Origin of the sequence: Candidatus Phyllobacterium onerii (genome assembly GCF_028331445.1) — a bacterium.
GTDB classification, from domain to species: Bacteria; Pseudomonadota; Alphaproteobacteria; order Rhizobiales; family Rhizobiaceae; genus Phyllobacterium; species Phyllobacterium onerii.
Map to the genome: position 1 here is coordinate 56012 of NZ_JAQMHX010000013.1, position 57091 is coordinate 113102.

Here is a 57091-nt window from a genome sequence, read left to right on the forward strand (position 1 = left end):
GACTTTTAATCTATTCTGGTCTCGGACAGCAGGTGACGGCCCTTCTTTCAAATCTACCCCGGCAAACATCTGTATCACTGGGATCGCTGCTTCTCTATTTATCGCCTCAATGTCTTCTTTGATCATAGTTGCCACGCCGGCATCCGTCTTAGAAATATCAAGCCGTTTCCACAGATTATCCATCATCGCATCAGTGGGGAATGTGAACTTAATGAATTGACCCTCTGCACATCCTCTTACTCGTGAAAGACCCACCATATAGGGCCGGAATTTCTCGGCGTTATCCGAAAACGCCGAGCTCTCCGCGACACTCACCAGTATCATTGCTGCGGTCATCGCCGCTAACGGAATTTTCATTCGATCTAACTCGCAAACCAACGTTTAGGGCATCTGTTCTTATGAATCGCGATGCGTCAACTGCAAGGAATGCACTTAGCGTAAACGTCCGGCGTGACAGGCCGATAGATTGCCCTTTTGGATCAACAAACGATTCAAATTTTCGATTGCAATAACGGGCGGTAAAATGACGGCACTATCCTGGAGCTGTGAAACCCTTGCAATTGCTGGGGTTGTGTACCTCTATTGGAAGTTAACAGCGCTTAGCTTCCAATAGCTCATATTAAGCGCGTTAGGGGAATCATGCTTAAACTAGCAACCGTCGTGCTGCTTGCATTCATATCATCGCCAGGAGCAGCCCAGGAGCCTCAAGGACAGATAGCAGGGATCGGTGCCATGTCGTGCCAAGATGCCATAAAGCTGATCGACACAACGGCTTTCAAAACGCAGCTGTTTATTTGGGCAGCCGGATTCTTGTCCGGAGCAAACAGCGGAATGCTGGAAGGCAATTTACCAACACGAACCCTTCGTTCGGTCACGGTGGATACAGCCGCTGCAGACACATACGCTTACTGCGCCCGGCACGCCGACGAACATATCGTGGATGCTATAAAACAGATTTACATCGATCTGCCTCGGGCTCCTTAAGCACCATTACTCATCATGCGGCTCCACTCTACCGTCCGCACAGTACGGCAAACGTTGAAACTCGATTTTCGCCGTACACTCTTTATATAATATGCCCATGAACATCGCATGGAACGCACCGTCATCGGCGGAGAGACTGCACCTGGTGACTTCGTTGCCGAGGTTTGGAACAAACGCTTCAGCTCAAAGGTTCTCTCACGAGGTTATTGGAGGAACTCATGGCTGACGATAAATCAAAACGTGGCGCTAGGGACCGTGCAACAGTAGCAGCTGGTGAGAAGTATGACGTCGATCATCTTATGACGTCATTAAAACTAGGCCGGGACGATGCCGAGCAGCTGATAGCGAAGTACAATGGCAAACCGGGAGACCACCGGTTCGATCATTATTATGATAAGTGACGGAGCACCCGTGGATGATTCCTCTATGTGGGTTAACCCAGAATATCCTAGAGAGGCATCTACGCTGGACCAGACAGTGGCTCTCGCAGCTACCAGAGATTAGCCTCTATGGGGTTGGAATCGATTATGAAAGATCCGGTACTATCCCAGGGGGATTTCTAAAACAGACGCTAAGACGATGGGCCTTGAAATCTTAAAGGCGCTGCCAACCTGGTTGTATGAGGGGCAAGCGCTTTCGACACCCAGGGAATATGCGAAATGAGAGATTATTCATATCCGCAGTGTTGGCGCTTCGAGTGCCCGGCGCGCCGGCTCCAAGGACAATTCGGCACTGTCTAATTTCTGTTCCAGCTCGGCTTCCCGACTTCCTGCTCGTCTAAGCTCTTCTCACCCATGCTAGAAACCTGCGCCCGACTTCTGGCTTACCGCTTCAAATTGCAACGGTTTGTCAGAAGCCAGACAGGTCCACTTACCCCCGTTTGAAATTTTCTCCGACGAGTGCTTCCTAGATCTTAACATACTGTTTACGTTAACATTTTCCACGATACCGCACTTAACTACGGCTTAGCTTCCTCTTATCGGACTGCAGATAGCCCAAGTCGGGCACTGTGGAGCTGGCCGGGTGGTACGGGATGAGTAGTGCAGATGGCTGGTCATCCAAAAGCCCATTTTCCTTATATTTCGGGCATTCCTTCGACTGTAGAGCCGCCGTTTCACCCATTATCGGCATTTTCAAACGACCCTTTATCCATAACCTCCGATATTGTACAAAACGGCATAAGCCCGCTCGAAGATGAAACGAACTCAAACCCACGTCTCGTTGGATATCCCGTGTTTCAACTGAGGAGCAGCCAAATGAAGCGCAGCTTATCGAGTTGAAAGCCGCTGGTTGTCACACAATTTTCGAGAAGCAGGGCTCCGGCGCGTCCCGGGCCCGACCTTTGCTGGCGAAGCTGTTGCGCGATTAAAGCCGACGATGTGCTGCTCGATCGTCTGGCACGGTCTGTCAGGCATCGGCTGCAGGTGATCGAGCACTTGGAGCAGGTGGCGCTCGCTTTCGATCGTCGACGCCACAAGGCAGGTTTTTCTTTACAGGTTCTGGGCGCCGTCGCCCAATTGGAGCGCTCGTTGATTCCGAAACGCACGAACGCCGGGATCAAGGCCAAAGCGCGGGGTAAACTGCCAGGCAACCCCGGCTTCCGTGAACCGCGGCCAGATGCGCTCGCCAAGGCGTCGCGGGCACGACGACGCAGCCATCTCGCAGATTTGACCACAAACATGTCATCCTGGTTGCCAATCGTGCAACGCATGCGTCCGGATCATCCTGGGAAGACGTGACCCGGAGCATCAACGGGAGACAGGACAGACATGGTCGGTTGATCGTCTGCGCCATTCGGTCAACGGCTGGTGTGCGAGGGACTGGCTGATCCAGGATTGATTGTCCCCTCCCCTCGGCGCCGCCGCAAGACCGATTGATGTCGCTGATCGCCGGGATTGCCAACGCCAATCCGGATCTAACGTTCCGTGATATTGCCAGCCAACTTGAGGCCATGCATGAGCGCACACCGCGCGGATCATCAACATGGGCAGCTTCGTCGGTAAACACCTGCTCGACTGAGTCAAGAAACTGGCATTGGTATCACAATAGCCGTCGCAGCCCTCACGACCCGACAAATTGGAGGGCCGCTGCATCCGTCAGACCAAAAGTGAATTCGTGTCTCGCCTAGGTGACTGCGTCAAGTACCAGGTGTGATCAGCGTTAGCGATGGAAAATAAGTTCGATATCGACCGACATCGCGGGTCAGCAGGATCAGTTGGCTAACGGCTGCTTGGGCGCCAATGAAGAAGTCAGGCAGAACGCCGGTGCGCGACCCTCCCAATTTACGGTATTGCGTGAAGACTTTTCCCGCCAGGAACAGCGCAGCGCGCGGTATGGGAGCAATTTCAAGGCCAGCTTCAACAACAAACGCCTCAAGCTCTTCAATGCGACCGTAACGAACCGCGAGCTCGGCATAGACCATATCATTGATCAGTAATGGACCGCGCCAGGATGCCGCCTCAAGCTGCGCGATCGACCAGTCGGACAAATTGGGATCGTCGGTGACTAGATCGAGCAGAACATTCGTGTCGACTAGAATCACTATCCACCGCGCGTCAGTGCCATGGTCGCGTCAGTATCAAGCCCGTCGCCGGCATGGCCGCGCAGCTTATCAAAGCGGCTTGTGGGCGGCTTTCTATCGACGCGCGTGATAACCACGCTGCCATCGGTCGCTCGGTGAAAATCGACCTTGCTGCCCGGTACTATTCCCAGGAAATCGCGCACCGGCTTGGGAATGGTCACTTGCCCTTTCGTCGTAACGGTTGTAGTCATCTCATCCTCGGTAATGATTTCTGCCCACAAGGTATTACCTCTGTCGAAGCGTTTCAACCCCAACGTTGCGAGCGACAGTCTACCTCACCCGAGACGCACTCCGAGCATTCAATCCGCTGCGGTACATGTCTTACCCTATCTAGGCACTGAGCCGAAACTTGAAGCGGATTTGATTTCCAAAGCCGTGCCACAAGTGCGCCATCACAGTTTGTCCCGAACAGAGTTCAGAGCCATGGATAACATCGCTTGGCAGAAAACGCTGTCTCGAAACCCAGGGCTGCGTTGGCCGGGGTCAAAGCCGGACAGCGTTCGAAAAGCAATCAAATCTGGACCCAGCAGTTTGAGATACAGGCGCTCTTTGCGCCATTCGGGTTATGTTCTGGGCGGCAAGCATGCACTTCGGATTGTGCCCAAGTGGTGGAGATAGATGAGGAAACAGCACCTCTTTTTCCTCGCGCCGGTCATGGGATTTGCCCTGCTGGCTGCACTCGCTTTTTGTTCGACCGACGATGCGCCACCCAACCTCGGTCACATGACTCCGCTGTAACCGCCAGGAACCGGCGGATAACCAGTGCACTGGACCCACAATCGCGTCACGGCCACCTACTGCGGATGCGGGCGCCGCTTGCTTCAACGCCGCCATCAGCATTGGCCCGAGGAAAAACTTCGCTGCCCTCGCCTTTTCCGTCAAAGCTCTCCAGGCATCCGCTAGCCGAATTGATTCCAAAGTTCGCTGCAGGATACCGAAGACATCGAGCGCGTCCTCATAGACCGAGGGGAAAATCCTGGATAGACCCTTCCCCGGGTCGGCGTAGTGATCAGATCCCACCCAGTTGCAGGTTGTTCGAAAAAGCGTCCTCAAAGACCGCCCAGATGACATCTCTTTTCTTTCCGCCCTTAAAAACCCTGACAGTTGTCAGGATCTTGCACACACCTTTGTCGACTATCAGGCAACGCTCTCGCCCTGCCCGGGCATTCTGAGCAGCTCCATAAAATTGGCACCAAGGGAAAATTCGCCGCGATCCGCCTTCGACGTTAGATCCCGCGGACGGGCACCAGAGGGATTGCATCCCTCCCGCTTGAGAACTGTGATCACAACCCTCGTGATATAGATCGCGGCCGTCAACGCGGCCAAGACAATGGAGTTCTCAGCTGAGAACTTTTAGGGGACTGGCTTCTCAATCGGTAAACGAAAGCGCCACGACGAAAGTTCTCAGGTGAGAACTTTCGTGGAGTCATGGACCTGCCGAAGCGTTTCTCAATCCGGTTTTGCGCCGGCCTCATCTTGTTCCATACCAAGCAAAACTCGATATCATTTATCGGAATTTACATTCCTTTCTGATCATTCTTGTAATAGAATTGACTGAAGTTTTCTCTGACGTCCGGCTAAACGTGAAGGGCAGGGGCTCCGCACTTCCGAAAACGTTGACAGACGCGGCCCTTTCGTGACATCGTCGTTTGCAGGTCAGCTGCTTGCGCGCTCGTCCCGCTTTCAATCTCCCACACACTATAGTCCCGTATCCTGCAGTCCATCAGATGGAAGGTATTCCGACATTGGCTTCCGTTGCGAAATAAAGTTGACGAATTATCAATGCATTAGGTTCCAAGCTTTTTCCTGTGTTGGAGACAACGATGGCACAGCAACATACTCCCGCCCCACTTCTAGTTTGCCGCAAATCGACCAGCGGCAATGAGTAACAACGCGCCTGCAGTCCCTTCAATCCATCTGCGGCGACAATCGCAGAAGCCGCCATTTCTTCCAACTGCGGCGATCACGAGACTCAAGCTCGTGTAGACGATCCCACAAAGGCCGATGAAGATCGCAGACAGGATCAGCGGCCGCAGAGCTATGCCGCTGCCATGCTGCATGAATTGCGGTAGGATCGCAAAATAGATCAACATGCCTTTGGGATTGAGGAGCGCAGTCAGAAATCCGCGATGAAGCTGGCCACTGGCCGGGACGACCGAAAGGGTGATCTGCCCTGCCTTCATCGCAGATCGGACAAGCTGGAAAGCCAGACAGATCAGATACATGACACCCAGCCAACGCAACGCTTCGAACAGCATAGGGGATGCGGCGATGATCGCAGCGACCCCGAGGGCGGCGAGGGCGGAATGAACCATATAACCAAGGCAAATGCCTGCGGTCGAACGCAAGCCAGCGGATGCTCCGCTGGACAAAGCTTGCGATGCCACAAAGAGCATGTCGGGGCCGGGCGTGCAGATCAAGGGCAGCACGGTTGCGGCGAAAAAGAGCATCGTTCCTGTTTCCATGGATGGAATCATAGGGCAGTGGTTTCGCAATTTGGTTGCGAAGATGCCATTCTACGGCCTAGATTTGGCATTGGAATCTCCATGGGACAAAAAGTTAGCATCACATGCCAATAAAACTGGATGACATAGATCGGCGTATCCTGCGTGCCCTGCAACGCGATGGGCGGCTGCAGAATGTGGAGCTTGCCAAAGAAGTGGGCTTGTCACCCTCTCCCTGCTTGCGCCGGGTCAAGCTCCTGGAGGAGGCCGGGATTATCGATCGCTACGTGGCGGTTCTCAATGCAGCGAAGATCGGCCTCGGTCTGTCGATGTTCGCGCGGGTCTGGTTGACGGCACAGGATGCCGAAACCATAGATCATTTCATGGATGCCATGAAGCAACTTCCCCAAGTGATGGAGTGCTACATCATGCTCGGAGAGAGTGACGCCCTGCTGCGCGTGGTCGTAGCCGATCTGGATGACTACCGCCGCTTCCAGGCTGCGCACCTGACGCGGAAAAATGGAATTCAGAATGTCAAAACCGACGTGCCAAGCCAGATCGTGAAGCAGACCTACACTCTGCCACTATGATATTCCGGCATCCAACCCGCGCAGCCTGATACTTACGGTAGCGTTATATCCGTGCTTGCAATCAAAAGATGAACGCGGCATTCTAATCTTGGCAATGCCGTCGATCGCTGACACGGGTTAACCTGATGCGTCATTCACCTGCAGAATTGCTAAACCCAGGACATTTTCACACGGGTACAACTTTCGAAGCGATGGCTTCGGAGGAATGCCTCAACTCGACATTTTATCCAAGGGACGGACGCATCGCGGCATTGCCAACCGGAACGCATGGTGCGTCCCCGGGGGAAACGCCTACACTATCGCAAGGAAGATCACGATGAACCAGTTTCGTTTCAACATATTCGCCGCGACGGTGATTGCCGGCGCTGGCCTGGCATTTCTCACGCTCCCGGCATCGGCACAATCCGTTACCAAGACGTGCAGCACACAATATCAAGCTGCCAAGGAGGCTGGTACGCTCAAAGGCCAGAAATGGCCGGACTTCCTGTCAGCTTGCAGCGCGAAGCTGAAGACCGACGATGGCGCAGCGGCAGCCGCGCCCGCCGAAAAGACCCCAGCCAAAAAGACGGCAAAGGATACGGCCACAAAACCGGCCAAGACGACGCAAACGGCGACTTCAACCACCAGCGGCGGGATGTCGGCAAAAGCGGTCACCAAGGAATGCAGCACACAGTATCAGGCTGCCAAAACGGCGGGCACGCTCAATGGCCAGAAATGGCCGCAGTTCCTTTCTGCCTGCAGCGACAGCCTGAAATCGGACAATTCTGATGCGACCGTTCCTGACGAACCCGCACCCACCAAGGCTGCCACTACCAAAACAACGAAGACACAGGTGGCCAAGGCACAGACCTCCGCCGATGGCAAGCCTCTGTCTCCCGCTCAGGTCGCATTCCGCGCACGCATCAGCGAATGCGGCGATCAGTGGCAGCAGGCCAAGGCAAGCAACAAAACCCGCGGCCTGACCTGGCCGCAATACTGGAGTGCCTGCAACACGCGCCTCAAGTCCGAATAATCCTGATTGAAATTGGGGATGTAAGAAAACCGCCCGGGCACCCAGTCCGGGCGTTTTCACTAGAACCGTCACTGTTCATCGGCATCATCAATCAACATCAGGAGAAAGCCATGCCTATTCAGGATCTCGTCGATTCAATTGCAACGCAAGCCAATCTCGATCCACAAGCGGCGGAGAAGGCCGCAGGAACGGTACTATCCGTGCTCCAGCACGAGGCTCCCGAACAAGCAGCAACAATATTCGCAAAGATCCCGGGTGCTACCGAACTTGCCCAAAACTTCGATGTCATGGCAAGCGGGGCTCAGTCGGGTGGCTTTCTGTCAAGCGTGACCAGCATGCTTGGGGGTGTGGCGGGTGAAAAGGTTGGCGCGCTGGTCAATGGTGTCGCCGCACTGAAAGAGAGCGGGCTGACCGTCGAACAGATCCAGGAAGCTGGAGCTGCGGTGCTGGCCCATGCCAAGGAATACGCCGACCCAAAACTTGTCGATCAGCTTCTAGATTCGGTGCCCGGCCTGAAAGGTCATCTCGGCCTTTGAATGCAATGGGCTGACATTCTGCATCCGGCCATGTAAACCGTTCCAAGGTTATCAGGAATCGAGCGGAATGAACGGCACCAAACGGACATTTTATTTCGTGCTCGGATGGATGATGGTGGCGCTCGGCTTCATTGGCGCGCTTCTGCCCGTCATGCCGACAACGATCTTTCTCATCATCGCCGCCTGGTGTTTCAGCCGCTCGTCGCCGCGATTTGAAAAGTGGCTGCTTAAACATCCGGTGTTCGGGCCGACACTCGTGCAATGGCGCGAGCACGGAGCAGTGCCGAAACGCGTAAAATGGATTGCTTGCGGTGGCATGGCATTGGGCTACGCCACTTTCATGTATTTTGCCCGGCCGTCACCTCTGCTCGGAGGGGTGGTGGCGGTCTTTTTCATTGCCTGCGCCGCTTACGTTTTGACCCGTCCGAGTCTGGCGGCGTAACGAGAGGGTTCCAGGTTTTGACTGGACCATTCCCCATCTGCCACTCACTTCATCCAATTCGAAATCTCTCGGTGATCCTCGGGCTTGACCTGAGGACCCACACTTTCTTGAAGGAATGACAGCCCCACGCCTGGATTGAGCATCCCAATGGGTCCTCGGGTCAAGCCCGAGGATGACGGAAAGGGAAGCGCAATTCAACCACGACCTGAAACGCTCTAGACGCGCTTGCCGGTCGCCTTGTCGAAGATGTGCAAAGCACTCGCATCGATATTGAAGCGCTGCGACGCACCCACTGCGATTTGCGACCGTGGAGGCAAGCTTGCTGTCAGGCGCTGGCTGCCGATTGTCGAGGTAACGACCAGTTCCGGGCCGGTCAGTTCTACCACTTCGACCTTTGCCTCGATGGCAAGGCCTGCGTCTTCCGATGACGCCAGTGTCAGACTTTCCGGACGAATGCCTATGATCACATCGCGAGCGCTCGCGGCATTTTCCCGTAATGCTTGGGGGAGGGGGATGCCACTGAGCGAGCCATCAATGTGCGCGATACCGTCGGCGACCGTAGCATCCAGCATGTTCATCGGCGGCGAACCAACAAAGCCTGCAACATAGCGCGTGGCCGGGCGATTATAGATCTCATCCGGAGTGGCAAGCTGCTCGATCTGACCATCGCGCATGACGGCGATGCGGGTTGCGAGCGTCATCGCCTCGATCTGGTCATGCGTCACATAAACAATCGTGGTGCCAAGCATCTGGTGCAGGCGCTTGAGCTCAGTTCGCATCTCCATGCGCAGTTTCGCATCGAGATTGGACAAGGGCTCGTCGAAAAGAAATATTTGCGGATCGCGCACCAGTGCCCGGCCGATGGCAACACGCTGTCGCTGACCTCCGGAAAGCTCGGATGGCTTGCGGCCAAGCAGATTTTCGATCTGCAGGATTTTTGCCGCCTTTTGCACGGCCTCGGTGCGTTCGGCCGCAGGTACATTGCGCATCTCAAGGCCAAAGCCGATGTTTCGCGCCACGGACATGTTCGGATAAAGCGCATAGGACTGGAACACCATGGCGATGTCGCGGTCCTTGGGATGCACGCCGGTGACCGAGCGATCACCGATGCGCACGTCACCGTCTGTCGCTTCGGCGAGCCCTGCGATGATGTTGAGAAGCGTGGACTTGCCGCAGCCGGAGGGACCGAGGAGTACGAGGAATTCGCCGCTGGCGAGTGACAGGTCGATGCCCTTCAGCGTTTCGACGGCGCCATAGCGCTTGCGAACATTAATGAGCTCGAGCGCACTCATAGAGCTTCCTCCGGTGGCGTATGCGGATCTTCGCCATCATAGCGGCGCGGAATGGTGGAGATGGCTTTGGACGCAACGCGAACTCCAGCAGCAAGGCTTGCCCCGAGCGTTTGGCCGCTTGCCAGCGCTGCGAGGAAGGCGGCATTGAACACGTCACCGGCACCAATCGTATCGGCAACCTGAACAAGGGGCGCCGTTACCGAGACAAGCTTGTCATCGGAGCCGACGGCCAGTGCCCCATCGGGTCCTCGCTTGACGACAACGATGGCATCCCTCGGCATCAACGCCTTGAGCCTGTGCGCGGCCTCGGCAGGCTCGACGCTGTTGGCGAGGCGCGTCGTTTCGACCTCATTGAACAGGGCGATGTGGCAGCGTGCCAGCCACCCGCACGCCTTGATGCGGTTGGTCTCGGTCCAGCCATCGATCGGCCAGCCGGTATCGAGCGCAATGCGGATATCATTGGCATCGGCCCAATCGAACAATTCGTCATATTGTGCAACGAGGGCGTCGGTCAGGAAGGAGCCGCAAAGGATGGCGGTGCCGCCCTTCAGCCGCTCGGTGTCGAGCGTCGTAATGACGTCGAGCCAGGACAATGCCGCGATGTGACCGCGCGTCGTAAAGAAAGTACGCTCGCCATTCGGGTGGGTAATGCCGACGGAAAGTGTCGTGCCCATGGGCGCAACCGGCCAGCGCGCTGAATGCTTGCCGAAACCCTGGCGCAGCCATTCGCCGAACTGGTCATTGCCGACATTGGCGGCGATCTGGAAATCAAAACCGAGCCCATCCCAGGTCAGCGCGGCATTGCCGGCGGAACCGCCGACGCGCAATTCGTCGTAATCCACCATGATCTCGGTTCCGGGCGTAGGCCATGGATCGGCCGGGCCGAGGATCAAATCGACATTGACGTTTCCGATGACGGCGAGTGGCTGCATCGCTCTCACTCGTCCCGCGTGATCTTGGTCGAGCGAACGGGCGTGCCGAGATCGGCAACGCGCGCGCCGGCAAAACCGAGCATGAAGTGCTGGGCGGCGGGCAGGAGCGCAAAAACGGCCGCTATGCCGCTGGCTACCCCCAAATCAATCGTCGTGGTGCCTTTGAGCGGCGCTTCCCCCGATGCATCGAACACCACAACAGGCGATCCGGCCTCCCGTGCCGAGATTGCCAAGCGCGCGACCAATTCCGACGTTGCATCCTTGGCACGGAAGAGGACGACACCGACCTTCGGTCCGAGCATTTCCATCGGACCGTGGCGCAATTGCCCGCCTTCGAGCGAAAAGCACGGGATGCGTGAAAGTTCGGTGAGGCCAAGCGCAATCGCCTCCGCGACACCCTGCATGCGGCGACCGGAGGTTACGACGGCCGATACGCCCGATAATGCGGCGACCGCAGCATCGACATTGGGCTTACTCTCGCCATTCAAGATGGCGAGCGCTTCGGCCGGATCCTCGCCTAGCGCACCGAGCACCGCCAGATGCAGGGCAAAACTGACAGTCAGACTGCGCGTTGCCGCAAAGGCATTTTCCGTACCGCCGGAACCGACCATTGACGGAACGGTGCGGGCAAGGGTGGAACCGCCTTCGAGCGTCAAGCCGAAAGTATCGGCCCGAACGCCCGCCTCGGCAAACCAGCGCAGGATTTCGGCGCTTTCACCCGACTGCGAGGTCACGAGAATTGTTTTGCCGACTAATGGTAGCGGCTGGCCAAGTTGTTCGGATAGCGGCAGTGCCACGGCATCGATACCAAGGCCGCGATAAAGGGGTTCCACCGCACGGCCAACCGCATGCGAACCACCCATGCCGAGCAGCAGCAGACGCCCGGTCATACGCAGGGATTGGGCGATGGTCACCGCAAGTGGCGCTGCCGCCTCGAACGAGGAAATCGCATCGGCATTCTGCCGCGCCATTTCTTTCAAGATGGCGATAAGACCGATAGGTTTGTTCTTTTGCGAAGAAGACATGCTCATCCTTTGACGCCGCCGCTTGTCAGGCCCGCGATCAGCGCGCGCTGCATGAAGAGACCAACGATGAGCGGGGGGAGGGCGGCAAGCACACCCGCTGTGGCAATCAATCCGTAATCCGAGACGCGTCCGCCGGCGAGATCGGCGATCGCCACGGTCAAGGTTTTGGCCCGCTGGTCCGACGTGAACAACAGGGCATAGAAGAATTCGTCCCAGGCAAGCAGGAACGCGAAGAGTGCAGCGGTCGCCATCACGGGCGCTGCGAGCGGCAGGGTGATCAGCCGCAGGATCTGATCGAGCCGGGCACCATCCATGGTCGCAGCGCTTTCAATCTCGCGCGGGATCGAATCGAAGCCCGATTTCATCAGCCATGTGGTGAATGGCGCTAGGATGGTGAGGTAAACCAGTGCCAGACCAAAGACATTGTTGAGGAGGCCTGCCCAGGCAAGGGTCATGTAGAGCGGTACGGCCAAGGCGACCGGAGGCAACATGTAGGTGGCAATGACTGCATAAAGTGACCAGCCAACGGAAGGTGTGCGCGATACGGCCCAGGCGGAGGGGACGGCTACCATGAGCGCCGCTACAGTCGCCATGCCGGCAACCTTGATGCTGTTGAACAGCGAGGCAACGAAAGCTTCCCCGGCACTGTTCGCGACGGAAGAAAGCAGGACACCGTAGCGGGACAGATCGACCGTATCGGGCCACCAGTGCAAAGGCTTGGCGATAAGATCCGGCGTCGAGGAAATGCTCATGACGAAGAGCCAGACCACGGGGGCGAGGATCACAACCAGAAGCAATAAAGCGGCGAGGTGGACGAGTATTGTTGCGGTGAGGCTGCGACGTTCCATTATGACACTCCTGCGCTTTTGCGGATCAGGGCGGCATAAGCGACGGCAAGCACTGTCACGAGGAGTGTCACGATCAAAGCAAGGGACGCCCCGGATCCCGCTCGCTGGAAGGAAAACGCCTCCTGGTAGACGAGGATCGACAATGTGCGTGTGCTGTTGGCCGGACCGCCGCGCGTCATGACCCAGATAATGTCGAAGACCTTGAACGCCTCGATGGTGCGCAAGACAAGCGCCACCATCAAGGGCCCGGCGAGGTAGGGCATGATGACGAAGCGGAAGCGCGACCAGGCGCCGGCTCCGTCGACCATGGATGCAGCGGTGATATCGCGCGGCACGGCCTGCAGGGCGGCGAGCGCAATCAGCGCCACCAGGGGAAAATTCTTCCAGCAATCGGCCACAATAAGCGAGGCGAGGGCAGTGCCAGGCTCGCCCAGCCAGGAACGATAGGCATTGATAAGGCCGAACTGCATCAGCATCGCGTTCAGTGCGCCATATTCGGGATTATAGATCAGCCGCCACAGTGTGGCATTGACCACGGTCGGCAGCGCCCAGGGCAGAATCATCAGCGCGCGCAGGACGGAGCGGCCGTAAAACTGCTGGTTGAGCAGCAGGGCGGCAAGAACGCCGATAACCATCTCCGCGGATACGGACAGGACGGCAAACCAGAATGTAGTGATCAGCGTGCGTTGAAAATTCGAACCGGACAGTATCTTCACGTAATTATCGAGGCCAACGAAACTGCCTTCGGTACCGACGAGCTTGGCATCGGTGAAGGAGAGCCGCACCGTATCAATGAGAGGCCAACCGATAATCGCAACCATGACGATCAGGAGCGGCAGCATCAGGAGCCATGCGCGGGTGGTGATCCAGGTGCTCGTCATGAAATAAAGCCTGCCACGAAATCAATCATTGGGAAAAATGAAGGCGGCAGGACTGCCTGCCGCCTTCATCGTGCTATCAGAGACCGCTGTTCTCGACGGCAGTTTTCAATGCATCCTCAGGGGCGGCCTGCCCGAGAAGAGCTTCCTGAATTGCCTGCTGCAGTCCTGTCGAAAGTTCCTGATATTTCGGTGTCGTCGGCCGCGGATACATCGCAGCAAGGCTGACTTTGGCCGCCGCAATCAATTCTTCCTGGTTCTTGGAAACGGCAGGATCATCATAGGAGGAGGACCAGATCGGCAGGCTCAGCTTGGCGTACTGGTTCTGCGTTGCCTGAGACGTCATGAACGTAATGTATTTCCACGCCTCGTCCGGATGCTTGCTGGTCGTGGTGATGCCGAGGCCCATGGAACCGTTGACTGCAGAGACGGTGCTTTTGCCTTCGACACCGGGGGCAGGGACGACACCGACCTTGCCGGCAACCTTGCTGTCCTTCGGGTCATTGGCCATGTTGTACATGTAGGTCCAGTTAAGGGCGAAGGCAGCTTCGCCATTCTGGAACACACGGCGCACGTCCTCTTCAAGGAACTCCTTGGAGTTTGGATTGGTGAGACCGGATTTGTAGCTGTCCACCATGTAGTTGAGTGCGTCGAGACCGCCGCCCGTCGCGAATACCGGCTTGCCGTCCTTGAGGAAACTGCCGCCATAGGCACTGACCAGCGTGGTGTAATCGCAGATCGCCGCTTCAGCCTGTGACCAGCTCCAGGCGATGGGCGTTGCAAGCAAGCCCTTGTCCTTGATGATCTTGGCCTGTTCGGCAAGTTCGGCCCAGGTCTTTGGCGGGGTTTTGATGCCGGCCTTTTCCAGGATTTCCTTGTTGTAGAACAGATATTTCGTGTCGAGAATCCAGGGCATGCCATAGCGCTTGCCGTCATACTCAACCGTGGTCCAGGCACCCGGAAGCACGCCCGCTTTCATTTCCGGCGTGATCTTGTCGGTTACATCCACAAGCACCTTGTTGGTTGCATATTCGGCCGGCCAGATCACATCGAAGAGCACGACATCATAGCCGCCGCCCGATCCTTGGGCGAGGACGGTCTTGTCGTGCAAGCCTTCATAGGGAACGAATTCGAGATTGACCGTCACGTCTGGATTTGCCTTGGTGAAGGCTTCCGTCATGGCACGGACATCGGCCTCGCTATAGGCCGCCTGCGCCATGAACAGCGCGTTGATCTTGGTCTCTGCATGGGCAGGCGAAGACAACGCCGCTCCCAGAAGTGTGGCGCCCAGAAGCGCACTCGTCACGGATTTCAACATCATTACCTCCTGTTTGACAGCGCTGGCCTCATGGACAGACGCCTGGTCGTTGCAATCGAGAGCCTTTCGTGACGCGTTTTCGCCAAACCAGTGCTCACATTCCCCTGATCGATTTTTATTAAATCAATTCTCTTGACTTATTAGTTGATGAATATTCTTCTGGTGTCAAGAGGGATGACGGATGGACGGCATACGATCGATACGAGCAAAGAGCGGAACCAATCTCGGCGGTGCGAGTGCGCATAACCGCCGCATCATGATCGATGCATTGCGCGTCAATGGTGCGCTGTCGCGGGCCGACCTTGCACGGGCCACCGGACTGACCCCGCAGGCGGTTTCCAATATCATCGAGGAGCTTGCCCGCGACGGTCTGGTGCGCTCACAGGCAAGCGTGCGCAAGGGCAGGGGCCAGCCTGCGACGCCCTATCAGCTTGTGCCGGAAGGCGCCTTTGCCATCGGCCTGCAGATCGACCGCCACGTGACGCGCACCGTCATCGTCAACCTCGTCGGCGATGTTCTGGTTCAGATGGAAGCCAAGCTGCCTCCCGGCGGGCCGGCGCAGGGTGTTGTGGTTATTCTCGACCTTATCAGGAAGGCGCGCAACGCGCTGGCGGCACAGGCGCCAGAGGCCGAAAAACGGCTCGTTGGTCTCGGCGTTGCCATGCCGGGGCCATTTGGCATCAACACGCTTTACGACGACCCCTGGATGATGACGGCGTGGCAGAACTTCCCGCTCATGGACAGGATTGCCGAAGGAACGGGGCTCGAAGTTGCGTTGCAGAACGACGCGGCAGCTGCAGCAACTGCCGAACGCTTGCTTGGCGCAGCACATGGGCTCGACCACGCAATCTGCATCTACTTCGGCTACGGTCTCGGGGCGGGCTTGATCCTCAATGGGGAACTTTATGGCGGCGCGCACGCCAATGCCGGCGAGATCGGTATGATTCTTGCGCTGGTGCCCGGTGACGGCCCCGACGTCGAGCCCCTGGAGCATTACGCCTCCATGGCGGCACTTTGTAAATTGCTCGATTTCGATCCCTCCGAACCGGAGCTTTTCGCCATGATCACCGATGCCATCCTTCGCGGCGGACCAGAGCTGGAACGGTGGATGGACAGCGTCGCCGAACGTTTGCGCCGGACCGTGCAAATTCTCGAATCGGTCTTCGATCCGCAGACGATCATTCTCTGTGGTGGCGCGCCAAGAGTGCTGATCGATCGCCTTGTCGAGAAGATCGAGCCGTTGCTGCCCTCGATCGCCGAGCGCTCCCGCCGCTATCCGGAAGCACGATTGCAGGCAGGGCTGGCCGATCCTTGGTCCGCCGCACTCGGCGCCGCCGCCGAGCCCATCGCCCGGACTTTCGATCCAAGGTTTTCGGCAATACTCAAAACGGTATGAGGCATAGAAGGCTTGCTATAGCTCATAATGTACGTCAGAGTGAGTTATAGAAAGGCGACCTATCCCTCATGATCTGGAACTGGCAGCAAGCCGATTGGCCCAATTTCACCTTTGACGCAACTGCGCTTGAACCACTGGAGCGCCAGTTCCTGCTGCATTCCGGCGAGTTTTTCGGTGCTTTTCGCCATGTGAATACCGATGACCGGGACACGTTGCGGATCGAGCTGATCAGCGACGAAGCGTTGAAGACCTCGGAGATCGAGGGAGAATTTCTCAACCGCGACAGCTTGCAAACGTCACTTCGGCAACAATTCGGTTTGGCGACCGGCAATCAACGTGTTCCAGCTGCAGAGCGAGGCATCTCGGAGATGATGGTTGACTTGTATCGGACGTTCGCCGATCCGCTCCAACACGATACATTGTTCAACTGGCACAAGATGTTGATGGCTGGCGAAAGCGATGCCATCCAGATTGGAGGTTACCGCACGCACGAGGAGCCGATGCGGGTTGTGTCGGGCCGCGCCGACAGGCCGACAATCCATTTCGAGGCACCGCCATCCAAACGCATTCCGCAAGAGATGAATGCGTTTGCAAGCTGGTTCAACGCGACGGCGCCCGAGGGGAAGACGGCTCTGCCTGCGCTGACCCGAGCCGGGCTGGCGCATCTCTACTTCGTCAGCATTCATCCTTTTGAAGACGGCAACGGCCGTATTGGTCGGGCAATCTCTGAAAAATCTCTTGCCCAGAACCTCGGTCAGCCTAGCCTCATCGCTTTGGCCTATACCATTCAGCGTGCACGCAAAGCCTATTACGACATGCTCGAACGCAGCAACAAAACCAACGAGATTACCGCGTGGCTCGTCTATTTTGCCGAGACTGTGCTGGAAGCGCAGCGTACGACACTGGAGCGGGTGGAATTCTACATCGTCAAGGCCAAGTTTTACGACCGGGTGCGCGGGCAACTCAACCCGCGTCAGGAGAAAGTCATCGCCCGTATGTTTCGCGCGGGGCTGGACGGGTTGAAGGGCGGTCTCAGCGCCGAAAACTACATCAGCATCACCGGAACCTCCCGCGCAACAGCAACGAGAGATTTGGCCGATCTGGTTGTCAAAGGAACGTTGACCCGGACCGGAGAGCGAAGACACACACGCTACCGTCTTGATCTCGATGGTATCTGACTAACGCAGCGACGAAAACCAGGCGATCAGCTCGGCACTGTTGCGCAGGCCATAGGCGCGCATGATGCGGGCGCGGTGTGCCTCAATGGTCCGCTTCGACAGGCCGATCTCCTGCGCAATCTGCGCATTGGTCTTGCCTTGCGATACCAGTGTCAGCACCTGTTTCTGCCGGTCGGAAATGAGGCTGGCGTTGCCGGCGACCGCTCGATGCATTGGCTCGAAGCAATAGAGCGCTTCGGCAAAGGGATCCGCCAGATTACGGCTACGCCCGCGCACCTGGCACCAGAAGCTCGAACCGTCACGCCGCCGCATGATGCGCTCGTCGTGATATACTTTGCCGCCGGCAAAGTTCGTCCGCCACATTTCGCCGGTGCGGACGAAATCCCTTATTTTCGGATATAGTCTTGAAAAGCTCTGGTCGATCAGTTCGTGACGCTCATAGCCGAAAGTCGCGGCGAATTCGAAATTGCAATCACGTATGATACGGTGCGTGGCATAGACCATCGGCACCGGCAGGTCAGTCAGCCGGAAGTGTTTTGCGCTTCCAGGATTCAGGATGTCGGAACTGGGTAACTCTGATGCTGCCATGCAGTATTAATACGACTATCTGCAGTGCCGGTACAAGCCATACGGTTCACGCAGAGGATAGAGAAATGGGAGTTTTTTCTTGAAAAAAGTTCAATCAAACGTCAGCGATGCGCTGGACGGCGTGCTGTTCGACGGCATGACCATCATGGCCGGCGGGTTCGGCCTGTGCGGCATACCCGAGGCGCTGATCTACGCGATCCGCGATTCCGGCGTCAAGGATTTGACCGTCATCTCCAACAATGCCGGCGTCGATGGCATCGGACTTGGCGTGCTGCTCGAGACCAAGCAGATCCGCAAGATGATCTCGTCCTATGTCGGCGAAAACAAACTGTTTGCCCAGCAGTACCTGTCGGGCGAACTCGAACTGGAATTCAACCCGCAAGGAACGCTCGCCGAACGTATTCGCGCCGGGGGGGCAGGTATTCCGGCCTTCTTCACCAAGACAGGCGTCGGCACCATCATCGCCGAGGGCAAGGACGTGCGCGAATTCGACGGTGAATCCTACGTGATGGAGCGTGGACTATTCGCTGACCTTTCCATCGTCCATGCCTTCAAGGGCGATACGGAAGGCAACCTCGTCTACCGCAAGACCGCGCGGAACTTCAACCCGATCATGGCGACAGCATCGAAGTTCACCGTCGCCGAAGTCGAACATCTGGTCGACGCGGGCAAGATCGATGGCGACCAGGTGCATACGCCCGGTATTTTCGTCAAGCGGATCGTGCATGTGCCCAACCCCGTCAAACATATCGAACAACGGACGACCCGTCCGCGCCTTGTCGCTAAAAGTGAGGTAAACTGAGATGGCCTGGACACGCGATCAGATGGCCGAACGGGCCGCACAGGAACTTGAAGACGGCTTTTACGTCAATCTCGGCATCGGTATACCGACGCTGGTTGCCAATTATATCCCGACGGGAATGAGCGTGCAGCTGCAGAGCGAGAACGGCATGCTCGGCATGGGGCCTTTCCCCTATGAGGGCGAGGAAGACGCCGACTTGATCAATGCCGGCAAGCAGACCATCACCCAGCTGCCGACGACCAGCTATTTCAACGGTGCCGACAGTTTCGGCATGATCCGCGGCGGTCATATCGACCTTTCAATCCTCGGCGCAATGCAAGTCGCGCGTAATGGCGATCTTGCAAACTGGATGGTCCCCGGCAAAATGGTGAAGGGAATGGGCGGCGCGATGGATCTTGTCGCCGGCGTCAAGAAGGTCGTCGTCGTCATGGAACACGAGGCCAAGGGCGAAGCAAAGCTCCTGGAGCAATGCACATTGCCATTGACCGGACAGCGCGTCACCGATCTGGTGATCACTGAGCTCGGCGTTTTCACCGTGGAGCGACGCGGCGAGCCCAAGATGACACTCGTCGAGGTTGCGCCCGGAGTAACGGTCGAGGAAATCAAGGCGAAGACCCAGGCGGTGTTCGACGTCGCGGTTTGATTGACGCATTCAGAGCTGGCGGACATAATATCCGCCAGCGTCTACCGCGTCTTCTTGACCACGCAAACTGGGCCCTCGCCCGGATAGCGGGGATCATGATCGACACACGTAGCGTCATAGCGGAAGCTGCCATAATAGACGCGGGCGCAGCCGGAGAGTACGGGAGCGAATGTTACAAGCAGCAGAAACAGGGCTGTGGAATATTTTCGATAAAGAGGGTTCATTTTTCCTCGCGTCGCTCCTATATATAGCCAGTTACGAGTGACACAGTAGCGTAACAATCCACTGATATTCTTCAGTAATTGGTCGAGTTTACGGTCGGCATCTTTGACATCTTACGGAAATCTGGTGCCACAATAAGGCAGGCTCCTGCTCCGTTTCCTGATCACGTTTTATGTGAAGTGACATAAAGGGGTTGATCCGCGACGATGGACGTATAAGTTCTGCCTTCCGATTTGTTAACTAAACCTTTCACGTTAGGAGCAAAGCGATGAACAAACCCGCCGGCGACTATTCATTGCCAGAAACGATTTCCACGGCGCTTGCCAATGGTACAAATATTGTCAGAGCATTTCGCGAACAATTCGGATATTCCATCGAGGATTTAGCCGTTGCGTGCGGTCTGACATCCCTCGAAATCGAAACGATCGAAAGCGGCCAGAATACGGATCCGCACAAGCTGGAACGCATTGCGCATGCGCTTGGTCTCCCGAGCAACGCAATGATTCTTGAAGATCCCAAGCGCCTCAGCGCCTGAAACTCTACCACCCACTAATAAATCGGCACCCAAAAAGCTGTCAGAGTGATATCCCAACTCTGACAGCTTTTTGATTCTTGCCACGTATAATTGAGGTCTGGCGTTACAGACCCAGTAATGTGCGTGTTAGCGGGTGATCCGGCTCGGTCAATCCTTCGATGACATTGGCGTGGTGCTTGCCAGGTTCTTCGACAGCATCGGCCCGGCAGTCAAACCCCGACCAGACATTGGCGAGCAAGGCATTCTGCCGCAGAAATTCGGGCCGCTCCGCTGCGCCAACCCATGCGGTTACGTCGATGCCTTCCTGCGGCTCGAGCAGGGCCGGGCTCTCCAGCCGTGCTTCCACAGCATCGAGGTGCAGCGTATCGTTCATCTCGGTCTTCATCAGCGGACGCATATCGGCTATCGCCGAAATGGGCACCGTCTTGCGGATGCGATGGCGGATCGCCTGGTTCAGCGGTGACGTCACCGTCACCATGCGGGCAACGAGGTGTCCGCCTGCCGAATGTCCTGTCAGGTGGATCGGGCCTGAAACCTCATTGGCGGCGCGGGTGATAGCGAGCCCGACCTGTACGGTGATATCGCTGACGCGAACCTCCGGACACAGAGCATAGGACGGCACGGCGACGGCGAAACCGTGGGTGATAGGGCCTTTTGCCAGATGCGACCATGCGGACTTGTCGAAATCTTCCATCCAGTACCCGCCGTGCACGAAGACGGCGAGGCCCTTCAGGTCGCCCCAGGGCATGAACAGATCGAGCCGGTTACGCGAATGCGGGCCGTAGCCGAGGTCGGCTTTGAACAGGCCTTTTTCCTGCATTTCCTCGCGAAAGTGTGCAGCCTCCGCCAGCCATCTGGCCGGATATTCGAAGCCGCCGGGAATATACGCGAAGTTCGAATAGGCGTCGTCCCAGTCGATAGCTGCAGTCGTACCCATGTCTTCCTATTCCCTGATCTTTTCCCTTATCTGCACGCCACCGCCGGACCTGCGCAGGTTCGGCAGAGCCAACATCAAGAGCACGAACGCGCCGGTGGCAAATTTTAGATCCGCCGGCGCAAGACCAAGCGTCAGGCAGAACGATATCAGCTGGTAGTACACCAGCGAGCCGATAACCGGAGCCAGAACCTGCCGAAGTATCGTCTGCCGGCCTGTAATGGCCTCGCCGATGATCAGCGCGGCAAGACCGTTGATAAGTATGCCGAATCCCATGTTGACATCGGCAAAACCTTGCGTCTGCACCATGATACTGCCACCCGTCGCGGAAAGTGCACTCGCAACACCGACGCCGATAATTGTTGCCGTGCCGACGTCGATGCCCTGTGCCTCGGCCATATCGGGGCTGGCCCCGACTGCACGCATCGCCGTACCTTTTTCGGACATGAAGAAATACAGCATGGCGCCGAGAACCAGCGCAACCAGCAAACCGACAATCAGGATCTTGGTCCAGGGGAAATTGGCGGAGGGGCCGGCAAGGATGGTGAAGACGGTATCATAGGTGAAGAGCGGAATATTGGTGCGGCCCATGATGCGCAAATTGATGCTGTAGAGCATCGTCATGACCAGGATACCGGCGAGCAGCGTGTTGATCCTGAAACGCAGGTGGATGAACGCGGTGGTGCAGCCGGCGGCAAAACCGCAAAGCAGCGCAACGAAGCAGGCGAGAAATGGATTGACGCCGGCGGTGATCAGCGTGCCGCAGACACACCCGCCAAGTGGAAAGGCGCCTTCCGAGGTCAGATCGGGAAAGTTCAGGATGCGGAAAGGCAGCATGACGCCAAGCACCACGAAGGAAACGATCAGGCTCTGGGCGATGGTGACCGGGATGAGGCCATAGAAACTGTTGAATACGTCCATGGTCTCAAGCCCCCTGCAACGCGATAGCGTCGGATTTGGTGTGAAACCGCTCGACAAGATCCGCAACGGTAATACCGTTTTTCTCTTCCTGACCGATCTCCACGAGAACCTTGCCCGCGTCCATCATGATGATCCTGTTACCGTACTTGATCGCATGCTCCATGTTGTGCGTGACCATCAGTGTCGTCAGTTGCAACGCTTCCACCGCCCGCACAGTCGTATCCATCACCAGCTTTGCCGTGCGCGGATCGAGCGCGGCCGTGTGCTCGTCCAGAAGCAGGAGTTTCGGCCGTGTCGACACCGCCATGACCAGAGACAGCGATTGGCGCTGGCCACCCGAGAGAAGGCCGACCTGCATGTCGAGACGCTTTTCCAGCCCGAGATTGAGTTCCGCCAGTTGCTCGCTGTATCTGGCCCGGCGGGCGGCGGTAAGCCCATAGGAAAAGCTGCGAGGCTTGCCGCGCAATTCGGCCAGCAGCATGTTTTCGCCGATGGTCATGGTCGGCGCGGTACCGATCATCGGATCCTGGAACACGCGGGCAATGAACTGGGCACGGCGGTGGGCGTTCAGCCGGGTGACATCCTGTCCGTCAATGGAAATGCGGCCCGAGTCCAGCGGCAGCTTGCCGGAGACGGCATTGAGAAAGCTCGACTTTCCGGCGCCATTGCTGCCGATGACGATGCAAAAATCTCCGGGCTTCAGCGCGACATCAAGGCCATCGAGCGCCCGGCGCTCGTCAAGGGTGCCGCGATAGAAAATCTTGGTGCCGCCCTTCACGGACAGCATGTCGGTTGTCATGTGTAAGCCCTCAAACCTGAGCACAGCTTGCGTTTAATAATTCCCGCGCTTGGCTGCGCAGGAACTATATGTTTGCAGGCAAAAGGAGAAGGCTTATTTCACGAAGCATTCACAATCTTTGAGGCTATCGGGTACCTTTTGGCCTGTTTTTGCCAGAACAGCCTCGTTGATCAGCGCCGTGTGGTCCTCATAGGTCGGTTTGATCGGGGCAAGGCTTGCCGGTGACTTGCCCGCGATAATCTCCGATGCGAGCTTGGCCGCATTCTGGCCGACCTTCGTGTAGGAGACTTCGAAAGCCGCTGCAACGAGGCCATCGCGTACCGCCTGTGCCGAGGCATTGACGATAGGGATATTGATGTTGAGCGCGGCTGCAGCCACGGCCGGAACCGCAGGCTGGACCAGATTGGAGCCCGGAACGTAGATCACATCGGCCTTGCCGGCGAGCGAACTGACCCGGATCGGAATGTCGTTGGTGTTGTCGAGACCGACCTCCACGAGTTCCAAGCCTTCGGATTTGGCGGCTTCCGTGATCAGCTTCAGCACCGCAACGTCATTGTCTTCGCCGGGATTGTAGAGATAGGCGAGGCGCTTGGCGTCCGGCAGCAGCTTCTTGATGAACTTGACCACCGAGCTGACGTCCTGCAGGTCGGAAGCGCCGGTCATGCCGGTATCGCCTGCATCCCACGAGGGTGTGAGCTTGGCCGCAACCGGATCGGTGACAGCGGCGAAGACCACCGGCGTGCCGGAATTACCGACGATCTGCCGTGCGCCCTGCGCAACCGGCGTCGTGATGGCGAGGATAAGCTTCGGATTGCTGGAAACGAGTTTGGTGACCATTTGCGGGATCAGCGTCGCATCGAAATTCACCTGCAATTCGTCATAGACGGCATCTGTGACACCAAGCTTGGTCAGTTCTGCCTTGAATGCGGTGACCGTTTCATCGAGCTGCGGGTGCTTGCCGAATTGTGCGATGCCGATTTTGGTTTCGGCCGAGGCGGCGCCGAGCCCAAGCCCCAGACCAAGTGCTGCAGCCAGCGCTGTCCGCACTGCATATTTTGCGCCGATCATTTTGTTATTCTCCCTTTTATGCCCCACTATCGAGCAGGGTCTGGTTATATTGACAAGTTCATACCAAAGTAAATTGTAGCCGTTAAGCGACTTGTGCAAAGCCGTGAACTGACGCCACCACATTCATTATCCAGAAAGAAGAAATGGACAGTACCACTATCAAGATCGATGCCACGCAAGCTGACCTTTCCGATCCGCTGCGCGCATACCGCGACAGATTCGAACTGCCGGAGGGCGTGATCTATCTCGATGGCAATTCGCTTGGCGCCTTGCCGAAGTCAGTCGGGCAACGAGTGGCGAAGACAATCGCCGAGGAGTGGGGCGAGCAGCTGATCCGCAGCTGGAATACCGCTGACTGGGTGCATCTGCCGCAGCGCGTCGGCGAGAAGATCGCCCGGCTGATCGGCGCCGAAAAGCGAACGGTCGTCGCGGCCGACAGCACCTCTATCAACCTGTTCAAGGTATTGTCGGCGGCCCTCGACCTCAATCCGGAGCGCCGCAAGATCGTTTCGGAGCGCGACAATTTTCCGACTGATCTTTATATCGCAGAAGGCGTGGCCAAGCAGATTGGCAAGGGTCACCGGCTGGTTCTTGCCGATACCCCCAAAGATATCCCGGACCTGCTGAATGAAGATGTGGCTGTGCTTATGCTGACCCATGTCAATTACCGCAACGGCTATCGTCACGACATGGCGGCGCTGACCAAAGCGGCGCATGACAAGGGTATCCTCGTCATCTGGGACCTCGCCCACACGGCAGGCGCAATGCCGGTTGACCTGACTGGAGCGCAGGCCGATTTCGCCATCGGTTGCGGCTACAAATATCTCAATGGGGGGCCCGGCGCTCCGGCATTTCTTTATGTCAATCCACGCCATCACGGCGGGTTCCGCCAGCCGCTTTCCGGCTGGTTCGGGCATCGCGCGCCATTTGATTTTGATTCCGTCTATGCGCCGTCGAGCAACATCGAACAATATCTGTGCGGGACACCGCCGGTGCTGGCGATGGTCGCCATGGACGAGGCCATGTCGCTGTGGGACGACGTCGACCTGGAGGCCGTGCGAACGAAATCCATCGGGCTCTGCGATTTCTTCATTCAGGAAGTAGGCGAATTTGCCGAGGAATTTGGGCTGACACTGGTAACGCCGCAAGACTCTGACCAGCGCGGCAGTCAGGTGTCCTACGCCTGCGACAATGGCTATGCCATCATGCAGGCGTTGATTGCGCGCGGCGTGATCGGCGATTTCCGTGCGCCGGATATCATTCGCTTCGGCATGACGCCGCTCTACCTGAGCTTCGCGGAGGTGGCGCAGGCCGCGGCGATTCTGAAGGAAATCCTTGCGACGCGCGCCTGGGACCAACCTGAATATCAGGTGAGGGGAGCCGTAACGTGATACGCACCCCCTACGATCCGGAAAAAGAAGGCGCGCAGATGGGCTTCGAAGGACACATGTCCTATGGCGATTATCTGCGGCTCGACAAGATACTGACGGCGCAGACGCCACTTTCTGCTGCCCATGACGAGATGTTGTTCATCGTACAGCATCAGGCGTCCGAAATCTGGATGCGGCTTGTTATCCACGAACTGACTTCGGTTTGCGAGCACATCGCAAGGGATGATCTCGCGCCCTCCTTCAAGATGCTGGCGCGGGTCTCGCGCATTCTCGACCAGTTGAACTCGGCATGGGACGTCTTGAGGACGATGACGCCCAGCGAATATACGAGCTTTCGCGAAGCGCTCGGCATGTCTTCCGGGTTCCAGTCATTCCAGTACCGGGCGATCGAGTTCCTCGCCGGCAACAAGAATGCCGCGATGATGCGCCCACACGAGCACAAGCCGGATATTCATGCCTGGCTCGAGCAATTCCTGCATGCGCCGAGCATCTACGACCAGTCTATCCGGCTTTTGGCGCGCAAGGGCTTCGTCATCGACCAGCCGGTGCTGGAGCGCGACAGTTCACTGCCCTACCAGCCGAACAACAGCGTGCGCGACGCGTGGCTGGTGATCTACCGCGACCCGGAAGGCCACTGGCCGCTCTATGAACTGGCGGAAAAGCTGGTGGACTTCGAAGATTATTTCCGCCGCTGGCGCTTCAACCACGTGACGACCGTCGAGCGTATCATCGGCTTCAAGACCGGCACCGGCGGAACATCCGGCGTCAACTACTTGCGCAAGATGCTGGAAGTGGTGCTGTTCCCGGAATTGTGGAGCGTGAGAACGAACCTTTAGGCCGCCCGTTTGTCGATAGCGACGCAATCCACCGCAGATTTGGCGTGGATATGGTTGCTGTGCGCAAAACCATGCCTGGCGATTGCGGCAAGATCATCATCGGGTTTGATGGGACGAGACCACCAATTGTCGTTGAGCGTCCAGCCTTGTGCCGTGGCGCTTTCCACCTCGGAACTGTCCGGGCGCAGCACGCATGATTCGTGCACGATACGCGCATTGGGAGAGCGCTTGTTCATCATCTGGCGACCGCGCGCCAGTGCACTTGCCTCATCATCGGCAATGACGAGTTGGTGAAACAGATGACGTGTCTGTTTATACTTTGTCAGATAAGCGAATTTGACCTGATATGCCGGCACTATATGCTCCTAGCAAAGACTCAAAAGCGTTAACCATTTATTAATATTGTCGGCTAACCGGTCTTTTTCAAGGAGAGGGAAGTTTTGCACAGATAAATTTGCTGTTTTACAAAAAAGTGAGATTTGGATAAAGGCTTGTTTCTACAACAGAATATACAACTCATTACGATAGCGAAATAAAATTCGTCCGAGATCAGATCCGGACGGCTGAGTAAATCATAAATTCTAATTCTCACCCGTAAACCAGTTTATCCTGGCGAGCGCGGAGTTCGACGATCTTCGAGCCTGGCGCGGGGGCGGCGTTGGCGCTGGTGATGAGTTCACCCTTCCTGATGGCTTTCGTGACGCTGCCGCCCTGCAAAAGGCCGCAAGGGATGGCACCGGCGACGCGCGCTTCGTCCGCCGTCATGATCCAGGCGCGGTAGCAGTATTCGCCAATGGCATCGAGCCTGTCGCCGGGCTTCAGATCCTTCTTGGCCACGGCGCAGACCTCGGCCACCGGCTTGGCCAGCGGCACCATGTCGGCCTTGCCGTAGAGGACGACGCGGGCGCAGGTCAGCGGCACCTCGAGCGAAGTCAGGTGATAGGGGCGGTGGAAGGTGAAGTAGGGACCCTTGCCCATCTTCAGGTCTTCCATGCGCTCCGAGATGCGCGGATGCGACATGTCGGCAACGACGAACACGCCCGGCGCCACGCCCTTGCCGATCGAATAGTCGACGACACCCACGCGCGACAGGACGCCGCCATCCTTTTCCGGCACGAGCACCTTCGACAACTGGTCGAGCGTTGCCGCCGGGCCATGCATGCCGGGCTTGTCGGGGACGAGCCCGGTGGCATTGGCGATCGCCGCCATCTCCACCATGGTCTTCGAGCCATCGACGAACTCGACCAGCATGCGCACATTCATGTGGCGGCGCCTGGCTTCTTCCTCGTAATCGTCGGGTATCGCATCGATGTTGAGCGGGTTGTTCTTGCCCTTGCCGGCGGCAACGATCGGATGGCCCATGGCCGAAACGAACTCGATCAGCTCCATGCACGAGGACGGCTCATCGCCGGCTCCGAGCGAATAGGTGACGCCGAGCCGGTCGGCCTCGCTCTTCAAATAGGCGCCGATGGTCACGTCCGCCTCGACATTCATCATGACCAGATGCTTGCCGTGCTCCATTGCCTTCAAGCCGATCTCGGCCCCGACCGCCGGCACCCCGGTCGCATCGATGACCACATCGATCAGCTCGTTCGCAAGGATGAGATCGGCATCATTGGTCACGGCGATCTTGCCGGCTTCCATCGCTTCCGTGAGCGCCGCAGCATTCGAGACTTCGCGCGAATGACCCGCTTCCTGGTAGGCGATGTCGACGGCCTTGACCGCGTTGGGCAAATTGAGTTCGGAAATCGCCCCGATCTCGATGCCGGGCATATGCGCCACACGCGTGACGATATCGGTGCCCATCTCGCCCGAACCGATCAGGCCGATGCGGATCGGACGGCCGGTCTCCGCCCGCGCCTGCATATCCCGCGCCAATCCCGTCAATGCAACATTCGTAGCCATCAATGCCTCCACTTGCTGCTGACCGGCATAGGACGGGAATTTGCGATTGGCAAGTTAGACGTTATGGAAGCGGAATTCGGTGCGCTGGTGATAGATCTCGCCGGGGCGAAGGATCGTGCCCGGAAACTGAGGCTGGTTCGGACTGTCGGGAAAATGCTGCGCTTCCAGGCAGAGGCCGGTATGTGGACCATAATGCATGCCCCCGATCCCGGTAACGGCAGGTATTTTTGCTCCGTCATAGAATTGCAGGCCAGGCTCGCTCGTGTGCACCTGCATGGCAAGGCCATTACCCGCCACGAGCGAGGCTGCAAAACGCATGCCATCGCTCATTGGCTCGCTCAGGACGAAGTTATGATCGTAGAGTGTTGAGCCACTCGTGCCGATCCGGCGCGGCAGGCGAAAATCATAGGCCGTCTCATCAATTCCTGTGATTTCGCCAGTGGGAATAAGGCTCCCGTCAACGGGCGTGTAGGCATCGGCAAGGATCCGCAAGCGATGATCGCGAATATCGCCGGACCCATCGAGATTGAAATAGGAATGCTGGGCAAAATTGGCGACGGTTGGCGCGTCAGTGACCGCCTCGACTTCAACGCAAAGCGTGAGGTCATCGAGGCTGTAGGTGCAGTGCACATCCATGTTGCCGGGGAAACCCTGATCGCCATCGGGCAGATTGATTGAAAGGGTGACGGAAGACTGGCTCCAGCCGGCAATGGTCCACAGGCGCTGCGAAACCCCGCCGCTGCCTCCATGCAGGGTCTGGATACCATGTTCATTAAGGTCGAGCTGAACAGTCTTTCCATCGAGCAGGAAACGCCCGTGGGCTATACGGTTGGCGTAGCGGCCGACAAGTGCGCCGAAATAGGGTGAAAGGGCCGGGTAGTCGTCAAAGCCATCGAAACCCAAAACGACGCGCTGGAAGATCCCATCGCTCAAGGGAATTTGCAGATCCCTGATGACCGCGCCCCAGTTCAAAATTCTGGCGACAGCCCCGGCAGGCGAGCGAAGCGTTACCTGGAATACCGGTTCACCTTGAAACGTGCCGAATAGCTCTGGTTGCGCATTGTCACGCATCAATAATCCCTGACAGCGACGCTGCCGCGCGAGGAAAGTTTCGCCTGCAAGATCACGACGACCAGCAGGAACAGGCCGCGTATGACCGATTGCCAGTAGGCGGAGAGCGAGATCCAGCCCTTGCCGTTTTCGAAGTTCAGTACATTGAAGAGGATGCCAAGCAGCAGCACGCCCGCAAGCGTGGCCCCGACAGAACCGACACCGCCGGTCAAAAGGGTTCCGCCGACGACCACCGCGGCGATCGCAAAGAGTTCCCAGCCGACACCCTCGATCGGCTGCCCCGCGCCGAACTGCGACGCGAGGATGACGCCTGCGAGCCCGGCAAGGCCGCCACTCGCTAGATAGACCAGAAACTTGATGCGGTCAGCGGGGAGGCCCATCAGCCGCGTGGCATCTTCGTTGCCACCGACGGCAAGCACACCACGGCCGGTGCTGGTGAAATTCAGAACAACCCAGCCGACCACATAGGTCATGATCGCAATCCAGGCGGGAATTGGAAAGCCGATGAAATTGTCCTGGCCGATCGACGTGAATCCACTTTCGTAGGATACCGACACGGACTGGTTATCGGCGAGGAGAAGCGCGGTACCGCTTGCCGCCAGCATCATGGCAAGGGTCGCGACGAACGGCATGATCTTCAGCCGCGTGACGAGAATTGCATTGATCAGGCCGACGCAAAGCCCGGCGCCGACCCCGGCTCCAAGGCCGATCCAGGCGCCTTGCGGACTGGCAAGCGCCGCGACGACGCTGCCGAGCGCGGCGGTCGAACCGACAGACAGATCAATACCGCCGGTCATGATGACGAAGCACATGCCGAGAGCCACAAGCGCGAACATCGAATTGTAACGCAGGACGCTGGTGATGTTGAAGAGGCCAACGAAATAATCATAGCGCGCCCATCCGAAGAGGATGAGCAGAAGCAGTGCCAGAACGACACCGTAGCTGCCAAGCAAAGAGATCAAACGAGGTCTCGTCATGTGCGCCTGCCCTGTTGCTGTATCCAGACGGCGAGCACGATGATGCCCGCCTTGACCACAAGGGCGGCAGCATCAGGCACACCATTGGCAAGGAGCGTGTAGCGCACGAGCTGGATCGTCATGGCACCGAGCAGCGTGCCGATAATGGTCGCCTTGCCGCCGCTCAATAGCGTGCCGCCAACAGCAACCGCCGCGATGGCATCGAGTTCCATGCCCATACCGACCAGATTGGCGTCGCTGGAGGAGTTGATCGCGATCACCACGAGACCGGCTATCCCGGCACAAAGACCACTGATCGTATAAACGACGAGCTTCACCCGGGAGACCGCGATACCGGAAAGCTCTGCCGCACGCTCGTTGCCGCCAACGGCGATGATCTGACGGCCGAAAACCGTACGCTTCAGCATCCATGCGGCAGCGATCACCAGGAGCACCATAAGCACAACCTGCACGGGAATGCCGAAGAGGCGGCCGAGACCGATCCACTGGAATTGCGGAACGCGGAATGTCTGGAGATTGCCGTTGGTCAGTACCTGGGCAATGCCGCGGCCGGCAATGAACAGAATCAGCGTCGCCACGATCGGCTGGATGCGAAACCTGGCGATGAGCCAGCCATTGAACAGGCCAAACAAGCCCGCAACACCAACCGCGATGATCATCGCGGCCGCGACGGCGAGCGCAACATTGCCGATGGGAACAATCTTGCCGAGGAAGATCATCGGCGCAAGCGCGCCGGAAATGGCCATGAGTGATCCGACGGAAAGATCGATGCCGCCGGTCGCGATGACCAGCGTCATGCCGACGGCAACGATGACAATCGTGCAAACCTGCGTGAGATTGACGTTAAGCGTCTGCATCGTGGCGAAGTTGCGGGTGAAAGCAAAGTTGAACAGGATGAGCAGAGCCAAAGCGATCAAGGTGCCGTAGCGCGCCATGAAATCGAATGGGTCGAACGGCCGCGATATAAGTTGTTGCCGCGCCGTGTCGGTCATGGCGCGGCCCCCGCGACAGTCGGCGCGCTGCCGTGAGCCATCGCCGACATGACGGCGTCTTCGGTTGCCTCATCGCGATCGAATTCAGCAACGCTGATGCCTTCGCGCAGGACGAACACACGATCGGCGCCCTCAATCACCTCTTCGAGTTCCGAGGAGATCATCAGAACCGCAAGCCCTTGGTCGGCCAGCGTCTTGATGAGGGCCTGGATCTCGGCCTTGGCTCCGACATCGATGCCGCGCGTCGGCTCGTCGAGAATGAGCAGACGCGGGTTCATGGCCAGCCAGCGGCCGAGGAGGACCTTCTGCTGATTGCCACCGGAAAGTTCGCGCACCTTCTGGTCCGGCCCCGAGCATTTGATACCGAGTTGCCTGATGAAACGCTCGACGATATCGCGCTGCGCCTTCTCATCGATGACACCGGATTTGCTGAGCTTCGGCATCAGTGCCAGCATCATGTTTTCTGCAACACTCATGTCGGGGACGATGCCCTCGCTCTTGCGATCTTCGGTACAGAAGCCCATGCCGGCAGCAATGGCGTCGGAAGGCTTATTCGGATCGAACGTCTGCCCGTTGAATATCATTGTGCCCGCGCGCGGGCGATCGATGCCGAAGACCAGCCGGGCCGTTTCCGTCCGCCCCGCGCCAAGAAGTCCGGCAAACCCGGCGATCTCGCCGCTGCGCACATTGAACGAGACGTCCTGCACGATCTGGTTGATGGCAAGATTTTCGGCTGACAAAAGCACCTTGCCGATTTTCTTTTCGTCGCGATCGCTGAACGCCGTGGCGTGGCCCTCGGCGCGTTCGATGGCACGCCCAAGCATTGCGGAAACAAGGCCGATCTTGTCGATCTCGTTCATGGCCGCAGTCTTTACGGTCCGGCCATCACGCATGATGGTGACGCGGTCGCAAACCTCATAAAGCTCATCCAGCTTGTGGCTGACGAAAACAACTGAAACGCCCTCCTGCTTCAACTGCCGGATAACATTGAACAGCACAGCGACTTCACGCTCGTCGAGCGAGGAGGTCGGCTCATCCATGATAACGAGCTTTGCCGAAAAACCGATGGCACGCGCAATCGCCACCATCTGCTGCGTGGCGGTGTTGAATTCCATTAATGGGCGGCGCACATCGGCGCGCACATTGAATCGCTGCAGCAGCGCTTCAGCCTCCTGGTGCATGCGCTTCCAATCAAGCAGGCCGCAGCGGCGAGCCTCGCGGCCAAGGCATATATTCTCGGTGATGGAGCGATAGGGGACGAGGTTGATTTCCTGGTAGATGGTGCTGATGCCGCTTGCCTGCGCCTGTTGCGGCGAGGAGACCTCGAATGGCTTGCCATCGAACACGACTTCACCAGCGTCGCGCTTATAATAGCCGGTCAGCACCTTGATCAGCGTCGATTTGCCGGCACCGTTCTGGCCGATCAGCGCATGAACTTCGCCGCGTCCAACAGCAAAAGAGGCGCCGGACAGGGCAGGGATCCCGGCAAAGCGCTTGTCGATTGCCGTCATCGATAAAAGGTTATCGGTGTTCATTGCAAAGCCAATTCTGAACGCATCGGAAGGCTCCGGCATAGCAATAGAAATGCCGAAAAAAAGCCAGCGCCCTATAAGAGCGCTGGCAAGCCGCAAAATCAATAGGCGGTGCTCAGCAGGTCCTTGGCATTGCTGGCATCGTAGAACTGATCGGGGTTGATGAGTTTGGCTGGAATTTTGTCGCCGTTGGCGTAGGCGACGGCCGTGTCGAACGCCTTCGGTCCAAAGCGCGGATTGCATTCGACAACGGCTGCAATCTTGCCATCGACAACCGCCTGAACGGCTTCCTTGCCACCGTCGATCGACAGGACGAGAATGTCCTTGCCTGGAACCTTGCCGGCTGCCTCGATTGCGGAAATTGCGCCCATCGCCATTTCGTCATTATGGGCATAGACAACGTTGGCGTCGGGATGCGCCTGCAGCAGCGTTTCGGCAACCTGGCGTCCCTTGTCGCGGGCGAAATCGCCGGTCTGCGAGGCGACAATCTTGAAGTCCGAGTTCTTGGCGATCACGTCGTCGAAGCCCTTCTTGCGATCATTGGCCGGAGAAGAACCGGTCGTGCCCTCAAGCTCGATGATCGTGGTCTTGCCATTGGCGTTCTTGACAAGCCAATCGGCAACACGCTGGCCTTCCTCGATGAAATTGGAGCCGATAAACGTTACATAATCCTCGCCGGCCTTGGCCAGCGAAGCGTCGACGTTGCGATCAAGCAGGATAACCGGGATGCCGGCATTCTTGGCTGCCTTGATTGCAGGAATCAGCGGCTTTTCCTCACGTGGTGCGAGGAAAATCAGGTCAACGCCCTGGGCGATCATCGAATTGACGTCGGCGACCTGCTTGGCGGCGGAGCTCGCAGCATCCGTATAGACCAGTTGCCATCCGCGCTTTTTGGCCTCTTCCTGCATGCTGGCAGTCTGGGCCAGGCGCCACGGATTGTTGCTTTCAGTCTGGGCAAAGCCGACCTTGTAGGTGTCTTTTTTCTTGAGCGGCGGTGCATCAGCCAATGCGATGCCAGCGACCATGGAGACCAGCCCAATGGCTGAAGTAAACAGCACGGTCCGACGGGTGATATTCATTGAAAATTCCCTCCCAGAAATTAGTTCGTGGCGATCCCACTACGACAATCATCGCTACTTATAAAAATTAGTCAATAATTATTTATGTTGATTAGTGAGGCAAACTGTTCGTAATATTCCCCATAACTTCATCGATTCCGGCCAGTCTTCGGGCCGCTGGAAGCGTCGTTCCGGGTGGGTGATACAGTGGATAATTCGACCACTGAGAAAGTTAAGACCACGCGCTTGGCTGTGCGGCGCAAGCGTGTCAGCAAGCGTGTGACGATGACCGACATCGCCCGGGTTGCAGGGTGTTCGCAGGCCACCGTCTCGTTCGTGCTCAACAAGACGCCGGGCATAAAGCTTGCCGCTGAAACGCGCGAGCGGGTGATAGAGGCGGCGCGCGCGCTCGGCTATGCCGCACCGAGTTTTGCCCATCTCGACACCGCGAATATCCCGACGCCGGCGCTCGACGGCAAGATCGGCTTTGTCGTCGATCAGCTTGCGACCAGTCCGGAAGCGGTCGTCGCTATCGAAGGCGCACGCCAGGCCTCGTGGAATGCCGGCAACATCATACTGGTCGCCCAGACGCTCAACGACCCCGAGATGGAGCCCCGCACGATCCGCGCCCTGCGCGAGCACGGCATTTCGGCCCTGATCTATATGGCGATCTTTACGCGCGAGGTGGTCTTGCCGGCGGCGGTTTACGAACTCGACATTCCGGTCGTTCTCATCAACTGCTACACGCCGGATCATGCCTTTCCTGCTGTCGTACCAAGCGAGATCGCCGGCGGCCAGCATTCGACCCGTCATCTGATCCAGCATGGCCATCGGCGCATCGGCACTATTACCGGCGAACCATGGATGGAAGCCGCGAAGGACCGGCTCAAGGGCTATCGTCGCGCCTTGGCGACGGCCGATATCCCTTTCGATCCGGAGCTGGTAATCGAGGGCGACTGGTCGGCAAGCGCGGGCTATGCGGCGACGAAGGAATTGCTGACGCTGGACGACCGGCCCACTGCCATTTTCTGCCAGAACGACCGTACGGCGATTGGCTGCTATGAGGCGCTGAAGGAGACCGGTATGCGCATTCCCGAAGATATCTCCGTCATCGGGTATGACGACGAAGAAATCTCGCGCCATCTCCATCCGCAATTGACAACTTCCGTCTTGCCGCACCGGGCCATGGGACGCTGGGCAATCGAGCAACTGGACAGCTTCGCGCAGTCATCGGGCACGCGCTATCCGATCACCAAGCTCGAATGCCCGCTAGTCGAGCGGCTGTCCGTGGCGGAGTGCGCCGCAAAGCTGGCGTTCTTCGCCTAGTCCCCTGGCTTTTGTTTCGCATACTCGGCACGATCGATACCGTGACGTTGCAACTTGTCGTAGAAGGTCTTGCGCGGGATCCCAAGGGTTTCAAGGGTCGAACGCACATCTCCATGGTTTGCGTTCAGCGCATCACGGATCAGTTTCGCCTCGTGCTGCTCCATCGCTTCGGGCAGGTTCACGATGTTAGTCGTCTGACTGAGTCTCTCACTCTCCAGCCCGCCCAGCCCGAGCGCAACCCGTTCGGCAAAATGCGAAAGCTCGCGCACATTGCCTGGCCAGTCATTTTCCATCAGGCGCGATCGTAACGCTCCGGTCATCTCCGGCGGCTCGCTTTTGAAGCGTGCTGAGGCGCGCTGCAGGAAATGCGTGAACAGGAGCGGAATATCCTCCCGACGCTCGCGCAGAGGCGGGATTGAAATCGTAACGACGTTCAAGCGATAAAAAAGGTCTTCGCGGAAATTCGCACGTTGATCCGGACTGCCGAGATCTACCTTTGCCGCTGCAACGACACGCAGATCGACCGGGCGATGTTCATTCGTGCCGAGCGGCGCGATCTCGCGGGTTTCAAGCACGCGCAGCAATTTGACCTGCGTCGACAGCGGCATGCTTTCGATTTCATCGAGAAACAGTGTACCGCCACTGGCATGTTCAATGCGGCCGATACGCTTTTTCTGCGCTCCGGTAAATGCACCAGCCTCATGACCGAACAGCTCGCTTTCGATCACGGTCTCCGGCAGCGCACCGCAATTGAGCGCGACGAAATTGCCTTGCTTGCGACGACTCCATTCATGCAACAGGCTTGCCGCTACTTCCTTGCCGGTACCGGTTTCACCGGCAATCAAAACGTCGACATCTGCGTTGGCCACGTGGCGCAATGTCTTGCGCAGGTTCTGCATGACAGGGGTCTGGCCAATGAGCGGCAGATTGTCATCGGAAGTCTCGAGCGCGAGGCGCAGCTGGCGGTTTTCCATGACCAGCCGTCGCTTTTCAACCGCTCGCAGGATGCTCTGGACGAGGCGATCAGCCGGATAAGGCTTGGCAATGAAATCATAGGCGCCTTCCTGTATCGCCTCGACCGCCATATCGATGTCGCCGTGGCCGGTGATGAGGATGACGGGCAGATCGGTGTCCATGGCGTGTAGGCGGCGAAACAATTCCAGACCGTCGATATTCGGCATGCGCACGTCAGTGACGACAACGCCGGCAAAATCCGGTGTCAAAAAGCGCAAGGCGCTCAATGCATCCGTAAAAGGCATCACCGTAAAACCTGCAAGCTCCAGGGTCTGGCGATTGGCATTACGCAGATCATCATCATCGTCAACGAAAGCGACACTGGGCTGAAAATCCATAATCAGGCGACCCTTGGAAGGTGAACCGTAAACTCTGTTCCGGCGCTGCTGCTTTTGACGTCGATGCGCCCGCCATAATCCGCGACGATGTCGTGGCAGATGACCAGACCGAGCCCGAGACCACGATCCTTGGACGTATTGAAAGGTGTGAACAGCGCTTGCATGATTGCTTCAGGAATACCTGGCCCATTGTCGGAAACAATCAGCTGGACCTCGCCGTCGGTCACCCGGGTTTCCACGCTGATCTTGCTGGCCGGACCGCCTTCCGTTGCCTCCACTGCATTCTGCATGAGATTGATCAGCACCTGTTCGAGACGCATACGATTGCCATGCACCTTGATATCCGGCGGTGGCGTCTGCGTGATGATCTGACCGGCTCTCTGCCGGAACCGGGTGCCAAGCAGCAGCAACGCACCCTCGATCACATCGCTGACGCTGATGGGACCCGCGTCGCCCGTTCCCTTGCGCGCGAAGGTGCGCAGCTCATCGGTGATGCCACCAATGCGCTCTGTCAGCCCGGCAATGGCTTTCAGATTGTCCTTGGCTGAATCGATCTGGTTGCGGCCAAGAAACGTCTTGGCATTGTCCGCATAGGAGCGAATGGCAGCGACAGGCTGGTTGATCTCATGGGCGACGCCGGCCGTGACCTGTCCGAGAATGGCAAGACGGTTCGCTTGCACCAAGTCCTGCTGCACCGTCTGCAGCTTGGCCTCGGTCTTCTGACGCTCCTCGACCTGCATTACGAGCTCCGAGTGAGCGGTACTGAGATCTGCCGTGCGCTCGGCAACGCGCCGCTCAAGCTCAAGCCGTGCTGCTTCTTGCTCGCGGGCACGGCGCAGAGCAAGTCCACGACGGCGCAACAAGAAGGCGGTGAACCCCAAAAGCGGCGCAAGAACGATGAGCGCCAGCAACTGAGCTGTCCGCGTTGCCTCAGCTACTGCCGGCGCTGCCGGTGTCAGGAGTTGCAGGTTCCAGGTCGTGGTGGGGACCGGCGTCTGTACGCGCACGAATTCTTCCGCCTTCGCCGCACCGGGCAAGCGCGCCTGGACAATATCAGGCTGGCCTTGCGGCAAGGCAGGCGTGATGTCGAGCGGTGCGAGAGGTGCGTCACCGAATTGCAAACTCTCGCGGATCGGCCCCATCTGGTCAGGTACGATTGGCCCCTCGGTCATGAACCGCCATCCCGGCAGGCTCGTGATCAGTACAATACCGCGTTGGTCAACAACCAGAGAAGGATCGCTGTTGCGGCGCCAATCGGCCTCGAGGTCGTCGAACTCGACCTTGACGACGATAACGCCGAGCGTTCCCGAACGTCCATCGATGCGTCTTGAAATATAGAGACCCGGACGTTTACTGACGGTACCGAACGCATAATGCTCGGCGCTGCCGGCGGCGATAGCGCGGGTATAATAGGGCCGAAAGCTGTAGTTGGTACCGACGAAACTCGTCGGTTCGCGCCAATTGCTGGAAGCCAGTGCCAACCCATCAGCGTTAAGAAGATAAATTACCGACGAGCGGGTACCGCTGATCAGGCTTTCAAGCTTGCGGTTGACAAGTTGCAACAGGCTGTCGCTGCGCGTCGTCAACGCGCTGATCACATCGCGGTCCTGCGACAGGACGAACGGCAGCGACCGCTGTTTCTCAAGCACCGTCCGTAGCAGGACAGCATTGAGTTCGGCCGCGCTCTGCGCCCGGATGTGGAGCGATTCATAGGCGCGCTTGCGTCCGTAATCATTGGCGATGAAAAGTGCGCCTGCCACAAGAAGTGCGGCAAGGAGCCCATAAACAATCTTCACGAGCAGACTTGTCGTCCCCGCGTGCAGAATGCTTTCCGAGCGCACCGCCAACCGATTTTCCATGACAGCAGTGTGCATATATTCGCACAAATCTCAAGAGGACCGTGCGAATATCCGCACAAACAGCTGCCAATAAAACAGAGGCTTAATTTTATACTGTTATTTTTCAATGACTTAACCTTATTCGGCAAATTGGCACGGCGCTTGCAATGCCAACTCGCGAGGGACGGTCTATCCGCCCTGTAACGAGAGCCCAGGAGGCTGGCAGGCTTTATTGCGCCAGACGCGGCTCGCACCATGGAGGAAGTTATGAGTCCTGTGACGATAACCGCAGCACCGCAGCCACGCGGCAAAACATCGATCTACGCCCATCTTTATTTTCAGGTAGTTGTTGCCATCACCATCGGCATTCTGCTCGGCCACTACTACCCCGATATTGGCACCAGCATGAAGCCGCTCGGCGATGCCTTCATCAAACTGGTGAAGATGATCATTGCCCCGGTCATTTTCCTGACGGTCACCACCGGCATCGCCGGCATGAGTGATCTGAAAAAAGTCGGCCGCGTTGCCGGCAAGGCGATGCTTTATTTCCTGACGTTCTCGACACTTGCCTTGATCGTCGGCCTGATCGTCGCCAATGTCGTGCAGCCGGGCGCCGGCATGAATATCGATCCCGCATCGCTCGATCCCGCCGCCGTCGCGACCTATACACAACAAGCACATGAGCAGAGCGTCGTCGGCTTCCTGACGAACATCATCCCGACAACGATCGTTGGCGCCTTTGCTTCGGGCGATATCCTGCAGGTACTGTTCTTCTCGGTACTGTTCGGCCTTTCACTCGCCATGGTGGGCGAAAGGGCGGAACCGGTTACGAATTTCCTGCAAGTGCTTTCAGCGCCTGTTTTCAAGCTCGTCGCGATCCTGATGAAAGCCGCACCGATCGGTGCCTTCGGCGCCATGGCCTTCACCATCGGCAAATACGGCATCGGGTCAGTTGCCAATCTCATCTTCCTGATCGGTACCTTCTATCTGACGTCTGTACTTTTCGTACTCGTCGTACTTGGCGCCGTCGCCTGGTACAATGGCTTCTCCATCCTGGCACTGATCCGCTACATCAAGGAAGAGCTGCTGCTGGTCCTTGGAACGAGTTCATCCGAAGCCGCCTTGCCGACATTGATGGCCAAGATGGAAAAGGCAGGCTGCAAGAAATCCGTGGTCGGCCTTGTCATTCCAACCGGCTATTCGTTCAATCTTGACGGTACCAATATCTATATGACCCTGGCTGCACTGTTCATCGCGCAAGCGACGAACACGCATCTGACGCTAACGGATCAGGTATTGCTGCTGCTCGTCGCCATGCTGAGTTCCAAGGGCGCAGCAGGAATCACCGGTGCAGGCTTTATCACGCTCGCAGCAACCCTGTCGGTCGTTCCCGCAGTTCCAGTCGCAGGCATGGCGCTGATTCTCGGCATCGATCGTTTCATGTCTGAATGCCGCGCGCTTACCAATCTCGTCGGCAATGCGGTAGCGACAATCGTTGTTGCCCGCTGGGAAGGCGAGCTTGATACCAACAAGCTCGCACAAGCGCTCAAAGGCGATTTCGCCGATGAGGACGCGCTGGCGCTTGCAAGCTAGAGAATAAGGTTGATACGAGAAAAAGGCGGGCTAGCAAGCCCGCCTTTTTCATTTGCGTGGAAGGTTATCCCGCCAGTTCCGTGCATAAATATCGAAGGCTTCGCCTAACGGCGTGACATCGTCCGAGACTGGTTTGAACGGACACCTGGCGCCGGCTAGGAGTGCAGCGCCAAGACTGGTACCAGTTGAGCCGGGAGAAGCGATGATTTCGCGCGCCGTCAACGACCGCATTGCTGACAGATAGGTTCGGTTGCGGGAAAACGGTCCTTCGACAATCGTCGGGCCAGCTGCACCAATCAGCTCGAGACAGGTATTGGTCATGAGTGCTGTATATAGCGAGGCAGCAGCGTTCAGTTCGGCGGCCGATCGCGACTCATCATTTAGCCGGACTGGATCGTGCGCAGGATAGGGGCCCGATCCCTGCACGATGCTCGGCAGGGTCATGAACTGCTCGCGGATCACCTGGTCCAACGTATCCGCTTCGGGTTCGAGGGGACTGCCGCCGGTCAAAAGATCGAACTCGCGTCCGCCCATGAACCGCGCCGACGGCACCGCCTTCCCGTAGGCATCGACATTGGCGAGTGTATCCCGCGCCGGGTCGAGCTGATCCAACCTTCCGCCGACCGCAAAAGACACCACCCAGGTTCCGGTCGATACAACCGAGAACGGCGACGTACGGGTGATCAGATGTGGCAGAAGCGAGGCATTGGAATCGTGGATGCCGCAATGAACCGGCGTGGGTTTGGTCGTTCCGATCTGACTGGCGAGCGGCTCGCGCAGATCACCAATCCGGTCGAACGCAGAGCGGATCGGCGCCATCAAGGAACGAAGCTCCAGCGTGTCGACAAGGCTGGAATATTCGCCCAGTTGCGGGTTCCACAGATCCGTATGGCAGCCAAGCGAGGTGACTTCGTTCACGGCAATGCCAGTCAGGCGCCAGACCCAGTATTGTGCGTAGGTGACGATGGTTTTGGCTGCGGAGAATTCAGCCGGAAACTGCGTCTTCTGGTAATGAATTTGCGCACCGACATTGAGGCCGCCGGAGAGAAGCGGCGAGCGGGTCTCGGCGAAATCCGGCCGCAAGGCCGCATAGGCTGTGCGCACATTGTCAGGATAGACATGCTCGTAGTCGATGACCGGCATCGCCAGATCATTATCGCCCAGCAATGCGGCTGCCGCGCCATGTGCGGTGACAGAAATTGCATCGAAGCCCGGCGATTGGGCAAAGATTGCCAGTGTATCGACAAAAAATGCCCACAGCGCTTCGATGTCATAATGCGGATAGAGACCATCCTTGGCGACGCGGTTCTGCGTGCTGCGCGAGGCGATTTCTGTTCCTGTCGCCGCGTCGACGATAACAACCTTGGCGTTGGTCTTGCCAACATCCATAACGGCTATACGGCTCTCGCTCATGGCAGATGGAAAAGACATACGAGGTCTGTCTGGACCGGCGAGCTGTCCGGATTGGTGGCCATGATGTCTGCCATATGGGTCCACCATTTCTTCATCACCGGATGGTCGGGCAGGCTTTGCATGGTGTGACCAACGGGGCGGGTCAACACGCCAAAGAGCGTGTTTGTGGCGAGGTCAAGATGGATCGAATAATCGGCGATACCCGCCTCATGCAGGAGATCCACGAGTTCCGGCCAGATTTCGTCATGACGGCGCCTGTACTCAGCCTCCATACCTGGGTTGAGTGCCATCGTGAACGCATATTTCTCCATCGCACTCATGCGGGCTTCCTGTGCCGGAACTGGCGGATAATGACAGGCAGCGTAATGGTCACGATCAGAAGCAGACCGATGAAGATCGACATCACAATGCCGGGAACATTCAGCAGGCCAAGGCCGAAGGTGACCAGTCCCATGACGAAGGCAGCGATGACCACGCCGCCGATCGTTCCGGCACCGCCAAGGATCGAAACGCCGCCAAGGACGACCATGGTGACGATCTCGAGCTCCCAGCCCTGTGCGATCGACGGCCGGGTGGAGCCGAGGCGTGAGGTGAGGCAGACGGCTGCGATGCCGGACATCAGACCGGTCAGGAGGAAGAGTGTGAACTTGATGCGCTCGACACGAATACCGGAAAAGCGTGCGGCAAATTCATTGTTGCCGATGGCGTGGACCCGGCGACCGAAATTCGTCGCATGCAGCAGGACCGCGAAGAGGATCGCCAGCACGGCGAAAAGCACCAACTCGAAGGAAAACACCCAGAAGACATAGCCTTGGCCGAAATAGGCGAAAGAGGCCGGGTAGCCGCCATAGGCCTTGTCGCCAAGGACGATATAGGCGATGCCGCGGAAGAGACTCATCGTACCGATCGTGACGACGATGGAAGGCAGGCGTAGTCCTGCAACGAGGATGCCGTTGACCACGCCGCAACCGACACCAACGCCAATCCCGATGGCAACGAGGCCAGGTGTACCGATCCCCGCCTGCGCTGCAGCGCCCATGGCAGTCGAAGCAAGCGCTATGATCGCAGCAACCGAGAGGTCGATCTCCCCGGAGATGATCAGGAGCGCCATGGCAAACGCTACCATGGCCTTTTCAGTAAAATTGAACGTGGCATCGGAGAGATTCCACGCATTCAGGAAGTAGGGCGAGGCGAGGGAATTGGCGATGAAGATCAGCACGGCGACAGCAAAAAGGAGTGCTTCCCAGCTCCCAAACAGACGCGTTGCCGATGTGCCAAGCCGGTCCGGGATAAGCCGCTTTTCAGGTATCGCACTCATGCTGCCACCTCGATCTGTTCCGACGCGCCGCGATCACGCAGGATGATACGACCACGCCGCCGTTCCTGACGGGCATTGAAGATCACGGCGGCAATGATAACCGAGCCGGAAATCGCCATTTGTGCAAAGGGCGAAATGTTGATGACCGGCAGCGCGTTCTTGATGACGCCGAGGAATAGCGCTCCGAGTACGGCGCCAGCAACCGAACCAATCCCTCCAAGCGTCGAGATACCGCCAATGACGCAGGCGGCGACAGTATCAAGCTCGAAGCCTGCTGCGATATCAACATAGGCAACCGCGTAACGCGACACCCAGAGATAGCCGCAGAGACCCGCGAGGGTTCCGGAGATGACGAACGCGAAAAAGCGGGTGCGCCCGACATCGATGCCGGCATAGACCGCCGCTGTCGGATTGCCGCCGGAGGCATAGATCGCCCGGCCAAGAAACGTGCGTGACATGACGAGATACATGACGGCAACTATGACGATGGCCGTCCAGCCTAGGATGGGCAGACCGAGGAAGAGCTGGCGGGGTGTCTGCAGGAACGGCGCTGTCATCTGGTGCGCGTTCACCCAAGCACCGCCGGAGAGAACGAAGGCCATGCCACGGTAGATCGTCAGCGTTCCGAGTGTGACAACAATGGATGGAATGTTGAGCTTCCAGACGAAAATTCCATTGATTGCGCCGAGAACGGCACCGATACAAAGAGCGACAATGACGATCAGCACGAGGGGCAGTTCCGGGTGAGCGGCATTCAACATGCCGACCGCCATGCCGGTAAAAGCCACATTGGCTGCGACGGAAAGGTCAATGGATTTCGTCAGGATCACCGTCATCTGGCCAAGCGCAAGAATGATCAGGATCGACGTATCATTGAAGATATTCGCCAGGTTACCCGGCGCGGCAAAGCCCGGTGAGCGCACGGAAAACACCGCAAGCAGAATGGCGATGATGATCACCAGCAGCATTTCGCGGAATTTGAACAATTGCCTGATCATACTCAACCTTTACGCATTGCCTGTCGCGGCGCGGACCAGAGTTTCGGCATTGAGGTGCGAACGTTCAAAGATGCCGGCCGACAATCCTTCACGCATCACCAGCACGCGATCCGACATGCCGAGAATTTCCGGCAATTCCGACGAGACCATGATGATGCTGAGGCCTTCGCTGGCAAGTTCGCTGATGAAGGCATGGACCGCAGCCTTGGATCCAATGTCGATGCCCTTGGTCGGTTCATCGAGGATAAGAATCGTCGGTTGGGTTGCCAGCCATTTGCCGATGACGACCTTTTGTTGATTGCCCCCGGACAAGGTACCTACCGGCACGGAAAGAGCCGCAGCGCGCAAGTCGAAACGCTCGGCATATTTGCGTGCAAGGGCGAACTCTTCCGCCGCGCGCAAAAAACCCGAGCGAGACGTGCGTGTCAGCGACGGCAGCGAAATGTTCTGATAGATCGGAAGCTGCAATACCGCGCCATGGCGGCCGCGTTCCTCAGGCACGTAGACGATACCGGCTTTGATGGCATCGCTCGGCGAGCCGATTACGATCTCCTTGCCGGCCAGCTTAAGAGTACCACCGGAGGGTTTTGTGACGCCAAAGAGCGACTGGCAAATCTCCGAGCGGCCTGCGCCAACAAGACCGTAGATTCCGAAAATCTCGCCCTTCCTGAGGGCAAAGCTGATGTCGCGAAACTCGGTCGGATGCGTGTAGTTTTCGACCGAAAGCACCGTCTCACCGAGCAGGATGTCGACTTTCGGGAAGGCATGTTCGATGGAACGGCCGACCATGAGCTTGACGATCTCATCCTGCCCGACACCGGCCAGCACGCCACTGCCAACCGCCTTGCCATCGCGGAAAACCGCATAATGATCGGCGATCTCGTAGACTTCATCGAATTTGTGGCTAATGAACAGAATGGCCTTGCCCTGGGCTTTCAGGCGCTTAACGATCTGGAACAAATCGTCGACCTCCTTGCGTGAAAGCGCGGCGGTTGGCTCATCCATGATGACAATGCGCGCATCGACGGACAGCGCCCGGGCAATGGCCACGAGATGGCGCTGGGCGATCGAGAGATCCTTCAGACGCACACGCGGATCGATATTGCTTTCCAGGGAATGGAGCAAAGCCAAAGCGCGCGCGTTGACCGCTTTCCAGTCGACCAAGCCGAGCCTGGTTTTTGGGGCATGGCCGAGAAAGATATTCTCGGCCACCGACAATTCGTCGAAAAGCACGGTCTCCTGATGGATTGCGGTGACACCGAAATCGATCGCATCCTGCGCATTTGCAAAGACTACCGGCTTGCCATCGACCTGGATCTCACCCTCGTCGGACTCGTAAATGCCGGTGAGGATCTTGACGAGCGTCGACTTTCCCGCACCATTTTCGCCGATCAGCGCCGTCACCCGGCCCGGGAACAGGGCGATGTTGACATCGTTCAACGCCTTCACCCCGGGAAATGACTTCGAGATGCCACGCATCTCGAGGAGAGGCGTCTCTGACATTGGCTCTGGCAGGGTAATCTTGTTCATCAAATATACCGGAAGGGAAAAAATGCCCGGCAGAAAATCTGCCGGGCTGGTCACGAGACGTATGGATCAGAATATCTTGGAGAACTGATCGATGTTCTTGGCGTCATAAACGAATGGATCGGCCATAGCTGCTTCGCCATTATCGCCGACCTTGATCTTGCCCATGCGTCCGGCTGCAATTTCGCTACCGGGAGCACCGTCCGTCTCACCCTTGACGAGGCGATAGGCGATCTGGGTTGCCGAATAGCCAAGGTCGATCGGGTTCCAGATGGCGAATTCCTTGGTCGCACCAGACTTGATCGCGCCGGCCATTTCAGAAGGAAGACCAAGACCTGTCACATAGACGTCGCCGATCTTCTTGGCATCGGCGACGGCTTGCGATGCGGCAAGGACGCCCACCGTTGTCGGTGCGACGATGACCTTTACATTCGGCTGCGAGGTCAGCAGGCCCTGTGCTTCGCGGTAACTCTTGTCGGACAGGTCGTCACCATAGACCGTCGTCACAAGATTGAGGCCCGGGAAATTCGGCAGTTGCTTCTTCATCTCCTCGATCCAGGTATTCTGGTTGGTCGAGGTCGTCGTTGCGGAAAGAATGGCAAAATCGCCCTTGCCGTCCTTGAGATGGTCGGCGGCGAGCTGCAGGCACATCTTGCCGATCAACTCGTTCGACGATGGATTGAGATGCATGATGCGGCCATCCCTGGCAACCGCGGAATCCCAGGAAATGACCTTAATGCCGCGCGCCATGGCCTTCTTCAGCGCCGGAATGACAGCGTCGGGATCATTGGCGGAAATCGCGATTGCATTGACGTTCTGCGCGATCAGCGCGTTGATGACCTCGATCTGGCCTTCCGCCGTCGTCGACGTCGGACCGGTGTAGATGACCTCAACGTCGCCGAGCTCTTTCGCAGCTTCCTGCGCGCCCTTGTTGGCCGCTTCGAAGAAGCCGTTACCGAGCGATTTGACGACGAGGCCGATCTTGACCGTATCGGCGGCGTAGGCCTGCGATGTGAGCATGGCAAGGGCGAATGCCGATCCCAATGCGAGTTTCTTCAAAAGTTTCATTGTCTGTCCTCCCAGAGATTGAACCGTATTGTTGGTCGACACCGTTTCGATCACGCGACGGAAACGGAATTCCTTGATTTTTCCCGATTGACGTTTGCGATGATCAACCTGACGCCCGCGTCCTCCACCATTTTCCGGTCCGAATCCGAGATGCCGTCATCGGTGATGATGGTGGCAACGCGCTGCAGCGGACAGAGGATGAGGCTCGAGCGGCGGGCAAACTTGGTCGAATCGACGAGCAGGACGAGCTCATCGGCCTGATTGATCAGTTTTTGCTCGCCCTGGATAATGAGCGCGTCGGACTCCATGACCCCGAACGGTCCAACGCCCTGCGAGCCCATGAACATGCGCTTTCCGTAGAAATTACGCGTCACATCATTGTCGAAGGGCGAAAGGATGATGCTTTGCTCGCGGTAAATCGCCCCGCCCGGCACAGTGACCGAACTCTTGGAATTCTTCACCAGATGCTCGGCAATGGCGAATGAATTGGTCATCACCTGCAACCGCCGCGAGGCGAGGAAATGAACCATCTGGAATGTTGTCGTGCCACCATTGATGATGATGGCGTCGCCTTCTTCACACAGCGCAACGGCCTCGCGGGCGATGGCACGCTTTTTGTCGGCGTTTTCCGACTCCGAAACATGAAAGTGCCGGCCGGCGAGGGGCGTCAGTTGCGGTGGATGCACAGCTTCGGCGCCGCCACGCACCCGGCGCAGCTTGCCTTTGACATGGAGCGAGGCAATGTCACGACGGATCGTTGCTTCCGACGCTTCCGTCAGTTCGGCAATGTCCTGAATGGTGATGACCGGCTTTTCCTGAACAGCGCTCAGAATGATGCGGTGGCGCTCACGCTCGTGCATGCTTGTTCTCCTCCTGTGACAATCTATGGCGCAAAAATATCGCGAGTGTCAATCAACTTCAGTCAAATAGTTTCATATTGCACTGCACAATAGTAAGTTTATGACTGAACTTGACCGTTTGTGATTGACAACAAAATGCGATCTGCTCCATAGCTAGACACAAATAGCAGCGGCCGGACGACCTGTCCTGCGCGGGCAAATGACTTTTCGGGAGGCAAATAATGGCAGACAAGGTCCAACTTCTGGATAATCGTTGGGACGGTCAAAAGGCCGCTGATCTGGATGAGCCGGGCAAGCTGCTTTACCGTTCCAATCTGCTGGGCGCCGACAAGCGCATCACCAATTATGGTGGTGGCAATACGTCCGCCAAAGTGATCGAAACCGACCCGCTGACCGGAAAGCCAGTCGAGGTGCTGTGGGTCAAGGGGTCGGGCGGCGATGTCGGTACGATCAAGCTCGACGGTTTTGCCACGCTCTATATGGAAAAGCTGGAATCGTTGAAGTCCATCTACAAGGGCGTCGAGGACGAGGACCGCATGGTCGGCTTACTGCCGCACTGCACTTTCAACCTCAATGGCCGCGCTGCCTCCATCGATACGCCCCTGCACGGATTTGTGCCGTTTAAACACGTCGATCACATGCATCCCGATGCGATCATCGCCATTGCTGCGTCGAAAAACTCCCGCGAATTGACGCAGGAAATCTTCGGCGACGAAATCGGCTGGCTGCCGTGGCGTCGTCCAGGTTTCCAGCTCGGTCTCGACCTTGGTGCCTATGTGGCTGCGCATCCAAATTCCAAAGGTGTCGTGCTCGAAAGCCATGGCCTCTTCACCTGGGCCAATGACGCCAAGGAATGCTATGAACTGACGCTGGACATCATCAACAAGGCGATCATCTGGTTCGATCAGAAGACGGCCGGAAAAGCGGTCTTTGGCGGGGAGGTTACCAAAAGTCTTGGCCCCTCCGAACGACGTGCTATTGCAGCAAAATTGATGCCGGAAATTCGTGGAAAAATCGGCGTGTCGGAGCGCAAGCTTGGTCATTTCGATGATCAACCGGCGGTGCTCGAATTCGTCAACTCAAACAATCTGCGCCCTCTCGCAGCCCTCGGCACCAGCTGTCCGGACCATTTCCTGCGCACGAAAATTCGACCACTCGTGCTCGACTTCGATCCGGCAAACCCGGACGTGGATGCGGTAGCCGCATCGCTCGACAACGCGCTGGAGGCATATCGCGCCGACTACGCCCGCTACTACAATGATTGCAAGCACGACAATTCGCCGGCTATGCGCGATCCCAATCCGGTGATTTTCCTCATTCCCGGCGTCGGCATGCTGTCCTTCGCCAAGGATAAGGCGACGGCGCGCATCGCGGGCGAGTTTTACGTCAACGCGATCAACGTCATGCGCGGCGCCTCCTCGGTTTCCGAGTATCAGGGCCTGCCCGAACAGGAAGCCTTCGACATCGAATACTGGCTGCTCGAAGAAGCCAAGCTCCAACGCATGCCGAAACCCAAGTCATTGGCTGGCCGGGTGGCTTTGGTCACCGGTGGCGCCGGCGGCATCGGCCGGGCGACGGCGGAACGGCTTTTGGGTGAGGGCGCCTGTGTGGTGCTTGCCGACATCGATGCCGAAGCACTGAAGACGGCGCATGACGATTTCGCCAAACGTTATACAGCCGATGGCGTACGCAGCGTTCAGTTGAACGTGACGGATGAGGCAGGGGTGATCGCCAGCTACGCCGAAGCTTCCGTGGAGTTTGGCGGCGTCGACATTCTCGTTTCCAATGCGGGCATCGCATCCTCGGCGCCAATCGAGACGACCGAGCTATCGATGTGGACGCGTAACATCGATATTCTTGCAACCGGCTATTTTCTCGTCTCGCGCGAGGCGTTCCGGCTGTTCCGCAGGCAGAAGATTGGCGGCAACGTCGTCTTTGTCGCCTCGAAGAACGGGCTTGCCGCATCGCCAAATGCGAGCGCCTATTGTGCTGCCAAGGCGGCGGAAATCCATCTTGCGCGCTGTCTGGCGCTGGAAGGCGCTGAAGGTGGTATTCGCGTCAATACGGTCAATCCTGATGCGGTACTGCGCGGTTCGAAAATCTGGAACGGCGAATGGCGGGAGCAGCGCGCCGCCTCGTCCAATCTGCAGGTTGACGAGCTCGAGGAACACTATCGCAAGCGCTCACTGCTGAAGCTCAATGTGCTGCCGGAAGACATCGCCGACGCGGTATATTTTCTTGCCTCGGATGCATCCGCCAAATCAACTGGTAATATCATCAATGTCGATGCGGGCAACGCGCAGAGCTTTACGCGTTAGCACTGTCGGTCTCGGGAGGACATCATGGCTGAGCTACATATTTCCGGCGAACTGATTGCGGCCGAAAACGACCGGCTGCTCGCTGCGCACAAGAGCGACTACGAGGCGCTGGGTGCTCATCTCGTGCGACGCAACATCGACATCGACGCGATCACCAACAAGGTCGCGGACTTTTTCGTCGCCGTGCCCTCATGGGGTGTTGGCACGGGTGGAACGCGCTTTGCGCGCTTTCCCGGCATAGGCGAGCCGCGCGGCATCTTCGACAAGCTCGACGATTGTGCGGTGATCCAGCAACTGACGCGGACGACACCCAATGTGTCGTTGCATATCCCCTGGGACAAGGCGGATCCGAAACATCTGAAAGCCCATGCCAATGCGCACGGCCTTGGTTTCGATGCAATGAATTCCAACACCTTCTCCGATGGGCCCGACCAGGCACATTCCTATAAATATGGATCGCTAAGCCATGTGAATGCGGCGACGCGGGCGCAGGCGATCGAGCACAACATCGAATGTATCGAGATCGGTGCAGCGATTGGCTCGAAAGCCCTGACCGTGTGGATAGGCGATGGTTCCAATTTTCCGGGACAGAGCAATTTCGCCAAAGCCTTCGAGCGATATCTCGCATCAATGTCGGAGATATATAAAGCGTTGCCGGATAATTGGCGTATCTTCTCCGAGCATAAGATGTATGAGCCGGCTTTCTATTCGACGGTGGTGCAGGATTGGGGAACAAATTATCTGATCGCGCAGACGTTGGGGCCGAAAGCCTATTGTCTCGTCGATCTCGGCCACCATGCCCCGAATACCAATATCGAGATGATCGTTTCGCGGCTGATCCAGTTCAAGAAACTTGGCGGCTTCCATTTCAACGATTCCAAATATGGCGACGACGATCTCGATGCCGGGTCAATAGATCCCTATCGCCTGTTTCTCGTCTTCAATGAACTTGTCGATGCGGAAGATCGCGGCGTAGAAAATTTTCATCCCGCCCACATGATCGATCAGTCGCACAATGTCACCGATCCGATCGAAAGCCTGATCTCAAGCGCCAATGAAATTCGCCGGGCCTACGCCCAGGCTTTGCTGGTAGATCGAAAGGCATTGAGCGCCTATCAGGATGAAAACGATGCGCTGATGGCTTCCGACGCATTGAAGCGCGCCTACCGCACCGATGTCGAACCAATTCTCGCCGAGGCCCGTCGACGGTCAGCTGGAGCAATCGACCCTATCGCTACTTATCGCAAGAGTGGTTACCGCGAATTGATCGGCAAGCAACGACCGGCAAGTGCCGCTGGCGGTGGGGGAATAATTTAAGCCAGCTACCCTCAATGATAAAGCAAGGGCTGCGCTTCATCGCGCGGCCCTTTTGTTTTTTGAATTGACAGGCCCGCCGGCATTTGTTCTTATTCTACTATAAAACACTATAATCCATTATTGTGGAATAACAAGGGAACCCGTCATGAAATCATTGAAGCTCGCACTCCTTCTTGGTTCAGCGCTGATTGCTCTTAGCCCCTCCGCTTTCGCTCAGACAAAAGGCGGGGTCATCAATGTCGCCACGATCGGCGAACCGCCCACACTCGATGCCATGGCTTCGACAGCGGATCTCGTCGGCATTGTCTCGCAGCATATATTCGAAACCCTCTATACGTTCGATAAAAGCTGGAACGTCACACCACTTCTCGCTGCCAGTCTTCCCGAAGTTTCGACCGACGGCAAAGTCTACACCATAAAGCTGCGCACCGGCGTCAAGTTCCATGACGGCACGGATATGGATTCGACCGACGTCGTTGCTTCGTTAAAGCGCTGGACAGAAGTTGCCTCGCGCGGCAAGCAGACAGCCTCGATGATCGCTTCGATCGAAGCTGTCGATCCTGCCACAGTCAAAATCACCCTCAACGCGCCTTATGCTCCGCTCGTTTCGCTGCTGGCTTTCAACAATGCCGCCGCGATCATTCTCCCCAGCGAGAAGCAGCAAAACCCGATGACCGATCCGGTTGGTACGGGGCCGTATATGCTGAAGGAACGCAAGGCCGACCAGTATATCCAGCTGGCACGTTTCGACGGTTACAAATCACCTGAAGGCGACGAAAACGGCTATGGCGGTGCCCGTCATCAATATCTTGATGAAATCCGCTTTGTTCCTGTACCGGATGCCAATACACGTGTCGAAGGTGCGGTTTCGGGTCAGTTCGACTACGTCGACAGCCTGCCGGTCGAAGCCTATGAGCGGCTGAAGGACCAGAAAACGACTGAAGCCGTATTGCTCAAGCCATTCGGCTGGCCGGTCTTCGTCATGAACACCAGCATGGGCATCACCAAGAACCAGGATATCAGACTGGCCATTCGCGATTCGCTCAGCATGGAAGACATGATGGCAGCGGCCTTCGGCAGTACGGATTTCTATTCGCTCAATCCGTCGATGTATCCCGACGGCTATAGCTGGAAGACCGATGCGGGCACCGAAGGCGCATACAACGTCGCCGATCCGGAAAAGGCTGCCGAGCTGATGAAGAAGGCCGGCTACAATGGCGAACCAATCCGCATCCTGACCAGCCGCCAATATGAATTCCACTACAAGATGGCGCAGGTTGCGGCCGAGTATCTGAAGGCTGCAGGCTTCAAGGTAGATATGCAAGTGGTGGACTGGGCAACGCTGACCCAGCGCCGCGCCGACCCGAAACTCTGGGATATTTATATCAGCCACAGTCCCTTCCTGCCGGAACCGGCTCTGATCGGCGCCATGTCGACCAGCGCGCCCGGCAATTGGGATACGCCCGCACGCAAGGCGGCTGTCGATGCGTTCAACGCTGAAGTCGATCCAACGAAGCGCGTCGCACTTTGGGCCGAAGTACAGAAGGTGATCTATGCCGAAGTCCCGATCATCAAGATAGGTGATTTCAATGCGCTCTCGGCCAAGTCACCAAAGCTGGAAGGTTTCACGCCGGCGCCATGGCCCTATTTCTGGAACGTATCGCTGAAGCAATAGCGCAGGCGCAACGGTCGCGGGCAGGGGCTTGCCGGCCTGCGGCCATAGTTCAGTAAAAACTGCAAGAGAGAACGATCCGACCATATGCTCCGCTACATACTCCAACGCTTTATCGGCATGATCATCGTGATGTTCCTGGTGGTGACGATCGTTTTCATCATCGTGCGCGTCACGCCGGGTGATCCCGCTGCCGTAATGCTCGGGCCGGAGGCAACTGCGGCAGATATCGCAGCGCTGCGTCAGCAACTCGGACTCGATCAATCCATTCTGCTGCAATATGTCTATTTCATCGGCAATCTGTTCAAGGGCGATCTCGGCCAGTCCATCTTTCTCAACCAGCCCGTGCTGCAGGCGCTTGCCCAGCGCGCCGAACCGACCTTCTTTCTGACAATTTTCTCGCTGCTGATCGCCAGCGTCATCGCCATTCCAATCGGCATCTATGCCGCATACCGACGCGGGTCATTTTTCGATCAGGCAGCAACAGCAGTAGCCATGCTTGCCGCAAGCATCCCGAGCTTCTGGCTGGGCCTCATCTTGATGCAGATATTCGCCGTACGCTTCGGCCTGTTTCCAGTATCCGGCTATGGCGGGCCAGGAACATCGTTGATGGAACGGCTCGGATATCTGGTGTTGCCGGCGTTCGCGCTCGGCATCGTCTCTTCCGCGCTCATTATGCGTTTCACCCGCGCCTCCATGCTCGATGTGCTGGGCGACGATTATATTCGCACAGCGCGCGCCAAGGGCGTGGATGAGCGCCGGGTCGTGTTGAAACATGCCTTCAAAAACGCGCTGATTCCGATCCTCACCGTGCTGGGTTTAACGGCAGCAGTGCTGATCTCGGGTGCTGTTGTCACAGAGACGGTGTTTGGTCTTCCCGGTGTCGGCAGTCTTGTGGTGTCAGCGGTGCTGCGGCGCGACTATCCTGTTATCCAGGGCGCGCTGCTGATCATCGCTGCACTCTACGTCCTCATCAACTTCGCCATCGATATGCTCTACCTCGTCGTTGATCCAAGGGTGCGCTACTGATGACCGATATTGCAACCAACGTCCCGACAAGCGAGCGCTCAAAGTTTTTCCGGATATTGATCCGGCGCAAGACCGTACTGTTCGGGCTGATCGTTCTCGCAGTCTTCGTGCTTCTCGCGGTCTTCGCGCCCTTGATCACACCCTATTCGCCGAGCAAATTGTCCATCGTCAACCGTCTGAAGCCGCCAAGCATGAAGTGGTTCTTCGGCACGGACGAATTCGGCCGCGACGTATTCTCGCGGACGATCTTTTCGGCACGGTTATCGCTATTGGTCGGTTTCGCCGTGGTTGTGCTTGCATCGCTGATCGGTGTGACTCTCGGCATCCTTGCTGGATTTTTCCAAAAGCTCGATGCGCCGATTACCCGCCTTATCGACGCGATGATGGCTTTTCCCGATATTCTATTAGCGATTGCGCTCGTTGCAGCACTTGGGCCATCGCTGACCACGGTCATTGTCGCACTCAGTATCGTCTATGCGCCGCGCCTCGCTCGTATCGTTCGCGCCTCCACATTGGTCATTCGCGAACTGCCCTATGTCGAGGCGGCGACATCGCTTGGAATCTCGACGCCGCATATCATGACGCGGCATATCCTGCGCAATCTGCTATCGCCGATTCTCGTGCAGGGCACATTCCTCTTCGCCAATGCCATGCTGGCGGAAGCGGGTCTCTCATTCCTCGGGCTTGGCGTCAGTCCGGAAGTGCCGACCTGGGGCACGATGATCGCGTCCGGCCGGCAATATATCGGCAAGGCGGACTGGATGACGCTGTTCCCTGGCATTGCTATCGTGCTTGCCGTTCTTTCCCTGCAGATGGTCGGCGACGGTTTCCGCGACCTTCTCGACCCCCGCCTCAGAAAGGATCTTTGATCATGCCTGCATCTTCTGCAACCGCCGGTTCTCCAATGGAAGGGCGTTTGCTGCTGACCAATGTCAAACCGGTTTCGTTCGGACCGAATACGCCTTCGTCCAGCATCGACATCCTGATCGATGCTGATGGCAAAATCGCCGAGTGTGGTCCTTCGCTGAATGTTCACGGCGATGTGCGCCGTGTCGACGGCAAGGGCGCTTGGATTTCCCCGGGCTGGGTCGATCTACACACGCATATCTGGCATGGCGGCACGGATATTTCGGTGCGTCCGCAACTATGCGGCGCCGAGCGGGGTGTCACCACCATCGTTGATGCGGGCTCGGCGGGTGAGGCCAATTTCCACGGATTTCGCGAATACATCATTGATCCCGCACGCGAACGTATCAAGGCGTTTCTGAACCTGGGCTCCATCGGGCTCGTAGCCTGCAACCGGGTCAGCGAACTCAGCGATATCAAGTCGATCGATATCGATCGTACCGTTGCCTGCGTCAATGAAAACCGTGATCACATCGTCGGACTGAAGGTGCGTGCCAGCCATGTGATTACCGGCTCCTGGGGTGTCACTCCGGTTAAAGTCGGCAAGAAGCTCGCCAAGATATTGAAAATCCCGATGATGGTGCATGTTGGCGAACCGCCGGCGCTTTATGACGAGGTGCTGGAAATCCTCGGCCCGGGAGACATCATCACACACTGCTTCAACGGCAAGGTCGGCAGCAGCATCATCGAGGACGATGATCTGTTCGAACTGGCGGCGCGTTGTGCAGGTGAGGGGATCCGTCTCGACATCGGTCACGGCGGCGCATCATTCTCCTTCCGCGTGGCGGAAGTCGCGATCCAGCGCGGACTTCTACCGTTTTCGATCTCGACCGATATTCATCTGCGCAGCCTGAACTTCGCAGTGTGGGACCTCGGCACGACGATGTCCAAACTCCTGAGCGTCGGCATGCCGTTCGACAAGGTGGTGGAAGCGGTGACGCTCTCGCCGGCGTCGGCGATCAACCTGCCGACCGAGAACCTCCTGTCGGTTGGAACGCGTGCGGATTTCACCATCTTTGAACTCACCGATTCAGATCTCACAGTCACCGACTCGATGGGTTACGAAGCAAGGCTCGACAAGCTGTTCGAACCACACTGGGCGGTGCTCGGCAATGAACCGATCGCCGCCAGCCGCTACCAGCCCGTCAAGCCTGAAACATCCGGCGCCATTGCGCCCCATTCATACCGCTGAGGAATTCGCCTTGAGTGACCTATCAAGTCCGGCAATCGATGCCGACCTTTCCCCTTATGATCGTCTCAAGGCGCTGGGCATAATTCTTCCCCCGGCGCCGAGCCCGATCGCGAATTTCGTCACCCACATTCAGGAAGGCAATATGCTGTATCTGTCCGGGCAGGGGCCGCGGGAAGATGACGGTTACATGCATACCGGCAAGGTCGGAGGTTATGTGAGCGTTGACGAAGCTTACAAGCACGCGCGTCTGACCGGCATCAACCTGCTTGCGGTCGTGCATTCGGCGCTCGGAGATTTGCGGCGGGTAAAACGTGTGGTGAAGCTTCTGGGCATGGTCAATGCAGTGCCGGATTTTGCCGACCATCCCTCGGTCATCAACGGATGCTCGGACTTGCTGATCAATGTTTTTGGTGAAGCTGGCAATCATGCGCGTTCAGCCGTTGGTTTCAGCTCGCTGCCCGGCAATATCACCGTGGAAATCGAGGCAATCATCTCGTTGAAGGACTAGGTCAGGAATGACTGCGCCAGCCCATTACAGTTTCGATCCGCTCCGCCGAGGCCTTGACCTCGGCCGTGTAGCGATCGGGATTGTCGGTGATCTTCTGTTCGGGCAGAACGATGGAAATGGTGGCAATACAGGCGCCATTGTCATCGCAGATGGGCGAGGCGACGCAGGCCACGGCATAGTCGGATTCGCCCGCCTGTATGGAAATGCGTGCCTGCAAGGCTTGTTTGGCCGACTCGGACAAAACCGATGGATCGATCACAGCACGTCCTGTCGGAGAAGATTTCGCACAATGCTCGAACACGTCCAGCCGTTCCTGTTCCGGGAGATGACCAACAAGCAGGCGGCCGGATGCAGTCCAGTTGAGCGGGACGCGGGTGCCGACGCGGGACGTTACCTGAAAATGCCCCGGCCCGTCAGCCATCGCCAGCACCATCATGTGATCGCCGTCGCGGCCGCAGACCTGCACCGTTTCGCCCGAAACGCGGCTGAGATTGTGCATCTCATGGTTGGCGACATTGAGAAAATCCAGCGAGCGCGCATAGGCAAGACCGTAGTGATAGAGCCGCGCGCCCAGCCAGACAGTGTTATCGCCATTGCGCGACAGAAGGTTCTTCTCGACGAGGTCGTCGATGATCACATAGACGGTGGAAAGGGGGGCGCCAATGGCCTTGGCTATTGCGTAAACGCCGGCCGGACTTCCCGTTTCATACAGATAGTCAAGAACCTGCAGGGCGCGATCGATACCGCTGACACGCGAACGCCGGGCGGTTGTGTCCTCGCGGGCAAGATTTCCGGATGCGTCCATGTCTGATGTCTTCGCGTCCACTTTCAGGCTCCTGCAAATCGCTCAGGTCTCTCGAGTCTTTATTACATTATAACGGCATACATGCCAAGCAAACGGAATACTCTACAAGGAGAATACCATGACCGACTCTCATATGCCGCCCGATATACGCCAGTCGCTTGGATTGAGACCCGTGATTAACGTTTCGGGGACAATGACATCACTGGGCGCGTCGATTGTGGTACCGGAGGCGGTCGCCGCTATGAGTGCCATACTTCCGCAATTTGTGGAAATCAACGATCTGCACAAGATGGCGAGCCCGGTAATTGCACGTCTGACGGG

At 57.5% G+C, this 57091-nt stretch carries 56 protein-coding genes and 1 pseudogene (2 of these 57 cut by a window edge); 24 read left to right on the forward strand and 33 right to left on the reverse strand.

Annotation, left to right across the window (positions count from 1 at the left end):
• Positions 1-357 carry the 5' portion of a hypothetical protein gene (locus tag PHA01_RS23430; protein ID WP_271898719.1) on the reverse strand. Its footprint begins 93 nt before the window's first position, so only the first 357 of its 450 coding nucleotides appear in the window; the start codon lies at positions 355-357; its stop codon lies beyond the left edge, outside the window.
• A 282-nt stretch (positions 358-639) separates the two neighbouring features.
• On the opposite strand from PHA01_RS23430, the gene PHA01_RS23435 reads away from it, so the two are divergent.
• From PHA01_RS23435 to PHA01_RS29495, 3 genes and pseudogenes are all read left to right on the forward strand, one after another.
• The gene (locus PHA01_RS23435; RefSeq protein ID WP_271898721.1) at positions 640-984 is read left to right on the forward strand and encodes a hypothetical protein; all 345 of its coding nucleotides are present in this window, start codon (positions 640-642) and stop codon (positions 982-984) included.
• 218 nt (positions 985-1202) lie between these two features.
• Positions 1203-1385 carry a DUF3606 domain-containing protein gene (locus PHA01_RS23440; protein WP_271898722.1) on the forward strand — a complete coding sequence of 61 codons (183 nt, stop codon included), beginning with the start codon at positions 1203-1205 and terminating at the stop codon, positions 1383-1385.
• A 777-nt stretch (positions 1386-2162) separates the two neighbouring features.
• A pseudogene (locus PHA01_RS29495) lies at positions 2163-3016 on the forward strand (recombinase family protein); the annotation flags it as partial.
• A gap of 105 nt (positions 3017-3121) precedes the next feature.
• Here PHA01_RS29495 and PHA01_RS23455 read toward each other — a convergent pair.
• From PHA01_RS23455 to PHA01_RS23465, 3 genes are all read right to left on the reverse strand, one after another.
• Positions 3122-3526, reverse strand: coding sequence for a type II toxin-antitoxin system VapC family toxin (locus PHA01_RS23455; protein WP_271898725.1), 405 nt, complete (start codon positions 3524-3526; stop codon positions 3122-3124).
• Positions 3526-3756 carry an AbrB/MazE/SpoVT family DNA-binding domain-containing protein gene (locus PHA01_RS23460; protein ID WP_271898726.1) on the reverse strand — a complete coding sequence of 77 codons (231 nt, stop codon included), beginning with the start codon at positions 3754-3756 and terminating at the stop codon, positions 3526-3528. The genes PHA01_RS23455 and PHA01_RS23460 overlap by 1 nt, the downstream gene beginning before the upstream one ends.
• Before the next feature lie 1662 nt (positions 3757-5418).
• Positions 5419-6015 (reverse strand): LysE family translocator, encoded by a 597-nt coding sequence (locus PHA01_RS23465; protein WP_271898727.1) that lies wholly within the window; start codon positions 6013-6015, stop codon positions 5419-5421.
• A gap of 119 nt (positions 6016-6134) precedes the next feature.
• Here PHA01_RS23465 and PHA01_RS23470 point away from each other — a divergent pair, with 119 nt between their 5' ends.
• From PHA01_RS23470 to PHA01_RS23485, 4 genes are all read left to right on the forward strand, one after another.
• Positions 6135-6599 carry an Lrp/AsnC family transcriptional regulator gene (locus PHA01_RS23470; RefSeq protein ID WP_224513542.1) on the forward strand — a complete coding sequence of 155 codons (465 nt, stop codon included), beginning with the start codon at positions 6135-6137 and terminating at the stop codon, positions 6597-6599.
• A gap of 316 nt (positions 6600-6915) precedes the next feature.
• On the forward strand, positions 6916-7611 hold the full coding sequence (locus PHA01_RS23475) for a hypothetical protein (protein WP_271898728.1): 696 nt from the start codon (positions 6916-6918) through the stop codon (positions 7609-7611).
• A gap of 110 nt (positions 7612-7721) precedes the next feature.
• Entirely contained in the window at positions 7722-8147 is a 426-nt protein-coding gene (locus PHA01_RS23480; protein ID WP_271898729.1) for a hypothetical protein, read from the forward strand.
• 67 nt (positions 8148-8214) lie between these two features.
• Positions 8215-8589: a YbaN family protein gene (locus PHA01_RS23485; protein ID WP_271898730.1), complete on the forward strand. Its 375-nt coding sequence runs from the start codon at positions 8215-8217 to the stop codon at positions 8587-8589.
• Between the two features lie 215 nt (positions 8590-8804).
• On the opposite strand, the gene PHA01_RS23490 is transcribed toward PHA01_RS23485, so the two are convergent.
• The 6 genes from PHA01_RS23490 to PHA01_RS23515 form a co-directional block, all read right to left on the reverse strand.
• Entirely contained in the window at positions 8805-9881 is a 1077-nt protein-coding gene (locus PHA01_RS23490) for an ABC transporter ATP-binding protein (protein ID WP_271898731.1), read from the reverse strand.
• Positions 9878-10813: a carbohydrate kinase family protein gene (locus tag PHA01_RS23495; protein ID WP_271898732.1), complete on the reverse strand. Its 936-nt coding sequence runs from the start codon at positions 10811-10813 to the stop codon at positions 9878-9880. The genes PHA01_RS23490 and PHA01_RS23495 overlap by 4 nt, the downstream gene beginning before the upstream one ends.
• A 5-nt stretch (positions 10814-10818) precedes the next feature.
• On the reverse strand, positions 10819-11844 hold the full coding sequence (locus tag PHA01_RS23500; protein WP_271898733.1) for an SIS domain-containing protein: 1026 nt from the start codon (positions 11842-11844) through the stop codon (positions 10819-10821).
• Complete coding sequence (locus PHA01_RS23505; RefSeq protein ID WP_271898734.1) at positions 11841-12686, reverse strand: carbohydrate ABC transporter permease; 846 nt, start codon at positions 12684-12686, stop codon at positions 11841-11843. Before PHA01_RS23505 ends, PHA01_RS23500 begins: the two co-directional genes overlap by 4 nt.
• Positions 12686-13567, reverse strand: coding sequence for a carbohydrate ABC transporter permease (locus tag PHA01_RS23510; RefSeq protein ID WP_271898735.1), 882 nt, complete (start codon positions 13565-13567; stop codon positions 12686-12688). Before PHA01_RS23510 ends, PHA01_RS23505 begins: the two co-directional genes overlap by 1 nt.
• Positions 13568-13643: 76 nt before the next feature.
• On the reverse strand, positions 13644-14882 hold the full coding sequence (locus PHA01_RS23515) for an extracellular solute-binding protein (protein WP_271898776.1): 1239 nt from the start codon (positions 14880-14882) through the stop codon (positions 13644-13646).
• Positions 14883-15063: 181 nt separating this feature from the next.
• Between PHA01_RS23515 and PHA01_RS23520 the strand changes: the two genes are divergently transcribed.
• Both PHA01_RS23520 and PHA01_RS23525 read left to right on the forward strand, forming a co-directional pair.
• Positions 15064-16278, forward strand: a complete 1215-nt coding sequence (locus PHA01_RS23520; RefSeq protein ID WP_271898736.1) for an ROK family transcriptional regulator — start codon at positions 15064-15066, stop codon at positions 16276-16278.
• A gap of 68 nt (positions 16279-16346) precedes the next feature.
• Entirely contained in the window at positions 16347-17456 is a 1110-nt protein-coding gene (locus tag PHA01_RS23525; RefSeq protein WP_271898737.1) for a Fic family protein, read from the forward strand.
• On the opposite strand, the gene PHA01_RS23530 is transcribed toward PHA01_RS23525, so the two are convergent.
• Positions 17457-18044: a helix-turn-helix transcriptional regulator gene (locus tag PHA01_RS23530; RefSeq protein ID WP_271898738.1), complete on the reverse strand. Its 588-nt coding sequence runs from the start codon at positions 18042-18044 to the stop codon at positions 17457-17459.
• 79 nt (positions 18045-18123) lie between these two features.
• Between PHA01_RS23530 and PHA01_RS23535 the strand changes: the two genes are divergently transcribed.
• Together PHA01_RS23535 and PHA01_RS23540 are read left to right on the forward strand one after the other, a co-directional pair.
• Positions 18124-18846, forward strand: coding sequence for a CoA transferase subunit A (locus PHA01_RS23535; protein WP_271898739.1), 723 nt, complete (start codon positions 18124-18126; stop codon positions 18844-18846).
• A gap of 1 nt (position 18847) precedes the next feature.
• Positions 18848-19489 (forward strand): 3-oxoacid CoA-transferase subunit B, encoded by a 642-nt coding sequence (locus PHA01_RS23540; protein WP_271898740.1) that lies wholly within the window; start codon positions 18848-18850, stop codon positions 19487-19489.
• A 41-nt stretch (positions 19490-19530) separates the two neighbouring features.
• On the opposite strand, the gene PHA01_RS23545 is transcribed toward PHA01_RS23540, so the two are convergent.
• Positions 19531-19713, reverse strand: a complete 183-nt coding sequence (locus tag PHA01_RS23545) for a hypothetical protein (protein ID WP_224513585.1) — start codon at positions 19711-19713, stop codon at positions 19531-19533.
• 266 nt (positions 19714-19979) lie between these two features.
• Here PHA01_RS23545 and PHA01_RS23550 point away from each other — a divergent pair, with 266 nt between their 5' ends.
• Complete coding sequence (locus tag PHA01_RS23550) at positions 19980-20246, forward strand: helix-turn-helix domain-containing protein (protein ID WP_271898741.1); 267 nt, start codon at positions 19980-19982, stop codon at positions 20244-20246.
• A 103-nt stretch (positions 20247-20349) separates the two neighbouring features.
• Here PHA01_RS23550 and PHA01_RS23555 read toward each other — a convergent pair whose 3' ends face one another.
• From PHA01_RS23555 to PHA01_RS23570, 4 genes are all read right to left on the reverse strand, one after another.
• On the reverse strand, positions 20350-21183 hold the full coding sequence (locus PHA01_RS23555; protein ID WP_271898742.1) for an alpha/beta hydrolase: 834 nt from the start codon (positions 21181-21183) through the stop codon (positions 20350-20352).
• Between the two features lie 6 nt (positions 21184-21189).
• On the reverse strand, positions 21190-22101 hold the full coding sequence (locus PHA01_RS23560) for an ABC transporter permease (RefSeq protein WP_271898743.1): 912 nt from the start codon (positions 22099-22101) through the stop codon (positions 21190-21192).
• A gap of 4 nt (positions 22102-22105) precedes the next feature.
• Positions 22106-22888 (reverse strand): ABC transporter ATP-binding protein, encoded by a 783-nt coding sequence (locus PHA01_RS23565; protein WP_271898777.1) that lies wholly within the window; start codon positions 22886-22888, stop codon positions 22106-22108.
• 105 nt (positions 22889-22993) lie between these two features.
• On the reverse strand, positions 22994-23968 hold the full coding sequence (locus PHA01_RS23570; RefSeq protein ID WP_271898744.1) for an ABC transporter substrate-binding protein: 975 nt from the start codon (positions 23966-23968) through the stop codon (positions 22994-22996).
• Positions 23969-24111: 143 nt separating this feature from the next.
• On the opposite strand from PHA01_RS23570, the gene kynU reads away from it, so the two are divergent.
• Positions 24112-25359 carry a kynureninase gene (kynU, locus tag PHA01_RS23575; protein ID WP_271898745.1) on the forward strand — a complete coding sequence of 416 codons (1248 nt, stop codon included), beginning with the start codon at positions 24112-24114 and terminating at the stop codon, positions 25357-25359.
• Positions 25356-26195 (forward strand): tryptophan 2,3-dioxygenase, encoded by an 840-nt coding sequence (gene kynA, locus PHA01_RS23580; protein ID WP_271898746.1) that lies wholly within the window; start codon positions 25356-25358, stop codon positions 26193-26195. Before kynU ends, kynA begins: the two co-directional genes overlap by 4 nt.
• Here kynA and PHA01_RS23585 read toward each other — a convergent pair.
• From PHA01_RS23585 to PHA01_RS23615, 7 genes are all read right to left on the reverse strand, one after another.
• Positions 26192-26551: a hypothetical protein gene (locus tag PHA01_RS23585; protein ID WP_224513599.1), complete on the reverse strand. Its 360-nt coding sequence runs from the start codon at positions 26549-26551 to the stop codon at positions 26192-26194. The two genes, kynA and PHA01_RS23585, sit on opposite strands and share 4 nt — an antisense overlap.
• A gap of 232 nt (positions 26552-26783) precedes the next feature.
• Complete coding sequence (locus PHA01_RS23590; protein WP_271898747.1) at positions 26784-28100, reverse strand: NAD(P)H-dependent oxidoreductase; 1317 nt, start codon at positions 28098-28100, stop codon at positions 26784-26786.
• 54 nt (positions 28101-28154) lie between these two features.
• Positions 28155-29171, reverse strand: a complete 1017-nt coding sequence (locus PHA01_RS23595; RefSeq protein ID WP_271898748.1) for an aldose epimerase family protein — start codon at positions 29169-29171, stop codon at positions 28155-28157.
• Positions 29171-30148: an ABC transporter permease gene (locus PHA01_RS23600; protein WP_271898749.1), complete on the reverse strand. Its 978-nt coding sequence runs from the start codon at positions 30146-30148 to the stop codon at positions 29171-29173. The genes PHA01_RS23595 and PHA01_RS23600 overlap by 1 nt, the downstream gene beginning before the upstream one ends.
• The gene (locus PHA01_RS23605; RefSeq protein WP_417021022.1) at positions 30145-31140 is read right to left on the reverse strand and encodes an ABC transporter permease; all 996 of its coding nucleotides are present in this window, start codon (positions 31138-31140) and stop codon (positions 30145-30147) included. The genes PHA01_RS23600 and PHA01_RS23605 overlap by 4 nt, the downstream gene beginning before the upstream one ends.
• Positions 31137-32675, reverse strand: coding sequence for a sugar ABC transporter ATP-binding protein (locus PHA01_RS23610; protein WP_271898750.1), 1539 nt, complete (start codon positions 32673-32675; stop codon positions 31137-31139). Before PHA01_RS23610 ends, PHA01_RS23605 begins: the two co-directional genes overlap by 4 nt.
• Before the next feature lie 98 nt (positions 32676-32773).
• On the reverse strand, positions 32774-33751 hold the full coding sequence (locus tag PHA01_RS23615) for an ABC transporter substrate-binding protein (RefSeq protein ID WP_271898751.1): 978 nt from the start codon (positions 33749-33751) through the stop codon (positions 32774-32776).
• A gap of 264 nt (positions 33752-34015) precedes the next feature.
• Here PHA01_RS23615 and PHA01_RS23620 point away from each other — a divergent pair, with 264 nt between their 5' ends.
• On the forward strand, positions 34016-35056 hold the full coding sequence (locus PHA01_RS23620; RefSeq protein ID WP_271898779.1) for a LacI family DNA-binding transcriptional regulator: 1041 nt from the start codon (positions 34016-34018) through the stop codon (positions 35054-35056).
• On the opposite strand, the gene PHA01_RS23625 is transcribed toward PHA01_RS23620, so the two are convergent.
• Positions 35053-36408, reverse strand: a complete 1356-nt coding sequence (locus PHA01_RS23625) for a sigma-54-dependent transcriptional regulator (RefSeq protein WP_271898752.1) — start codon at positions 36406-36408, stop codon at positions 35053-35055. The two genes, PHA01_RS23620 and PHA01_RS23625, sit on opposite strands and share 4 nt — an antisense overlap.
• Positions 36409-36410: 2 nt before the next feature.
• A complete protein-coding gene (locus tag PHA01_RS23630) occupies positions 36411-38267 on the reverse strand; it encodes a sensor histidine kinase (protein ID WP_271898753.1) in 1857 nt (618 codons plus the stop codon).
• A gap of 246 nt (positions 38268-38513) precedes the next feature.
• Here PHA01_RS23630 and PHA01_RS23635 point away from each other — a divergent pair, with 246 nt between their 5' ends.
• Positions 38514-39839, forward strand: coding sequence for a dicarboxylate/amino acid:cation symporter (locus PHA01_RS23635; RefSeq protein ID WP_271898754.1), 1326 nt, complete (start codon positions 38514-38516; stop codon positions 39837-39839).
• A gap of 48 nt (positions 39840-39887) precedes the next feature.
• On the opposite strand, the gene PHA01_RS23640 is transcribed toward PHA01_RS23635, so the two are convergent.
• From PHA01_RS23640 to PHA01_RS23670, 7 genes are all read right to left on the reverse strand, one after another.
• Complete coding sequence (locus PHA01_RS23640) at positions 39888-41270, reverse strand: FGGY-family carbohydrate kinase (RefSeq protein WP_271898755.1); 1383 nt, start codon at positions 41268-41270, stop codon at positions 39888-39890.
• Positions 41249-41563, reverse strand: coding sequence for an L-rhamnose mutarotase (rhaM, locus tag PHA01_RS23645; protein ID WP_417021025.1), 315 nt, complete (start codon positions 41561-41563; stop codon positions 41249-41251). Before rhaM ends, PHA01_RS23640 begins: the two co-directional genes overlap by 22 nt.
• Positions 41564-41568: 5 nt before the next feature.
• The gene (locus PHA01_RS23650) at positions 41569-42570 is read right to left on the reverse strand and encodes an ABC transporter permease (protein WP_271898757.1); all 1002 of its coding nucleotides are present in this window, start codon (positions 42568-42570) and stop codon (positions 41569-41571) included.
• The gene (locus PHA01_RS23655) at positions 42567-43565 is read right to left on the reverse strand and encodes an ABC transporter permease (RefSeq protein ID WP_271898780.1); all 999 of its coding nucleotides are present in this window, start codon (positions 43563-43565) and stop codon (positions 42567-42569) included. The genes PHA01_RS23650 and PHA01_RS23655 overlap by 4 nt, the downstream gene beginning before the upstream one ends.
• Before the next feature lie 12 nt (positions 43566-43577).
• Complete coding sequence (locus PHA01_RS23660) at positions 43578-45098, reverse strand: sugar ABC transporter ATP-binding protein (RefSeq protein WP_271898758.1); 1521 nt, start codon at positions 45096-45098, stop codon at positions 43578-43580.
• Between the two features lie 66 nt (positions 45099-45164).
• On the reverse strand, positions 45165-46163 hold the full coding sequence (gene rhaS, locus PHA01_RS23665) for a rhamnose ABC transporter substrate-binding protein (RefSeq protein ID WP_271898759.1): 999 nt from the start codon (positions 46161-46163) through the stop codon (positions 45165-45167).
• A gap of 50 nt (positions 46164-46213) precedes the next feature.
• Positions 46214-47023 (reverse strand): DeoR/GlpR family DNA-binding transcription regulator, encoded by an 810-nt coding sequence (locus PHA01_RS23670; protein ID WP_271898760.1) that lies wholly within the window; start codon positions 47021-47023, stop codon positions 46214-46216.
• A 221-nt stretch (positions 47024-47244) separates the two neighbouring features.
• On the opposite strand from PHA01_RS23670, the gene PHA01_RS23675 reads away from it, so the two are divergent.
• The 7 genes from PHA01_RS23675 to PHA01_RS23705 all read left to right on the forward strand — a co-directional run bounded on the left by PHA01_RS23675 (position 47245) and on the right by PHA01_RS23705 (position 55965).
• The gene (locus PHA01_RS23675; RefSeq protein ID WP_271898761.1) at positions 47245-49341 is read left to right on the forward strand and encodes a bifunctional rhamnulose-1-phosphate aldolase/short-chain dehydrogenase; all 2097 of its coding nucleotides are present in this window, start codon (positions 47245-47247) and stop codon (positions 49339-49341) included.
• A gap of 24 nt (positions 49342-49365) precedes the next feature.
• Complete coding sequence (gene rhaI, locus PHA01_RS23680; protein ID WP_271898763.1) at positions 49366-50658, forward strand: L-rhamnose catabolism isomerase; 1293 nt, start codon at positions 49366-49368, stop codon at positions 50656-50658.
• Between the two features lie 145 nt (positions 50659-50803).
• Entirely contained in the window at positions 50804-52333 is a 1530-nt protein-coding gene (locus PHA01_RS23685; protein ID WP_271898764.1) for an ABC transporter substrate-binding protein, read from the forward strand.
• A gap of 84 nt (positions 52334-52417) precedes the next feature.
• Positions 52418-53359 carry an ABC transporter permease gene (locus PHA01_RS23690; protein WP_162702074.1) on the forward strand — a complete coding sequence of 314 codons (942 nt, stop codon included), beginning with the start codon at positions 52418-52420 and terminating at the stop codon, positions 53357-53359.
• Positions 53359-54228, forward strand: coding sequence for an ABC transporter permease (locus tag PHA01_RS23695; protein WP_271898765.1), 870 nt, complete (start codon positions 53359-53361; stop codon positions 54226-54228). Before PHA01_RS23690 ends, PHA01_RS23695 begins: the two co-directional genes overlap by 1 nt.
• Before the next feature lie 2 nt (positions 54229-54230).
• Complete coding sequence (locus PHA01_RS23700) at positions 54231-55457, forward strand: amidohydrolase/deacetylase family metallohydrolase (RefSeq protein WP_271898766.1); 1227 nt, start codon at positions 54231-54233, stop codon at positions 55455-55457.
• A gap of 10 nt (positions 55458-55467) precedes the next feature.
• Positions 55468-55965, forward strand: coding sequence for a RidA family protein (locus PHA01_RS23705; protein WP_271898767.1), 498 nt, complete (start codon positions 55468-55470; stop codon positions 55963-55965).
• Position 55966: 1 nt separating this feature from the next.
• Here PHA01_RS23705 and PHA01_RS23710 read toward each other — a convergent pair whose 3' ends face one another.
• The gene (locus PHA01_RS23710; RefSeq protein ID WP_370637291.1) at positions 55967-56797 is read right to left on the reverse strand and encodes an IclR family transcriptional regulator; all 831 of its coding nucleotides are present in this window, start codon (positions 56795-56797) and stop codon (positions 55967-55969) included.
• 106 nt (positions 56798-56903) lie between these two features.
• On the opposite strand from PHA01_RS23710, the gene PHA01_RS23715 reads away from it, so the two are divergent.
• Positions 56904-57091, forward strand: partial view of an aminotransferase class V-fold PLP-dependent enzyme gene (locus PHA01_RS23715; protein WP_271898781.1) — the beginning only. The gene runs 1009 nt beyond the window's last position; 188 of the gene's 1197 nt are visible here — the first part of the coding sequence; the start codon lies at positions 56904-56906; its stop codon lies beyond the right edge, outside the window.

Bases quoted from the DNA above. Each gene is read 5' to 3' on its own strand.
- PHA01_RS23435 (WP_271898721.1), top strand. From the start codon at position 640: ATGCTTAAACTAGCAACCGTCGTGCTGCTTGCATTCATATCATCGCCA.
- PHA01_RS23440 (WP_271898722.1), top strand. From the start codon at position 1,203: ATGGCTGACGATAAATCAAAACGTGGCGCTAGGGACCGTGCAACAGTA.
- PHA01_RS23460 (WP_271898726.1), bottom strand. From the start codon at position 3,756: ATGACTACAACCGTTACGACGAAAGGGCAAGTGACCATTCCCAAGCCG.
- PHA01_RS23465 (WP_271898727.1), bottom strand. From the start codon at position 6,015: ATGCTCTTTTTCGCCGCAACCGTGCTGCCCTTGATCTGCACGCCCGGC.
- PHA01_RS23470 (WP_224513542.1), top strand. From the start codon at position 6,135: ATGCCAATAAAACTGGATGACATAGATCGGCGTATCCTGCGTGCCCTG.
- PHA01_RS23475 (WP_271898728.1), top strand. From the start codon at position 6,916: ATGAACCAGTTTCGTTTCAACATATTCGCCGCGACGGTGATTGCCGGC.
- PHA01_RS23480 (WP_271898729.1), top strand. From the start codon at position 7,722: ATGCCTATTCAGGATCTCGTCGATTCAATTGCAACGCAAGCCAATCTC.
- PHA01_RS23485 (WP_271898730.1), top strand. From the start codon at position 8,215: ATGAACGGCACCAAACGGACATTTTATTTCGTGCTCGGATGGATGATG.
- PHA01_RS23490 (WP_271898731.1), bottom strand. From the start codon at position 9,881: ATGAGTGCGCTCGAGCTCATTAATGTTCGCAAGCGCTATGGCGCCGTC.
- PHA01_RS23495 (WP_271898732.1), bottom strand. From the start codon at position 10,813: ATGCAGCCACTCGCCGTCATCGGAAACGTCAATGTCGATTTGATCCTC.
- PHA01_RS23500 (WP_271898733.1), bottom strand. From the start codon at position 11,844: ATGAGCATGTCTTCTTCGCAAAAGAACAAACCTATCGGTCTTATCGCC.
- PHA01_RS23505 (WP_271898734.1), bottom strand. From the start codon at position 12,686: ATGGAACGTCGCAGCCTCACCGCAACAATACTCGTCCACCTCGCCGCT.
- PHA01_RS23510 (WP_271898735.1), bottom strand. From the start codon at position 13,567: ATGACGAGCACCTGGATCACCACCCGCGCATGGCTCCTGATGCTGCCG.
- PHA01_RS23515 (WP_271898776.1), bottom strand. From the start codon at position 14,882: ATGTTGAAATCCGTGACGAGTGCGCTTCTGGGCGCCACACTTCTGGGA.
- PHA01_RS23520 (WP_271898736.1), top strand. From the start codon at position 15,064: ATGGACGGCATACGATCGATACGAGCAAAGAGCGGAACCAATCTCGGC.
- PHA01_RS23525 (WP_271898737.1), top strand. From the start codon at position 16,347: ATGATCTGGAACTGGCAGCAAGCCGATTGGCCCAATTTCACCTTTGAC.
- PHA01_RS23530 (WP_271898738.1), bottom strand. From the start codon at position 18,044: ATGGCAGCATCAGAGTTACCCAGTTCCGACATCCTGAATCCTGGAAGC.
- PHA01_RS23540 (WP_271898740.1), top strand. From the start codon at position 18,848: ATGGCCTGGACACGCGATCAGATGGCCGAACGGGCCGCACAGGAACTT.
- PHA01_RS23545 (WP_224513585.1), bottom strand. From the start codon at position 19,713: ATGAACCCTCTTTATCGAAAATATTCCACAGCCCTGTTTCTGCTGCTT.
- PHA01_RS23550 (WP_271898741.1), top strand. From the start codon at position 19,980: ATGAACAAACCCGCCGGCGACTATTCATTGCCAGAAACGATTTCCACG.
- PHA01_RS23555 (WP_271898742.1), bottom strand. From the start codon at position 21,183: ATGGGTACGACTGCAGCTATCGACTGGGACGACGCCTATTCGAACTTC.
- PHA01_RS23560 (WP_271898743.1), bottom strand. From the start codon at position 22,101: ATGGACGTATTCAACAGTTTCTATGGCCTCATCCCGGTCACCATCGCC.
- PHA01_RS23565 (WP_271898777.1), bottom strand. From the start codon at position 22,888: ATGCTGTCCGTGAAGGGCGGCACCAAGATTTTCTATCGCGGCACCCTT.
- PHA01_RS23570 (WP_271898744.1), bottom strand. From the start codon at position 23,968: ATGATCGGCGCAAAATATGCAGTGCGGACAGCGCTGGCTGCAGCACTT.
- kynU (WP_271898745.1), top strand. From the start codon at position 24,112: ATGGACAGTACCACTATCAAGATCGATGCCACGCAAGCTGACCTTTCC.
- PHA01_RS23590 (WP_271898747.1), bottom strand. From the start codon at position 28,100: ATGGCTACGAATGTTGCATTGACGGGATTGGCGCGGGATATGCAGGCG.
- PHA01_RS23595 (WP_271898748.1), bottom strand. From the start codon at position 29,171: ATGCGTGACAATGCGCAACCAGAGCTATTCGGCACGTTTCAAGGTGAA.
- PHA01_RS23600 (WP_271898749.1), bottom strand. From the start codon at position 30,148: ATGACGAGACCTCGTTTGATCTCTTTGCTTGGCAGCTACGGTGTCGTT.
- PHA01_RS23605 (WP_417021022.1), bottom strand. From the start codon at position 31,140: ATGACCGACACGGCGCGGCAACAACTTATATCGCGGCCGTTCGACCCA.
- PHA01_RS23610 (WP_271898750.1), bottom strand. From the start codon at position 32,675: ATGAACACCGATAACCTTTTATCGATGACGGCAATCGACAAGCGCTTT.
- PHA01_RS23615 (WP_271898751.1), bottom strand. From the start codon at position 33,751: ATGAATATCACCCGTCGGACCGTGCTGTTTACTTCAGCCATTGGGCTG.
- PHA01_RS23620 (WP_271898779.1), top strand. From the start codon at position 34,016: ATGACCGACATCGCCCGGGTTGCAGGGTGTTCGCAGGCCACCGTCTCG.
- PHA01_RS23625 (WP_271898752.1), bottom strand. From the start codon at position 36,408: ATGGATTTTCAGCCCAGTGTCGCTTTCGTTGACGATGATGATGATCTG.
- PHA01_RS23630 (WP_271898753.1), bottom strand. From the start codon at position 38,267: ATGGAAAATCGGTTGGCGGTGCGCTCGGAAAGCATTCTGCACGCGGGG.
- PHA01_RS23635 (WP_271898754.1), top strand. From the start codon at position 38,514: ATGAGTCCTGTGACGATAACCGCAGCACCGCAGCCACGCGGCAAAACA.
- PHA01_RS23640 (WP_271898755.1), bottom strand. From the start codon at position 41,270: ATGTCTTTTCCATCTGCCATGAGCGAGAGCCGTATAGCCGTTATGGAT.
- rhaM (WP_417021025.1), bottom strand. From the start codon at position 41,563: ATGGAGAAATATGCGTTCACGATGGCACTCAACCCAGGTATGGAGGCT.
- PHA01_RS23650 (WP_271898757.1), bottom strand. From the start codon at position 42,570: ATGAGTGCGATACCTGAAAAGCGGCTTATCCCGGACCGGCTTGGCACA.
- PHA01_RS23660 (WP_271898758.1), bottom strand. From the start codon at position 45,098: ATGAACAAGATTACCCTGCCAGAGCCAATGTCAGAGACGCCTCTCCTC.
- rhaS (WP_271898759.1), bottom strand. From the start codon at position 46,163: ATGAAACTTTTGAAGAAACTCGCATTGGGATCGGCATTCGCCCTTGCC.
- PHA01_RS23670 (WP_271898760.1), bottom strand. From the start codon at position 47,023: ATGCACGAGCGTGAGCGCCACCGCATCATTCTGAGCGCTGTTCAGGAA.
- PHA01_RS23675 (WP_271898761.1), top strand. From the start codon at position 47,245: ATGGCAGACAAGGTCCAACTTCTGGATAATCGTTGGGACGGTCAAAAG.
- rhaI (WP_271898763.1), top strand. From the start codon at position 49,366: ATGGCTGAGCTACATATTTCCGGCGAACTGATTGCGGCCGAAAACGAC.
- PHA01_RS23685 (WP_271898764.1), top strand. From the start codon at position 50,804: ATGAAATCATTGAAGCTCGCACTCCTTCTTGGTTCAGCGCTGATTGCT.
- PHA01_RS23690 (WP_162702074.1), top strand. From the start codon at position 52,418: ATGCTCCGCTACATACTCCAACGCTTTATCGGCATGATCATCGTGATG.
- PHA01_RS23695 (WP_271898765.1), top strand. From the start codon at position 53,359: ATGACCGATATTGCAACCAACGTCCCGACAAGCGAGCGCTCAAAGTTT.
- PHA01_RS23700 (WP_271898766.1), top strand. From the start codon at position 54,231: ATGCCTGCATCTTCTGCAACCGCCGGTTCTCCAATGGAAGGGCGTTTG.